Below are 57671 nucleotides of genomic sequence, written 5' to 3'. Positions count from 1 at the left end.
ACACGACGGAAAGAAATGTTGTTGCTTTGTGCTATGATTTTCAGATGGGTTTTTACTCTTCTAGAAGGAGTACCACCTATACCGTCAAATGCTGCTCCTACCACTTTCAATGGAGTATTAAATGTTACATAGTTACTTCCACCAAAAGTTGCCGTTCCTGTTGAACGATCAAGTCCTAACAAAATACGAAGTGTTGAGCTTTTTCCTGCACCATTTGGTCCAAGGAAAGCTGTGATTCTCCCTTGTTTCGCTTCAAATGACACATCTTTTAAAATATCTTTTTCTCCATGTCGCTTACATAATTGTGATATAACAATATTGTTTGTAGTATTCGTCAACATAAATATCTCCTTTGAAATAAATTAGTATTAATTAACAGAATTTCAGTTTCTAAATTAAACAAATAGGAACTTAACATCGTTAATGGTTTCAGATAACTAAAAATATTTGTTTTAATAATAATCTATTTTCAAACTATTTTTCTTTTGTGTAACAAACTGCAAGTTATATGTAATTTTTGACATAATTTCTATTCTAGTCTAATGATTGGATAGAGAGAATAGAATCTTTTCTAATAATAAAATGTCTAATTAAACTGGTTATGGAAGATGGTTGTAGAATGGTAGAAGTGGCTAAGTATTTAAACTAATTTACAACTTCTTCCTGAATGGTGGTAAACTATAAAAATAACAAGCATTTTCAGAATGTCTCAGGTTTCTGTCTAGGACAAATATAGTAAGAATTTAGGAGTGAAACGATGGTAATAAAAGTTGCTATTTGTGATGATGTTCCAGTTATTGCAAAAGCTATTGAAGATTTAATGTTAGAATATGACTCCTCGTTATTTGATATTGATATATTCTACAATCCATTTCGTTTAATTGAATTACTTAAAGAAAATACATATGATTTGTTTATTTTAGATTTTGAGTTTCCAAATCTATCGGGAATAGTGATTGCCGAGACCATTAGAAAGAATAATTATAATTGTCCAATTATCTTTATTACAAATTTCAAAGAATATATGGAAAAGGCTTTTAAGGTTAACACTTTTGATTACATTTTAAAACCAGTAACAAAAGACAAACTATATCCTACTTTGAATCGCGCTATTAAATATTTAGATTTAGATGATTCAAAATTTATGTTTACATTTAACAAAGTTTTTTACAGTCTTTCTTTTGGTGAAATTATTTACTTTGAAAAAAATAAAAGGAAAGTACTTATTCACACACCCTCTGATATATATGAAACGATTCTTCAAACAAAAGACCTTTTATCCAAAGTTAATGATAATTTTGTGCAGGTCCACAACTCGTTTATTGTTAATGTTAGATATGTAAAACAAATTAGCAATAATACAATTACCGCCAATTTAAATGATAAGCAAACTGTTGAAATACCAATAAGTCGTAAATTTATAGATAGTGCTAGAAAACAAATTTTGATGAAGTTAAGAGACATAATATAATGAATGACACTATCGTTACATTATTCAACTTTAACAATCTTCCTTATATACTGATCAATATTGTCTTCACTGCTTTATTGTTTTTAGTTATCGCAAAGAGGACTCAGATAGATTTGAGAAAAGAGTTCTTTTGGGTAATTTATTTACTATTTATGTTTTTAATCTGTGATTCCGTTTCGTTTTTTATTACGAAAATGGTATTACGATTAGAAAGTTATGATTCAAATTTCCTCTTTATTGCTGGAGGAGGAGGTATGGCTATAATTTTAAAACTAATGGCTGTAGCTGTTCTTAAAATTATCTTTCTTCAAAAGCGTAAATTAAAGAGACCTATAAATGTTTTTCTCCTAATGGCACTAATTTCTATACCAATGATATCGATATTTGTGTTAAGTACTGCTGTAGTATCTGAAATTCATATTATTAATCAACCTAATTTTATTTTTATATTGATTGCTACTTGTATAATTTATATGAATTTATGCATACTATATCTTTATATAACCCTCGGAAATTATTATGAAAAGCTTGAAAAAACTAAAACGCAAAAAAAAGTATTTGAATCAGAATTGAAATTTTTCAAACAACTAAAGGATTCACAATCTAAACTATATTCAATGAAGCATGACTTAAAAAATCAATACGTAGTTCTATTGGGTATGTTAAGTCAGGGAGATACTGCTGGAGCTGAAAAATATCTTCAAAATTCGATACAGAAAATCGAACACATTGATTATTATTTTACAAATAACTATGTGCTAAATTATCTTCTGAATGAAAAAACATCTATTGCTGAAAGCAATGGAATAACTTTAAACGTTAAATCTTTCTTTCCTGAAAAAATTAAATTAGATACTGATATTTTTGCAGTTGTGCTAGGAAATTTAATAGATAATTCTTTAAACGCAGTCTTACGTTTATCTAATTCTAAAGAAAAAGAGATTTCACTTCTTATCAAACAATTTGATAATAATCTACTTATAGAAATTTCAAATGTATTTGATACTGCGGAGCTTCAAACTCGAAAGAATAGACGATTCGAGGGAATAGGAATTAAAAATGTGAAAAGAATTGTAGAAGAGCATGGTGGAATTTATAATCAACGGATTCAAGATAATCAGTATATCGTAAGTATACTTTTACTCAATGTATATGAAAAAGAAGATGAATGTAATAGCTAAAATAGAATCAACAGAAACTGCTTGAATCGAATGAACACTTTTCGCCAAAATTCGTCAAATCTTATAAACTAGAAACATTCTGTTTATAGGAGGCTGTATCAATGGAGGAGAAGCTCGTGTTATATATTGAGATTCACCAATTAAAAAAGCGAGGTTTAAGGATCTCACAAATTGCAAAACATTTCAGTTTGAAATACTCCCCGTCAAGTAGACAATGTAAATAAAAAGAACGGAATCAGATAGTGGCCTGTAGGCTCAATCCCTATTTTACTTCAGTTTTCTTAGCTTCCTTCATCGTTTGAAGAATCTTTTCATACAAGTTTTCAAAGCCTTCTTTCGATTGATGTACCGCAAAAGCTTTTTCTATTACTCGTCCGCGTTCATCGACAAAACATGCGTAATGAATATGCTTGGCAATATCCATACCGACAACGAGTGTATTTCAGTAACTTGATTAATTTTATTATTCCATTTAAAATGCATAAAGGAGTCCTCCTTGTTTGATGATGGGTCAATGGTCGCTGACACTCAAGCATCATACTAGAGAGCTCCTTTTCTTTCAAGACCTCGAACATCCTTCAAACAGGAATGCTGCCCCGTTAGTTAAAGTATGATTCTTCACCAATTCTTTGGTATTCGCAGTAAGTAGTTGATAACCCTACTTATTAATTTCCTTATATTGTGCAGTAAAATTCTGATTACATAAACCAACATAACATCTAAAACACAATATTTGCGAAGCCATTAAATAATTCAAATCTATTAAAATAACCAGAATTACTTTTCTTTTTTATTTCGCAACACTACACTAATAATTATGAAGATGAAACTTAATAAAAGAAGAAATAAGCCACCTAGAATGATTAATCCTATCAATTTCAAAACTATGCTCCTCCTTCCTATACGTAAAGCTGAACATTATCTTTCAGATATTCATTCAATATAGTGATGAAATTTAAAATCCCACTTTTGTATATCTATTTAAAATAACCTTCTACTCCTTATTATTCAACTAAACTGCTCCGTTAGTTGAATGGCAATAATCTTTTGGAAAACAACCTTAAATAAAAGTAACCTCCGAAAAAAATGGAGGTTACTTTTGTTTAAATAGTTAATTATAAAGGCAATTTAAAATATCATCTGCTAACATTTTAGAACCTGCAGCTCCCTTAATGTACTTTAAATTTCCTGAAGATAACCAATCAATTTCTTTTAAATTATTCAAAAGTTTGGTTATTTTAACAGAATCAGGTTGTTGGGATTTCATTGAATAATTTTCATTAATTATTTCGTTCCCAACAATTGCTAACGTGTTTAAACAAGTAATATGTGTCATTCTGTACAACTGATTATCATCCCAATGCTCAGGAAATAATTCTTTTATCAAATTGAAGTAATATAAAGCTATGTTTAGTTTTCGTTCTTTAGAGAGGTTTGCTAAAGCAGATTTCTTGGTTAATAATTTTATGATATTGTATAGATTTTGCAATGTTACGTTTTTTTCTTTAGTTCTTCTCCCTATTAATGTCCCTTTACTAAAGAAGGGACTCCCGGGCTTAAGAATTAAATTTGTAGCTACCCAGCTAATTTCATCATTATCCCTATTTAAATAGCGACTTAATGATGTACCAATACCCTTAGCTTTTGAATTAATTACATCAAATAATTTAATTTCTTCCTCCTCATCTAAATAATGAAATGCCAAAAAGGGAACGATACTATCTGCACTTTCTCGCTTCGTTTGTCGATAGGATACAATGGCTGTTTGTTGTTGCAGATCCACAACTAATACAGCCGGCTCTAGATTCTTGTAAGCTTGAATAGCAGGTTCGGCTAATACATTGCTACTAAATTCTAGAACCTCTTGATAATCCTCCAACTGTTGATTATGCGAAGCAAAATAACCTGGAATATGGATTCTATGAAAAATTTTGTAGAAAGATATGTTTCTGCTTTGTTATCTTCGCTTAATTTTTTGCCATCAAAGCGATAAAATTTCCCATCGACACCCTCGAAATAAAGATTATTTTGCAACAAAGCTATGTTATGGGAACCATTATCTAAAACATCTATTAACTGTTTGTGTTTTTCTGTAAATTCCTTTTCAGAGAGCTTTTCTTTTCCAGTTTTTATATCTAATAATGAAAGTTTCCCATAATCATCGTCACGATGATGAACAAGAAGCCCCATAAAATTGCCAATCAGTGTCTCTTTACTTGAAGAATATTTGGTCCACTGTTTTTCACCTGTTTGCAAATTAATTGCTACAATTTGATGATGTGAAATAATTTGAGTAATCCCATTAGTTGTACCGTTATTTTCAGATCCTTCAACCATTTGGACAGCAATTTTCTGTGCATCATCTGTATAAATAGGAGACTCGGAATTGATTGGGAAGCTTCGACCAGCTAAGCCAAAAGCAATCATCAAAAGATTACCCAAAAAAGCATAAAGGATAAAAGTTATGACAAAAGAAGCCTTAAATCGGCGTTTAAACAGAGCATACAATAATAATAATAGTCCAACGCCAATGACAATACCTAAAAAGATATCGTGAACAAGCCATCCATTAAAGCGCCACGAATCAATATATCATTGAAAAAAGTTGTCCAATTCTCCCCCTCCTCAGATATACTGGTTTTCAAGGTTAATTAAAATCGGAATTATATGAATTCTTCCTATAAATTTAGTTTTGACGTTTCCCGATTTAATTAAAAGAATAATCTTTTATGACTTTACAAATTTCTACATTATATTGGCTGTACCATTTTTCTTTTCCTAATTTCTGTGCAACTAGATGTTTTGAATTTTCTTTCCATGCCTGAATCGCGTCTAGTGATTCCCAATAGGATACAGTAATTCCCTTACCTTCGGAATTTCTAGCACTTTCTAGACGGATAAAACCCGGCTGCTTTTGTGCTAGTTCATCCATTACTTCTGCCATCTTAGCATAGCCTTCTCCATCCTCTTCTGTTCTTTGTGAAGTGAAAATTACAGTATAATATGTTTTCATAGTTATTTACTCCCACCTTTTTATGTATTATTGTAAACGATAGATACTTAAATGAATATCGAAATATGGAATGCAGAAAGGATAGTGACAAATGGGTATTAATCCAAACATGGCTGAAATCGCTTCTCTCCTTGGAGAAACTTCAAGAGCTACAATGCTTGCTAGCATGATGGATGGTCGTTTTCATACTGCTAGCGAATTAGCTTACATGGCGGCTATTAAACCTCAGACTGCTAGTTTTCATCTCGCTAAGTTAGTAGAAGGTAACCTTGTTAGTGTAGAGAAACAAGGTCGTCATCGATATTTTCAGTTAGCAGGTGAAGAAATTGCACAATTACTAGAATCCTTCCTAGCTATTTCTCCACCACCTGAAGTACGTTCTTTAAAACAATCTAGCCAAATGAAATTATTACAGGATGCAAGAACTTGCTATGACCATTTAGCTGGTAAACTAGGCGTTCAATTAACAGAATCATTGCTTAACGCTAGTTATCTAAAATTAGAGGAAAAGCAGTTTCTCATAACAGCTGAAGGCGCACAATTTTTTGCGGATTTCGGTCTTGATTTAGATGATTTAAAAAGAAAGCGTCGATCATTTTCCCATGCATGTTTGGATTGGAGCGAGCGACGTTATCATCTAGCGGGCGCACTCGGTCAAGGAATGATGACACATTTTTTAAGCTTGGGATGGGTGACTCGTGTCCCAGCTATTCGTGCCATTAAAGTGACTGAAAAAGGACGAGCAGGCTTTAAAGAAGTTTTTAAATTTGAAGTTTAAATGATTTATCTTCTTTCGTAGGTAGACTTTGCTCAAATACTATCATTCAAAGTCTCTCCACGGATATTTTTATTAGATTTAGCTGTACAGTTACGGTTCACTAAGTAGATACCAACAATAATAAACAGCCCACCGAAAACTAATGATAGTTTTAATGGTTCATCTAAAAGTACCCATCCTGTTAACACGCCGAAAAAAGGAGCTAAAAACAAAAAGGCACTCGTTTTTCCAGGGTCACTATTTTGTAAAAGATAATACCAGCCTGCAAATTGAACAATTGACGAGAAAATACTGAGCCATAATAAAATGAATACAGAATGAACATTAACAATAAAAAATGGTTGTTCTGACACAAAACTAGCCAGTAAAAGTAATAGACCACCAAAAAGCATTTGATAGGCTGATAGTACCCATGTATCAAATAACACGCCCCATTTTTTTGCTAGCAGTGTCGCAATGGCCCAGAAAACGGCCGACAGAATGCCAAAAATAATGCCAATTTCAATTTTAACTTGTGCACCCATTGTAATCATAACACCAATTACCCCCAACAAAACACCACACCATTGATACGATCTGTAACGTACCTTCGTAAATATTGTAGCAAATACGACTACAAGCAAAGGATTCGTAAATGTTAAAATAGAAGATTCACTTGCCGTAATTGTACGTAAGCTTAAAAAAATACAGCCCATTACACCAGCAGTTTGAAACGCCCCTATCGTTAATATTTTAATCCAGCCTTCTTTCGAGGTCGGATGAGGTCTTTTTAAAGCAATCACGATGACAGCCATCATCATCCCTGCTAGTATAAATCGGAGTGCAGCCATTAACAGTGGAGATGAATACGGCAACCCCAATTTGACAACGGCAAATGAAGATCCCATTAAAAATGTTGTCAAAACTAATAATGCTATAAATTTATAAATATTCATTATTTGTCCCCCTATTTCTATGTTTATTGATCATCATCATCACTAAAAGTTTGGGATACATTTATTAAAACGTTTGCCATGTATATAAGTTGATTGGAGTGGAGGCTGGGTGACTCCTTGGGGAACAGCGATAGGGGAACGAAGGCTAAGAGCATCACATCCTGTGATAACGCCTTCGTGACCAACGTCGTGTTGGCCCGAGACCCTGGAGCGAGCAGGCAGAGGAACGAAGGCTAAAAGCATCACATCCTGTGATAACGCCTTCGTGACCAACATCGTGTTGGCCCAAGCGGCTCATCGGACGCCCCCAGGAAAGCGCCCAGTCGGAACGGAAATCAACCTCACATTTTGGTGATGATCTATGTCTAAAGACATTATAGACAGGAAAAACTTCAACTCTTATCGAAGTATGAAATACATAAGTTTTATAGAGTGAAAGCGAAACGAACTTTTTCAGTTTCATTTCATTTTTGATGCGTATACTTAGCTGAATATAATCAATAGGAGGAAGCTGCCTTGAAAATATTACTAGCAGAAGATGATGCACGATTAAGAAGAAATATTGTTCATATGTTTAAGAAAGAATTTCACAATGTGACTGAAGCAGAAAATGGACAGGAAGCGCTAGACCATACGCTTACGGAGAAATATGATCTTGTTATTTTAGATTGGATGATGCCGTACGTTAGTGGCATTCAAGTATGCCAACAGTTACGAAACACTGGATTCAATGGTAGTATTTTAATGCTTACAGCGAAGGACGACACAGAAGACATTATTAAAGGACTTGATAGTGGCGCAGATGATTACATAGTAAAACCATTTAAAATAGAGGAACTGTTAGCAAGAGTTCGTGCATTACTACGAAGAAAAGATAAAGTGATAGAACAGGTCATCCAGATTGATCAGTTACAGCTGAATGTAGATTCCCGAGTGTTTCTGTACAATAATGAAGTAGTGGATCTTACTAAAAATGAATTTTTACTGTTAGAATATTTATTTATCAATAAGGGACGTGTACTAACTAGGGAACAAATTTGTATTTATATATGGGGCTACGATTACGATGTTTCGAATAATTCCTTAGATGCTTTAGTCAAGCTTGTGCGAAAAAAAATTGATGATAGTCAATCCAAATCACGTATTCAAAATGTCAGAGGTATTGGCTATAAACTGAGGGAAGACTAATGTTTCATAAAACGAAAAAAAAATTATCCTATTTGTATGCCATTCTTTACTTTTTATTATTTTCACTATTCGTTATTGTTCTATACTTTTCACTCGTAAAATTAATGGAAAATCAACAAATAAACGAATTGGAAGACTTTTATGTTAGGCAAGAGCACGATTTTTTTGAACATGTTCATGCAAACACTAAAACTTTAAATTATGACCCTAATCGCAATTTTTTTTACTATATTTACACAAAGGATCATAAGTTTGTCCATGGTGATGAATCGTATAAAGGACTGAAGAATCAGATCGAGAAATCATTTGGCAATAGGAACCCAAGTGAGAAACTCGTGCAGCATTATGAATGGCAGGAAGAGCATTTTCTACTTCTAAAGAAGCCCATTTTCAACGACGATACAGTAGCAGGCTATATTATCGTTGGTAAATCTGTGACGTCACAGCATCACTTTTTCCAAATGACAAAGTATTTACTAATAGTTTTAACTTGTATTTCAACGGTCTTAATCGGTCTACTGGCTTATTATTTGGCTGGTAAAGCGATGGTCCCTATTCAATGGTCGTTCGATAAACAAAAAAAGTTCGTATCCGATGCGTCTCATGAATTACGAACACCACTAAGTATTTTTTATAGTTCCCTAGAAATTTTAGATATTGAGGAAGCACAGCAATTAAGCCCTTTTGGCAAAGAATTGATTGCAGATTTAAAAGATGAGGCTGAAATAATGAAAGAGCTCATAGAGAAACTTCTGTTTTTAGCAAGACACGATCAGCAGCAGGATTCCATTCAAAAAGAAATCATACCATTATCTGCTTTACTCAAAAAAGTAAGCTCGAAATTTCAAAGGATTATGCCTCCTGAAATACAGTTTGCTACTGAGGTCCAAGAAAACATCAAGCTGCTCGGCGATGCTTCAAAAGTTCAAGAGTTGCTTTATATTCTATTAGACAACGCGATAAGATATACAAATAGTGGAACCATAACACTTACTCTTTTAAAAAATAAAGACGCTGTAAAAATTACTGTTGCAGATAGTGGAGTTGGTATGACTGAACAGGAATTACCTTTAGTATTCGAGCGGTTCTACCGAAGTGATGCTGCTCGCCAACGAAATGGCACTGGTTTAGGTCTTGCCATAGCCAAAGCAATAGTGGAGCAACATGATGGTAAAATTCACGCGACAAGCACAGTAAATAAAGGCACTACAATTCATATTGAATTCCCTATTTAATAAGGAATCGGGGCTTTTAAAACTGCCCCGATTTTTAATTATTGTGTGACGTTGAAACATTCACTTTTTTCATGAATTCACTTAATGTTCTTACTGCCAGTACTAACATAGTCATCCCTCCGGAAACTACATAAAACATCATAATCAACGTATTTTCTGTATCCGTTCCTAGAAGCACCCCGTGAACAAGTGATAATGCCCATGCTGGTAACACAAGAAAGTGAAGTTTTTTCCATAAGGAGCGATTCATTGTTCGAATCCATAAATCCGATGTCATGATGACCATTAAAAATAGATAAAATGCGATTGTTCCAAGGGCCGATGGTAGAGACTGATAGTTAGCTGTGAAAGGAATTAAAATTCCTTCTATTCTATACGGCTCATACTGATCGATTAGAAGCACTAACATATGCGCGATTACGGTGATTAACCCTAGCCATCCCGCATTTTGATGGATATGATAAATTAAATTTTTATGTGATTTGATAAATGAGGATTTCCTCAACAAACCAAATATAATGGAAATTGTGAAGTAAAAATACGCTAATAACCCTAATAACCGAATCCATTCCCACGTACTTATAATCATTTATTTCACCCCTGTCATCCTCCAATTTGCTGCTTGCCCTTCTTTAACAATGAAGCGGGCACTTTGTTGACAATTATTTTCGAACCATTTCTGCAATTCGCTCTCATCCATAAGAAAGCAAAGTTTTGCCCCAACCTCTGCATCCCATAAAGAAGACGTTACAACTGAAGCTTGTAATACTTCTGTATTGGCGATTTCACCTGTTTGTCCGTTTAATATATGATGTTTCTTCACTGTTCCTTGCATCCAGCTTCGATAAACCCGATTGGATGTAGCAATGGCACCTGTTTTCAGTTTAATCGAGCTTATTTCCTTGTCGATATCCCAGGCATCTGCAACACCGATTGTCCAGGTCTTTTCCCCAGAAGACCACATTTTCATATCCCCTCCCCCGTCTATTAGTCCAAAATCAGGCGATACCTCTTGCTCAAGCCAATTCGCCAATCTTTCAATCGCATATCCTTTGGCAAATCCACCTAAATCAATTTCCTGTTGTGCTACCCTCAGTATTTGCTCACCGCCAAGAAATTCAAATGGTCGCTCTGCCATTAACGGTTTGTTTTGAAATGTCTTGCTTTTAGCTGTATCAAATGGGAAAGATTGATTGTAGCCATGCTGTTCTAATTGACGTTTAAGATATGGAGAAAATAAACCATTAGAAAGTTGATAATACCGATCCGCTTGTATTAAACAATCATATAAGAGCGAACTAATGCGGAGCGTTTTTCCAATTTCTAAACTATTAAGTTGTGATAATTCATTATTTGATTGAAATCTTGACCATTCTTTTGCTACATATTGAAGCCATTTCTCTACTTTTTCTTTCCATACGACATGAATACCTTTTGGCATAGCAATATAAAATTCAGTATTCATTATTTGTAAAGTTAGTGTATCCACATGACCACTCCATTACGTTCTTTTTGTTTTGCGCTCGCTTTTGACAGCAGGTTGACTTGTCATTTCAAAGTTTGTCCAATCTAGCTGTACTAGTTCTTTTTCTTTTTTTGTCATATTTTCCTGGTCTACTTCCTGAATATTATTTGTACGTGTAGAGTCAGCTTCTGCCGGGCTGTTAATTTGGGATAGTATCGCTGCAGATAAAAGTATCCCCGATGCCCCTAATACCCATTTAGCTTTTTTCGGATCTTTCATAGTGCTTCCCCCTAATTCGTAATTGGCTGGCATACAAACGTTTGGTTACTTTCTTGCCATTCAGCTATATACCCCAAGCCATTCGTTATAGTACTAATAGGTACATATAATTCTTCATTTACATAAAACGCTTGTGCAGGTGATGGTGTTTTCAAATTGTTATCATAAACAACGTTAGTTCCAGCACGGTAAATTATTTCATTTGCTTGATGTTGGATCATTAAAATATTACTTGCTTTGTAAAAGGTTGCTTTTGCTCCTAATACTTGAGCTACTGCTTTTCCCGGCACAAAAAATTCCCCGTCTTTTGGTATCACAAAAAAGCTCAGCTCCTTATTTGTACCTTCTACCTTAAACGTAACCTTTTGAGAGCTTGTAAAAGGTAATACTTCTTTATCTGCTGGAACTGTTCGTGTCCAAATATTCCAAGTCCCTTTTGCACTTACAGCATCTTGAAAATAGTAAGTTTCACCTTCTTTTTCATCATCATAGTAATAGTTGTCATCGTCATCATCATCGTCGTCGTCTTTATCGTCCTTATATTCTTTATACTTTTCATGTTTTTTATCTTCATGTTTATAATCGTCTGCATGTACGACTACGTCATTTGTTATAAAACCCGCTAATATAAGAACTACAACAAGACTAATTTTTTTCATCCTCATCAATAACACTCCTTTCATTTGTCTTCATTCTAAGTTTTAAAAATGATACGAGACTGAATTTTTTAAACAAATTTTTACAGACAAAAAGCCATTTCTATGGACAGATTCGACTGCACTTAGAAATGGCTTTGCTCATTAGGCAATTATTTTTAATATTTCAATCAAAGTACTTAAAATCTTTTAGTCAATGAAAATGGCAATACATTCGCCCTTTGACAATCTTGAACTAGGTTTGATGACTTGCTCATTTAATTGAATCGTTCCTTTTTCAATTTTTTTGATGATTTGTGATCGGCTCCAATCCTCAATTTGGTTTGCAAGCACTTTATCAATTCGATGTATTCCTGTCACATCATCTAGTTCAATGTGTATTACCTCTATTCCTTGTTCTGCTAAGCTAGATATCGCAATCGTAGACAAAATTGAAAATCCCTCTTCCTGGTCTTCCATTTCAGCAACATGCTCTGAGAACGTTTTATAATTAGCTAACTTTTTATTCCAAGTATGATTTTTTTCGCATTTATAAATTGCATATTGATAAATATTTTTTCCATTTGCGTTATGCCTTCGTACATTTGTATCCGTAAAAACAGATAATGTTCCACACATTTTACAGTGCTTCTTGACAGTTCGTTCTGGTAGTTGAGAAAGCTTCCAGCGGAATGTAATAGTTAACATTAATCCTTCACCTCTTAAGATAAAGGTACGCAAGCGTCTATTTGGATATTTCGCAGTACAATGTAAAATTTATTGAATAAATAAAAAAGGAGATCCTGCACAAGGACCTCCTGACACATTGAGACTACAGGGTTGCTCGGTTCCTTTGTAATGAGAGAAATGGGCATACTCCCCCCTTGAAAAAAACAATGTTTTTTTGAGGGATATGCTATCCAATTTATTGATCATTACAAAGTAAAGTTTGGCATACGTGTTGTCCTGTATCCTTTCCATCCAAATAAGGGTCACAATCCTCCGGTGACCCTTTTATACTTCCTCTTCCAATGTTCCGTCCTAAAATTATGTTCTTAATTATCTAAAGCTATTTTTTTCAACATTTTCCTAAGACATCCTAAGATAAATATCGCAACTCATTTTGACAACTATACATATTATAAAGTATAGAAAGGGGGGATTACGATGTCTGAATATTATGGTAGTGGCAATGGCTCAGCATTTGCGCTAATTGTTGTTCTATTCATTCTTTTAATTATTGTCGGTACTAGTTTCATGAGAGTTTATTAATACCTAATACCGCCTCCAATGCTCATAACTAATAGGATAATACAAATTTAGACTTAAAATTATCCTTCCCTTCAAATCTCAACAAGGGTCACAATCCTCCGGTGACCCTTTTTATATTTCCTCTATCTATGCATACTCAACTTTCCAAGGCATCATAAAAAGCCACATCATTGATATGCTAGATTAGCTACAGTAAAAAGCCATTTTTCTAATAATGAAATGATTTTCTTTAATAAAATAATTATTAGCAAGGATCACTCCTTTTAAATTCACAATGTGCTAAATAATTATTGATTTAATGGAATACCCTTTTTCATTATCAATTAACCTAAGGCTTTAACAGAATTCTTCCAACCGAGTTTCTATCTTCCACTCTAGAATGCGCCTTGGCTACATCTTTTAAGGGATACACATGATCTATTTTTATTGAAATACTATTATTTGCTACCCACTTTTGGAAATTCTCAATATATTCAGGCCAATATTTCATATACGGAAGTCCATTTGTTCTTGTTAAAAATAGAGATCCTTTTTCTTGGAGTTTCATTAAATCAAATGGCGGAACATATCCACTTGACTGACCATACATCACTAGATACCCCCCTAAACCAAGACTATTCAAATTTGATTCAAAGGTATCCTTTCCAACCCCATCATAAACCACACGGACTCCCTCTCCATTTGTTATTTCTCTAACTTTCTCAGCAATGTTCTCTTTTGTGGAAATCAAAACGGTATCTGCACCAGCTTCAAGCACAAATTTCGCTTTTTCTTCTTTTGATGTTACACCAATTACTTTTCCTCCTCGTAGCTTTGCCATTTGGCATATTAAACTACCAAGTCCGCCAGCTGCTGCTTGAATTAAACACCATTCGCCCTCTTGAATAGGATAAGCTTTATGTGTAAAGGCATAGGCTAAAAATCCTTGTGTCAGTCCGGCTGCCGCTTGTTGATCAGGAATATCTATATTTATTGGAATCATTCTCTTTGCTAAAGCAACTACATAGGTTGCATAGGTTCCCCCGCCTCCACAGATTACCCTATCTCCAGGTTGTAAATGGTCAACATTTTCACCTACCGCTTCAATTACACCCATACATTGACTACCAATCGAAATCGGTAGGTTATTATTGAAACCTGCTTCCTTTCCGTAAAATTTTTGCTTTACCAGGTCACCACGACGCATCTGAATATCAAGGAAATTCACAGAGGCAAACTTTACTTTGACGAGCACCTCATCTTTACCTATCTTAGGGATATCAAGCCATTCCAATTGCATTTTTTCGGGATCTCCATATTCATAAATACGAACCGCTTGCATCTTTTCTTGAACTCTCATTTTATCCTCTCCTCCAATATTGTTTCCTAGAAACCATATTACCATTTTATGAATCGATGTCAACATTGTTTCCAAGAAACTTTATAAGATTAATTATTTCTTGTATACTATAGAAACAGACTTATTATTGAAAAGGTGAATAAACGATGTACGATAACACAGAAAAGGATGCTCTTGTTTTTCAAATCATTAAATTAACAGAGCAAATTTCGAAAAAATTTACAGACGGAGATGATGAGGAAAAACAGTGGATGGCCCAAAAGGTTAAAAATCCAATTTTAAGACAACTTTTGCCGAATATAACTATAATGATGTTACACGTTTTAGATGCAATTGGAAAATTCGGGCCCGTCAATGGTATTACGATCTCTAAAGAAATGGAAATTCCCAAAGGAACTGTTTCAAAAATCACGCGCAAGTTAGAGAGTTTGAATCTCATAAGTAAAGAGCAGTTACCCGATAATAAAAAGGAAATTCTCTTTTCTATTACACCACTGGGATATGAATTGTTTGAGGTTCACAAGGAACTTCATGAGCATATAGAAAAGAATGTAATTCATTTTTTAAATCAATACCACTCTAATGAATTGGATTTTTTAACTAGAGTATTAGAAGACCTCTTAAAACAATCATTATTTCAATTAGAGGAGTAAACTCCCCCGCCTTCCTTATGGCTACCAGAAATAGATTAAACGGCTTGAGTCCTTTAGAATTCAGAGCTCAAGCCGCTTAATACATTTTTATTATTTCCGTTGTCTACTTGGCAGGGAGCAGTTCGAAAATTATTCATACTCAACATAATATTACTTTACATTTAGACTTTTTCTCTTACCAACTTTAAATTTTCTATTACGAAACATAAAAGCGACTAAACTACAGAGCAAAATAATTGGTACACTCACTTTATATAAATCTGTAAAACTTTTTGCCATTTCTTTTTCAGCGTAATGACTAATATCATCCGAGAATGTATCCATTTCTTTCTTTATGCCCTCTATTTTTTCTTCAACCGCTTTCGTTACTTGATTTGTAATTTCTAACCGTTTTATTTCTCTGTATTGTACCGGGACTTCATTTAAAGCATCATTTACTTTCTCTGTAATAATACTTTCCTTTTGTTGTTGACTTATGCCAATAAGATCAGTTCCCTGTTTCTTTTCTATATTCGACTCTAATTCTTTGTTTTGTATTTTTTCTTTTGTTACTGTTAATATTTGTTCTTGCTCAGCTTTATCAATATGAAGTTCATGCACTTTTTCTTCCGCATAGTGATAAACATTCTCTTTATTTATTGATAAATTATGAGTCAAGCCTGATACAAAAATGGCTACAGCCAATACAATTCCTATTTGTCTAAGCATGGACACAACACTTTGAGAAGCAGTTAATAATTCTCCCTCAAATGTGGAGGCTGTTAATATAGTAATTGGCCCAACAACTAAACCATATCCAACACCTAAAATCATACAAGGGATGATTATTTCTTTATTTGTTGAATCTGCTCCTATCATTTGTAAACAATAATAAGCAACACTCATAACTATAAATCCTACTAATATAACCCGAACCTTACCAAGCTTCTTCATAATCAGTGAACCAAATGGAGAAACTAGAAATATCATGGCAGAAATAGGTGTCACTAAGAAAGCTGCTTCAATTTCTGTTCGATGTTGTATTTTTGTGAGAAACGTTGGAAGTAAAACAGTTACACCAATTAAAAACAAATTACTAAGTATAACTACAATAGAAGCTCCAACAAAAGTTCGATCTTTAAATAGCTGTAAATTTATCATCGGTGATGTAACTTTTCTTTCAACTAAGATAAATAGAATAAAAGAAATAACACTGATGATATAGCACATCCATGCAAAGTTACTCAGCCACCCCCAGGTATTCCCTTTAACTAATGCAAGTGTGAAAAAGAAAATAGCCAAACTAGAAAGCACTAATCCAGTCCAATCAATTTTAGCAACTACTCGTTCCTCATTCTTTATAATTAGCATAATGAAACATAAAATAATACCAATGATACAAATCGGTAGATTCACAAGGAATACCCATCTCCATCCTAAATTTTGTGTAATAACTCCTCCTATTACAGGACCTATGGCAGCAGATAATCCTTGTGTCACCCCTAAAATACCAAGCGCAACATGCCTTTTTGCCACTGGAACCGCCGATACTCCAATCACCATACTTGTTGGAAACAAAATAGCAGCACCAATACTTTGAATAAAACGAGAAAAAATAAGAAAATCACCCGTATTGGCAAGTGCACATAATGCTGAACCAATGCCAAAAATTATTAAACCTATAATATATAGTTTTGCCTTTCCAAAGATATCAGCGACCCGCCCTAGTGGTATTGCTAATACAGCAATAGACATCGTATATACATTCAATATCCAGGACATTTTCTCCAACGATGCGCTCACATCCGCCTGTATTACTGGTAAAGCAATATTCATAATTGTCGTATCAATCATACACAGGAAAATTCCTAAACACATTAAGAAAACGATTTTGATTCCTTTAGATTGTTCCATAACTTTCCCCACTCACGTGTAAGTTTACTTACCTTCTCTTTTTTCTTGTATTGTTAATTGCGCTAATTTATTTTTTAATGTTTCAACTTGTGCAGTATAACTTGCAATCCCAACATCTAAGGAAATCTCCTCCGCAAATGTAATACCATCTTTCCATTTTTCATATTTAAAACGGAGATCTGTAACATACGCCTCTTTTCTCTCAATTTCCTCTTCGATCCACTTTTTCATAGTATTCATATCGCTATAATTCCCAAAATACATCCGCATTAAAAAGTCCGAGCGTAGAACATCCTTCTCTACATCTGTCTTCATATATTGATAAAACTCTTCCCGTCCTTCATCTGTTATGAAATACATTTTTTTATTTGGTTTACCTTCTTGCATCACAACCTCTTTTTTAATCTTCCCTTCTTTTTCTAGCTGTCTTAAAGTCGGATAAATCATTCCGAAACTGCCATCAAAAAAATGCGTGAATACATCTTCAAAAACTATTTTTATATCATAACCAGATAATTCTTTTTCCATAAGTAACCCTAAAACAACATCTCTTCCTTTCAAAATAAGCACCTCACACATTTATTATAATCAACAACCATATAATCATTGTTAATATGATTATTGATTATATATTTTATTTATTCGTTTGTAAAGTTTAACCATTAATACGAAATTTTTATAAGCTGAAAGCTGCAGCCAAATAAATTAAGACTACTTAAATCTGAATTAAGCGCTACTTATATCTGATAAACAAAACAAAGACTGAAACCAATATTGGTTTCAGTCTTTGTTTACTTAATTAAACTATCAGACACCGTTTGTTAAACTACCTGCTCCGTTAATGATCTTTCTTATACTTTATCTGTAACAAGCCCTTTCTTCTACACTTGACTTAGCCAATTCTGGCTACTATCATAATATAAAATCCATACAGTAATCTGATAAAATGCAAAAAATTGTATGCGGAGGTGTTATCATTAGGATAAACAAGCCTATTTAGCCATGCTTCATTTGAGTTTATAAAACTGTACAGAAATAAATAATTTGAATTTTCGTGGGTGATCATTTGAAAATTTCAATAGAGGAAATAAGCCAAGAATTCGAAGAAGAGATTCTTATTAAATGTCATGAGATTGATGACGAAATAAATGAAATCATTAACAAGCTGAAAACTGAAAACCCTATTTTACTCGGACATCAAAATGATTATATTCACCGAATTAAGCTTAATGATATCTATTATTTCGAGGCAGTCGAGGGAAAAGTTTTTATTTACTGCAGGGACAACGTTTTTGAGGTAAAACAAAAGCTATACGAGCTAGAGGAATTATGTACGGGAAAAAACTGTTTTCGCGCATCGAAATCAACTATTTTGAACATCGCGAAAATTTCATCTGTTTATCCGACCATTAGTGGTCGATTCGAAGCGGTGCTGGATAACGGAGAACGCACTGTTATATCAAGGCAATATGTGCCTGTCCTAAAAAAAATGCTTGGTTTGTAAAGAGGGATATATATGAACTTATTTGAATTTGTGCAAAAGATAATTAAGAATTTTTTTATCATCTTCGCATCCATAATCATGGTTATTACTTTGTTGCGACAAATGTTTAATCATGACATGGCATTTGATTTGAAGTCAATTTATATCATTATGGCATTTTCATTTTTAAGTACATTAACGGGATTTATTTTATATTCTCCTCACGATTTAAGCGAGAAGGAAATGCGAATAAGGATTATTATTCATTTCTTCACTTTGGAGATTTTATTGATTGTCCTTGGCAGTGCTATTCATCTTGTAAATGGCACATCAGAAATAATCATTCTTGCACTGCAAATTGCCGTAATCTATATCATTGTTCGTCTACTGTCATGGCAAAATGATAAAAAAGATGCAAAAGAAATCAATGAAAAACTAAAGGCATTGAAGAAAGACTTTGGTGAGTAGTCAAGAAAATCAATAAGCAGTAGTTGTCTGCAACAAACTTTCTTACGGTAAGCATTAGAGCTTGCCGTTTTTTTGCATCTTATTGGCTTGTGAATACAGCTTACCGTTTTTCCATATACATCCTGCCATCCATTTAATATGATGATTTCATAAAAAAATTTTACAAATGAGGTGGAGTAACGACTATGGGAATTTTACTTTTATTAATGGTTTTGATTTTCGAGATTGCTTTTGCCAACTACTGCATAGTAACTAAGCAAAACCATAAAAAAATAAAGAATTGGATTAGAATTGCTGTATTTATTGTATTTGCAATACTAACTGTTTCATCAGTGATTGTCTGGAGTTTCCGCTGGGTATCGCTTGCTATACTACTTTTCTTATTAGCCATAAATGGGACAGTATCTCTTATCCTTAACAAAACAACTATCAAACCATACAAAACTTCTAGCGTTGTGTGGAAGTCCATTATGATGATATTGACATTTGTATTTGCACTTTCACCTATCATTATTTTTCCACAGCACCCATCACCAAAAGTGACAGGAGAATATGAAGTCGCAACCGCTACTGACACATATCTGGACAAGAATCGTATTGAGGAATTTACTGACACGGGGGACAACAGATTTGTTAATGTAGAATTTTGGTATCCCAAAAACGCAGACGGAACATACCCACTATTGGTGTTCTCACATGGGGCATACGGTATCAAGACAAGCAACAGATCTACGTATACTGAGCTGGCAAGCCACGGTTATGTAGTCGTTTCAATCGATCACCCCTATCACTCTTTCTATACTCGTTCAGAGGATGGAACAGTAGCTATGATCAATTCAGATTTTACCCATGAATTCGAAAACAATATGAATAAAGGCGTTTACTCGAATGAAGAACGGTACAATATCATTCAAAAATGGATGAAACTGCGAACAGACGATATGAATTTTGTCATTGATACGATCCTTAAAAAGTCGAAAAATGATAATAACTCCCTTTATCAACATATCGATACAGAGAAAATTGGTGTGTTTGGGCACTCAATGGGCGGTGCTGCAAGTGTGTGGCTAGGCAGAGAGCGTAATGATATAAGTGCAGTTGTAAATATGGATGCGCCATTCTTTAGTGAGCTTATTTATAAGAAAGAAATGGATGATTTTGTAGCTAGCAGCAAAGACTTTACGACCCCACTTCTTAACATTTATTCTGACGATGTTTGGGGACAGCTCGAAAACAACTCCATTTATATAGCGAACAAACCTAATAATGAACACTTCAAAGATGCATATACTACTCATTTTAAAGGGGCAAAACATTTAAGCTTAACCGATTTACCGCTTTTCTCTCCAATACTGGCAAATATTCTACAAGGAGGAAAAGCCGATATTGATCAATCTTACTGTATTGAAACTGAAAATGAACTAATTCTTAAATTTTTTGATTTTGAATTAAAAGGAATCGGCCATTTCGCTCCCGAAGAGAAGTATTGAGCAAAGTTTCTGCCGTATCTTGCACTTGTCATCGTTATTTAGTATACGGCGATCACACCCTATCAACCCCAGTTAATTGCTGGGGTTTTTTAATTAAAACAATGTAGAGATATTTTCATGGGTATCAAATGAAACAAGTTTGTTTTATTTTTTCCTTTTATGATTTTATTATTAGTTGTTATTGTAGTATGTGTGAGAATCTTTTAATAATCGTAAAGACACCTAAATTTGGTACCTGTTGTCCTTTTAGGATTCATTATCTAGGCTATTCCTATGAACATAAGGTTTAATGAGGTTTCAAATTGTTTATTAGTTTGTTGTAGCGTGTGACGATGCTGCGGCTTTTTCTTTTACTCAATAAATGACTTTCTTAATACAGTTAATGTCAGCTGGTATTAACTCTGCCTTAGGATTATTTTTTTCGAATAATAAAGCATCTTCTGTACAGACTACTTTCAGGAGGTGAAATCCATGAATAACAACAACCAAAACTTTAACCAAAAAACCCCTAATGCAAACGAAGAATTCGGGACTGAGACTGATGTTCAACAAATTAGACAACAAATCCAACAAGCAGAAGCTAACAAAATACAAGCTTCTGGTGCAATGCACTCGATGAACGAAGAATTCGGAAATGAGCTTGATATTCATCAAATTAAACAACAAATCCAGCAAGCAGAAGCTAACAAAAACCAAGCTTCTGGTCGATTTGCAAACAAAAACAGTACAAAATAAGTTAATGATCATCATCCCAAACCGGCAATCTTTTTTCTGCCGGTTTTTTCTATTTTACTCATCAGTCCCTATATCTACCCGAAGTATAATAATTTTTCTGCTAACTTTAATATGGTTAAAATAATTCATATCATGAGTAGTATCATCACTACCTAATCGTAATGATCTCGCCGAAATTAGGCTTGAAGAAAGCTGGTCAAAACCTAAAAAAGCGCGAGAAATCAATTTTAGAAACATTGACCTCTCGCGCTCTTTTGATGTGAATTTTTCCTATTTTGATTTAAAAATATACTTGCCCCATCATTAAAATAACATATAAAAAGGCAATTCAAGATAACGCGTAAGATACCATAAAGCAATATAAACTCTTTGATATCAAATACATCTTCTTGAACTGCCCAGCAAATGACAACAATTAATTAGATTCTACATCCGCATCTTTGGAGTAATTATACTTAGAACGATCAACTGGCGTATAACCTGTTGGCGTATAGAATCTCAATAAGTCACCATTCACGACTTTATCAGATAGTTGTAATTTAAGATCTACTTTATCTTTGATAGTTTTCGCAAACTCCAATTGACTATCATCTAGTAGTAAACCTGTTTTACTATCGTAAAATTTCCCGTTAATTGAATAAATCGTAGGACTGACAAAATCACTATTTCTAAATGGTACAATTTCATCATGCTCTTTTGATAATAAGTCTGAACCAAATTGAACAAATTTTTGCGTATCAATTCCTAGTAAATGTAATAGCGTTGGAAGAAGGTCTGTTTGGCCACCATAAGTATGGTTAGTTCCACCTTGCATTCCTGGAACATGTATAAATAATGGTACGCGTTGCAAATTAGCACTTTCATATGGTGTAATTTCTTTTCCAATGACTTGTTCCATCGCATCATTATGATTATCTGAAATACCGTAATGGTCACCATAAAGAACAATCATTGAATTATCATATAAGCCTGATTCTTTTAATTGGTCGAATACTTGTTTGATGCCTTCATCTGCATAACGTGCTGTTTGGAAATAATTATCTACACTTGAATCTCCAGTATTAGCTTTATCAATTGTTACTAAGCTTTGATCCATTTTATATGGAAAGTGGTTCCCTACCGTAATCAATTTTGTATAAAAAGGTTGTGGTAACGAACTTAACATACTTTCAGATTGTTTAAAGAATGGTTTATCTAACAAACCATATTCAGCCATGTTTTCTGAAGAACCTATGTCATAATAACTAGCATCAAAGAAGTGATCGAATCCAAATGATTTATAAATCTCATTACGATTCCAGAAGCTTCCGTTGTTACCATGGAATACAGCAGATGTGTAACCATAATCTTTTAAAATACTAGGAGCTGCTTGGTACGTATTTTGTGCTTTTGTAATATAAGCAGATCCTTGTGGTAACCCAAATAATGAATTTTCAAGCATAAATTCTGCATCGGAAGTTTTACCTTGACCTGTTTGATGGAAGAAATTATCAAAATACATTGTATTCTTATCTTTTGCTAACGAATTTAAAAATGGTGTAACTTCTTCACCGTTTAATTTATAGTTGATCAGGAAGTTTTGGAATGATTCTAAATGTAAATAGATAACATTCATTCCTTTTGCTTTACCAAAATATTCTGCATTAGGTTTGGCGTAGTTAGCTTTTGTATAGTTCATTACTTCTGTAATATCACTACTATCCGCCAAAGCTCTCTGTGAAGATGCTTTCATCGTTTCTACTGAATCATAAATCGTATAGTTATACATTCCTAGATATTTCACAATATAGTTTCTATCAAAACCTCGAGATAATAGTTGCGGACGATCAGCTTCAGCTAGTCCTAAATTTAGGATTGATATTGCTAATGCAAAAGTAATGATTGCCGTTGCTTTTTTATATCCAAAACGATTGGTATCTTTTTGTATTTTTTTAGAGAATCGTAGATAAAACATTACAAATACATCCACAAAGAACAAGAGATCATAAGGCTTTAGTAAAGAAAGAACACTGCCACCTAAATCTCCGAAGTTCTGCGTTTGGGTAACTGTAGGTAATGTAATGAAATCACTAAAAAATCGGTAATAAACAATATTCGCATATAAAACAATAGACATCAGAGTATAAACTACAACTAGTGATGTATATTTTCTCTTCCCTCTAAATAAAAATGCAACTCCTAGGAACAGCATTGCGGAACCTAGTGGATTTATTAGTAAAAGGAAGTGTTGAAGGATTCCTTCTACGCCTAGTTTAAATTGTGCTGTTTGAGCGATGTATGTTTTAATCCATAACATTAAAACAGCTAATAAATATATCCCTAAAAAGTTGTTTAATAGGTTACCTTTTTTACTTATTAAATTTTTCATTTTTGCACCTCTTTTACTTACTTAAATTAAAATCTAGATGTATATTAACTTATAACTTAGATTATAAATATTTTATTATAAACATTTCATTTTAAAAAATGTTACTTCACAATAGCTTTTTTCACAGCTAATGTAGCTTACTCCCCATTTAGACTTCTGTCAAGTTATAAAATAGTTAGTACATTTCTTCCCATAATCGGAAACCTCTTCTATAGAAATCCACCGCATATGTTCGTTTTTCAACTAACATTTACGGAGTATTTTAAATCATAGTAATACCTCATTATTTATTGAATTGTTTTCCTACTTACCTATATATAGCATTCATTTAATTTTCGTTTTACTTTTCTTTTACCTGTGTTTAGTTACTGACCACTTTAGGCCGAGTGACCTAGAGTTTTTCAACAATAGCAATTTTAAAACATAATCTTAATTTTAACAATTAATTTTGATGACATGTACCTTATAATTTTGTAAGTTTTAAATTCAATAATTTAAACAAGTGTTACTGAACATTTAAGGTTAAACAAATTCCGACGTAAAAATAATAAATCTATTAGTAGTAAAAACCCAGTTTTCATTTTAAATTATTCAGCTTTTTGTAATCCTTGATTTTGTAGTCAAATGGTTGTCTACTTTTTGTCTACATAGCAGTTCAAATATTAAGGAGTGTATTTTCTACTTTTAATTTTTTTCTCATTTATTCAAAGACTTCTCCCTAATTTACACAGCGCAGTGATGCTTAGGACTCTCTTTTATCCAAAATAGCTCAATTATGATTATTTCAATATTTTGGAAATAGAAATAAAAATTCAATATCATATTATTAATGCACTGGGACGACATGCCATGAATAAAAAAGAAAAGGTTATTATGGCATTCAGGGACTTATATTGTAAGATGGCTTGGCTTAAGATGGAAATCAGCCTCAAGGGGCATCAGCCTTCAGAAGTACACTGTATCGAATACATTGAGAAAAATATAGATTCCAACGTGACAAAACTTGCAGAGTCCTTATATTTGACTAAAAGTGCCATCAGTAAAATAACTAAGAAACTCATGGAAAAAGATTTAATCGAAAGTTACCAGAAACCGGACAATAAGAAAGAAATCTATTTTAAGCTTACTGAATAAGGGAAAGTAATTTACAATGTCCATGAAGAACTGCACCAAGAGTTTCGAGAGCGAGATAAGGACGTATTTAATCAGATAACCGAGGAACAATTTGACAGTATGCTTACCTTCGTAGAGAAGTATTGTAGGCATTTGGAGGGTATAGATATTTAACCAGAATAAATTCAGATAATAAAAATGCAGCCCTACTCTATCGAGAAAAGGCTGCATTTTTATTATCATTATTTTATTGACGGAGAAATAAAAACATGTTTTTTTTTATTTTCAAGGAAACGAAAGCACGAGTGTTAAGCTCATAATCGGTTCATCATGGCCCCATTTTCATTTCATGGAAAAAGGGGAAGTTTGAACATGGATATTGTTTCGATTATCTTAAAAAAATTTGTCCTTATTTAAAATCGGTTGATTTTTCATTAAAATTACCAAGTTAAATCATTTAAGAATGTAAGAATATCTTTGTTCACGTCGTTAATGTCCGTACCTATTGTCATTAAATGTTTAGAGTTCGGATACCCCTTTATTGTTTTTTGATTCGTTGCAACGCTTTGAAAAATTACCTCTGCACTCTCTTTATACAATAGTTCATCTAATTCACCATATAATATACGAATTGGTGACGTTAAAAGTGCTAATTTATCCATCGTTATATCAATTAACTGTTGGAACTCAACTAATGAATCGATAGACATAGTTTGAAGACGTTTCATTTCTAAATTTATTTGTTCTTCATTTTTCCCTTCAAGTTGTTTGTATCCTTTTGCATAATGAAAGACACGCTTTTGTAGAAAAGTAGCTTCCCTGTGTATTGGCACTGACATTGTCACAACACCATTTATCTCCAACTCTTGGCCTACTTTTAATGCAAACACACCACCAAGAGAAAGACCAATCACAGCTATTTTTTCAAAACCTTCATCCTTCAAAAACCGGTAACCGTTTAGAACATCTTGCCACCAATCTGATGGTCTAAATGTGAGAAGTTCTTCTGCTGTTAAACCATGTCCACTGTATAATGGTGCATAGCAAGAATAATTGTTCTTCTGCAAATACTTCCCTAACTTTTTCATATCAATAGTATTGCTTGTAAAAGAATGTAATAGTAAAACTGCCTTCTCTCCACCTTTATAGAAAAAAGGCTTAGGGGGTACTATTTTCATCATTATTTTAAATACCTCACTAACATATTCTTAGGCTTTAATTAAATAGCTGAACATTGAATTTTTACAATTCCTTTAAAGTATAACATCCATTTGTTATTGAACTAAACTGCTGCTCCGTTCGTATTATAAGGTCAGCCAGATATTTCTGGTTGACCATTTTTGGAAATATATAAAATATTTTTTAAAAATACTAATAAATTTATCTTTTCAAACAATTATTTTGCACACACTTTTCCAAAAAAATATAGTCTTATATAATTAAGGCTTTTTATTTAAACTTATTTATTAATAGTAAATAACTGCATTTGAAAGGCTGTGCTATTGTGGCAAAAGGTTTCAAAATTGAATTACCAAAATTACCATCACATTTAGAAAAAGCGAATTTTCAAGATATTTTTTATGAAGAAGAACCTTATTTATCAAACTGCATGATCTCTAACACCGTAATTGATGAAGAGTTTGTCGAAAGACTAGTTTTATCAAAAGTTATTTTTAAAAATGTGAGATTCATAAATGTTACTTTTAGAAAAATTGATTTGACTGATGTGATTTTTGAAAACTGTGATTTATCTAATTCCAGCTTCAGTGAAGGCTTAATACATCGAGTCAAATTTGAAAACTGTAAATTATTAGGATTAGATTTTTTAGGAGCTAATTTCGGAAATGTTTCTTTTGAAAATTGTATTGCAAATTTATGCGACTTTTCCGAGGCTCGTTTAAAACAAGTAATATTCGATCGTTCAACTTTACAGGGTGCGAACTATTTTGAATGCTCATTTAATAAGGTGATATTTTCTCAAAGTGATATTAATGATGTTGATTTTTCTCAAACGTCACTAAAAGGAATTGATATAAGCACATGTAAATTTGAAAGACTTAATGTTACCTTGGAAAGTTTGAAAGGCTGTGAAGTATCCTCAGAACAAGCTGTTGGATTTGCTTCATTGTTAGGATTAATCGTTAAAGCTTAAATCTGTTGTAAATAGAAATTTTATCAGTTTTAATTAAAAACTATTTTTTGTCTTAACGAACAAACCATTCGAAGGGCATAAACCAATTCTTAGCTGTAGCGTAAAACGACGCTGCGGCTTTTTTATTTTTAAATCTATTTTCTCAGGCTATGAACTATACAAACAACGTTATCACGACATATTAATAGTAATGTAAAGCTAATTTAGCCTTACACCTCCGAATTTTGTTACTGAGGGTCACTCCTATCCCAAGTGACCCTTTTTATAGTTTCTTTCCTCAAAGTGTTTAGGAACGCTTTTTTTATTTATTGAAACTAAAACTTACAAAATATAAGTTTCATTTCACCTAAATTTAATTGTTAAAACTAAAATTGTGTTTTAGAATTGCTATTGTTGGAAAACAATAAGAAAAACATGTTTTGAGGGAAATTTTTATTGAAAGACAAACTAATAAAATTTTTATCTATTTTGGTGGTAGTACAATAATTGCTTTAGCTCCAGCGACTTTTTTCCTTATCGATCAAGGTATGCCTAAGGAATTTAGTGAAGAAGCCTGGTCAAATACGAAAGAAAAAGCCATACAAGCTACCGTTGAGCATTTAAAAAACGAAAACAATATCGATGTTACAATAAATGAAGTTAGTTTTTCAGGTGAATATGCAACACATGAAGTATATTTAGAAGGTCATGTTGTTGGTAATGAGAATAAGAAAATCTCTGCTGTTGTAGATACTTCTGAAGAAGATTATCAAGTAAAACTGTTGATATGAACGCCTCATACGCTGGGGGTATATTTCTGTACTCACGTTTTATATTAATTTGCTTAAAATAGTGACCAATTAAGCCTTTCTTCAATAGCGTATATTGGAAAGTAATGAAAATCCCATTTTTCCTTAGGAGCTTTTTGGTTTTAATTAAAATAGCACTTGAGGAGCTTTTTGGCAAACTTGCAAAAGGAAGGCCAGAAACTACATAATCAATATATGGAATATTAAAGTCCTTTGTATACTTGTCGATTTCCTCAGCTGAATCATTAATAATGATCAAATTCTTTTCGTTCTTATACTCTTCTTTTAATAACGTACAAAATTCTTTATTATTCTCAATCAACATGACAACCGTATGTTGATTTCTGTTTTCAATAATCTTATCTGTAAAGACTCCTGTACCCGGGCCCAATTCTACTATGTATTTTGCATTATGGAAATCAATACAATCTACCATTTTTTCTGCAAGATAATTTGAACTTGGCAGAACCGCACCTATTGTCCTTGGATTTAATAAATATTGAAAAATAAAACTGAAAGATTTCATGTACACAATCACTCCATAGGTTTGAATTTTTCTACGGCTTTAGAATACATTTCAAACCTAAAGAAACAGTAGGAAAAATACTTAAGATTCCTTAATATTTATAAAATACATAGTGAAAAGTTTTTTATTTTTCACTTATGATTTTCACTTTCTCAATTACTGTGGAATCACTTATACTTCTAATTATGGTTGGAAATATAATAGTGGGCTTTACATTATTCTTTCTGTTACCAAAAGAAAACCTTTTTGAAAACGAAAAAAGTCAATTAACACCTTTTCCTGCTTTCTCAGCTGAAAGTTTTCTAAATAAAAGTTATGCCAAACAAATAGACATATATGTGAATGATGCATTTCCGTTTCGGGAGCAGCTCATTGAGTTGAGTGCCTTCTATAGGGATGTTAAAGGAATACGATCAGTGAGAGATGAGATACAAATATACAATATACAGAAATAATACAGAGAAAATTGTGAAGACACTTGAAGGGTTACAGTAAAAAACGAAGCCTAATCGAAATGATTAGGCTTCGTTTTTATTCTCCTAGATTAAATGGAAAGGAGATCTTGCGAGTATCTTCAATTTTTTAATAAAAAAACAGAAAGTTCTGGCTTACTCCAGAAGCGTATAGGCATTCTTGTTGTACCAATACCTCGATTTACATACAACTGTAATGGTTTTGATTTCCCCTTTAATGAATACATGCCTTCTACATATTGTTTTGCTAATGAAGTAGTGATAATAGGGCCAATGAATGGAAGTTGTACTTGTCCTCCATGACTGTGACCAGATACTTGAAAATCAACTGGATACTCAAGGACTTCATCTACTGCATCGGGTTCATGCACTAACAATATGTTAAAGTCCTTCTCTTGTAAGTGTTGAAGGGTATGCTGCACTTTTGGCTTGCCAAGTAAAAAATCATCAAGACCAGAAATCGTAATATAGTCATCATTGCTTGCCTTAATTTTTATAGTTTCATTAACTAAAACTGTAAAACCCGCCTCCTCCATATACTGTTCGTACAAATACCCCCCGCCGCCTCCACGGTCATGATTACCGAACACTGCATATTTTCCAAGAGGTGCGTGAATTTGGGACAAAATAGTTTGTGAGTATTTTCTTTCGGAAGTATACTCACGAAACTTGTCAATTAAATCACCTGTAAAGACTACAATATCGGGATTAATTTCATTTATTTGATCGATCAGCATTTTCTGCTGCTTATGAGAAAAATTCGGTCCGAAGTGTGTGTCAGAGAATTGCACAATCTTTACATTTTGAAAACTTTCAGGAATATTAGGATTTTTGATATCAGTCCATGTAATAGACAATGATTTTGTTTCAAAGTGGGACGCGTATAAATAAGTAGCGATTGGAAAAATGAAGATTATAAGGGAAATAACACATTTCCACTTAATTTTCTGTTGAAACATCCTTCTTATTAACTGTTTCAAGGGAGTGATTAATTTTACCATTGATAACCTATTTTTTTGTGTGTTTTTCGTATTACCTTTCATATGTCACCTCTATATTTATCATAAAAAACTACAATTTATTAAATGTTGTAGCATCTTATTGTTACAGGAAGTTGTCATTTTGGAGATTTATAAGATTCAAAGAATCATTTCTCGATTAGCAATTTAATAACAAACTAAAATTGCTATCTCTCGCCTATCGAATACCCCTCATTAAACTTTCAAATGATCCTCAGATTGATTTCAGATGAACATACACACATCTGCTTATTTGTCACTTTCACTTAACATTGGTTCAGTAGTATATATAACGAGGTGATAATATGAGAGAAATAAATCAAAGGAAATGGCTGAGAGGAAAATTCAAAATGATAGCCTCCCTTGGTTGTTTTTTAACAGTAGCACTTGCTGCTGGTTGTAGTTCCTTAGAGCAAGAAAAGAAACATGAAATACAGGAAGTTAAGGAGGTAAAGAATGATTTTTGGAATGAACAACGAAAAGGAACAAACTTTATGAATTCTTCTTCTTTACCGAAAAATTATGAAGAGGCGAATGGATTCAATATTGAATTTATCCGTTTAGCACCTGATAAATGGGCAAAAGATAGAGGCTTCTTATTTAATGACGAACCTGACCCAAGTCCTAATAAGGATTTCTTAATCGGTAATGCAGATCAATATGAGGGAATTGTTGAAGAAGATTTTATAAAGTTAAAAGAGGATTTGGATGCAGCATATGCAAGAGGGTCAAAAGTTGTACTGACTGTTCTAAGTCTTCCAGGAAATCGTTGGAGGCAGTTTAATAACTATGAAAATGACGACCGTATTTGGCAAGACTTTAAATATCATGAGCAAGCAGCACTTTTTTGGAAAGATCTTGCCTTCCGTTTGAAAGATCATCCTGCAGTGGTTGGATATAACGTAGTGAATGAGCCACACCCTGAAACAGCTACGGGATTTAATGATTTTTGGACTGAAGATTATGACAAATGGTACAACAAATTGGAAAATACTCCTGCAGATTTAAACCTGCTTTATGGAACAATTGTAGATTCTATACGAATTGTAGATTCTGACACACCAATTATTTTAGATTCAGGTTTATTTGCCACTCCATGGGCGATTAAATATTTAAAACCAATAGATGACGATAATGTGTTATATGCTTTCCATATGTATGAACCTTATGAAATGACAAGCCAAAATCGAAAAAAAGGATTCACATACACTTATCCTGGCAAGGTGAAGGTCGGTGAAGATCAAGCAGAAAAAATGTTCGATAAAGCTGCATTGAAAGATTTTTTAGAACCAGTTGTACAATGGACAGAGCAACACAATATACCAAACAACCGAATTATTGCTGAAGAGTTTGGAATTAACCGAATGGTTGGCGGTGCCGATCAATATATAAAGGATTTAATTGATATTTTCGATGATTATGGCTGGCACTGGGCATTTTATGCATTTCGTGAAGATACGTGGGAAGGTATGGATTTTGAATTAGGAAGTCAGCCAGTCAAGGAGGCCTATTGGAAAGCTAAGGATAATGGCAAACTACCGGATAGAAAAGATATAGAAGTTGATAATTCGATTTGGGATGCATTGAAAAAAGGACTGAACAAATAACCTTGTTCTTTTACACATAGGTTTAGAAAAAATTATTTATCAGTAGTACAAACCATAGTTTGTACTACTTTTTTTTAGAAAGAAGCGAACAAAGTATTCATTAATCGTATTAAAGGTTTTTCATCTACTCTTATTCTTTTGTAAAATGACTGTAACATTCCTCTTTTAAAATACATGTAATAAATTCATTTAAAAAGAGGTTATATAATGAAAAGAATCTGCAAATATAAAAAATACAAAGTGTTTATAATTATACTAGTAGTTAGTTTAGCTTTACTTTCTGTTTTTTTTATAAGACTATTTCAGAAAGAAAATAGAGAATTTCATTTTATAGATGAAATCGCTCCTATAGCTGTAGAATTAAACCAACAAACAGGAGGAGTATTACCGAGCATAATAATAGCTCAGGCTATATTAGAATCGAATTATGGTGAAAGTGAATTGGCTGTAAAAGCAAATAATTTATTTGGGATAAAAGGTAGCTACAATGGCATGTCAGTAAAAATGGCAACTATTGAATATAAAAATAATAAAAGTTATACAATAGAAGCTGAATTTAGAGCTTATCCAGATTTAAAAAGTGCCTTAATTGACCATACTAAATTATTTTTAGAAGGAACGAGTTGGAATAAGCATCAATATTATGATGTTCTTGCTGCAGCGAATTATCAGGAAGCAGCACATGCTTTGAAGAAAAATCATTATGCCACAGACCCTATTTATCCTGAAAAATTAATTGCTATTATAGAACAGTATAATTTAGAGAAATATGACAAATAGGAGATAAATATATGAATGTACTTATCGCTGATGATGAACTAGATATGTTAAGGATTTTACAAAGTTATTTCAAAAAGGAAGGATTTACGGTATTTACGGCTACAAATGGTTCAGAGGCACTTGATATTTTCTATAATGAAAAAATTGATTTGGCCATTTTGGATTGGATGATGCCAGAAAAAGATGGGATTACAGTTTGCCGCGAAATGAAGAAGAATCAAAAAATTAAAGTATTAATACTAACAGCTAGAGATACAGGAGAAGATGAATTTATTGCCCTATCTGATGGCGCTGATGATTATGTAAATAAACCATTTTATCCAAAAGTTTTATTAATGAGGGTAAAAAAATTGTTGCAAATGGAATCCATTCAACGAATAAACGATGTTTCATTTGATATTTCAAGCAAACGTGTATGGAAATCTGGAGAAGAATTGATTTTAACAAAGACTGAATTCGAGCTTTTACGTATATTTAGCCAAAATAGAAGACAAATATTAACGAGAGATCAACTACTTGATTTAATATGGGGTATGGACTATGAGGGTGATCCACGGACAGTAGATACACATATTCGACGTCTACGTGAAAAAATTGGAGAGGATATTATCCAAACGCATCGAGGCGTTGGATATAGCACAAGGGAATGAAAGGAAAAATTGGAACAAAATTAACTATTTATATAACTCTTGTTGTTATCATCACATTTAGCATCTCACTTGCGGTAAGTCATTTTTTTCTACCGAGATATTATCTTCATCAATTGAACAAAAACGTAACTAATGCTTTTTCAGTGTACCAGGAATTTGAGGATAAAAGTTTGGTGGAGCATCGATTTGATGTAACTATTCTTTCAGTATCGCTAGAAGATAATATTAATGTCCTGAATGAAAATTTAAAACAGCAACTTGCAAGAGAACATATTGCACTTAATAAATTTTGGGTTTCTGAAGAAGTATTACAAAAAGTTAATGAGGATAAAATTGTGGGCAAGGTTTACAATCAGGGAAAACAAAAGTCCAGTTTTATCGCACATTATTCAAAAGAAGGTAATCAGCTAATTATGATTGGAGCCTCTATGGCTAATTTTATTGATATAGCCTATTTTATTAATCGTTTTAACATATTCTTTTTGATAGTCAGTATCTTAGTGATTATTATAATTACTGCCTTTCTATCCCGAAAACTAACAAGACCTTTAAATGAACTTAAAAAGGTTGCAAAAGAAATTGGCGAGTTGGATTTTAAACAGGCTGAAATTCGGACAGGAGATGAAATTGAGGACCTTGCAAAAAGTATTAATAAAATGAGTAAGGCACTCGAAAAAGCGCAGCAGGATTTATCTAAACGGAACATTGACTTAAAGCAATTTATGATTGGTTTAACCCATGAGCTTAAAACTCCTTTAGCATTAGTTAGAGTATATTCCAGTGGAATTGAAGATGGTATGGATGATGGAACTTATCTTACAACCATTAACAAGCAAGTTGATAGAATGGAAAAAATAATAACAGATATGCTTTATTTCGCCAAAACAGAAGACAATGATTCTAATAAAACTAACTTTGATTTAATTATGTTGATTAATGAGATATTGGATAATTATCGACATATACAAGGAAAAAAACAAATTTATTTTAAAACTGAAGTTACTGAATTTATGCTGACGACTGAGCAAGATAAAGTACGTTTCATTTTTGAAAATATGATTAGTAATGCTGTCAAATACGCTTCTGAGGATCAAATTCAAATTATCTTTCACCAAGACGGTGTGTTTGAAATTAGTAATGATACTACGCTTACAGATATTTCTAGAATATGGCAACCCTTTTATGTTGGAGAAAGTTCTCGTGACAAGAACTTTTCAGGCACTGGGCTCGGACTTGCAACTGTTAAAAGCCTTGCTGAACAATTAGGATATAAAACGCAAGCAACGCTTTCTAATGGTAATATCAAATTTAAAATCGATTTTGGTAAATCATGATACCTTAGTACCATCAGGAGTATATTTTTTAGCATTAGTTATTATATTGTCTAAAATGCACTTTAATAAAAGCTCGTCTGCTTCGAGCATGACATCCCCTGCATATTGAGTAATCGCCAATACTTAAGCAATACATTCATCTGTCAATCGTATCGGAGATGACAAGTTATTAATATTCGTAATTTGATTACAAGCTTACTTTTTAAGTATAATCTTACCTAAAATAAAATTAAGTATATCCTTGCCAACACGGCAAAGATATATTTAAAATCACAAAATAAAGCATAAAGTTTCCGAATGGAAATTTTATGCTTTACGTCACATAATGCTGCTTCCATTGCAGAAATCTCCCCCATTTTTACTAGTTCAATTCAACATACAAAAAATACAATTCTTTCTGATTAAATAGAAAGAATTGTATTTTCAATTTAATTATTTTGTTAACTAGTAAAATACTCAATGATGCCATCAACAATACCCTGTTTCGTTTGTGCTTGGAATTCTGCTGAATTCATTCTTTTTTCATCACCTTCGTTAGATGTAAAGCCTAACTCAATTAAAATTGCTGGTGAAAAATTTTCCCTAAGAACAAGGTAATCACTACCTTGAACACCTCTATCGCGAGTATCTATTTTTTTATTAAAAATAGCTTTTTGTACAATTTTAGCTAATTGCTTATCTTTTCTGTTATTAGATCCATAATGAATTGTTATTCCTTTTACATTTGTATCCTCAAAAGCATCATGGTGAATGCTAATATATAGATCCTCTGAATGGTCTTTATTAATAATACTTTGTTTGAGATATGTAGAACTTATATCTTCTAAATGACTGTAGGAAATGTTTCATTTCAGTTCGAAGTAACTCCTTAACACGTTGATTACTTTGAAACTATTCCAAATGTTATTGTTTAGTAACCATTAAATACTTTAGGGTCATATAACTTATCTCAAGCTCTTATTGACCAAATGACAACGGGGATAAGTACTAAGGATAAAAGCCCTCCTGCTACCTGCTAAAGATAATACCGCATAACTTGCATTAGCCACTACCATGCCTGAGAATGCACCACCAGAAGCACCTGCTAGTGCAACTAAAACATCAATTTCCCTTGTGTTTATGCTACGGCTCTCGTGTCGATTTTCTGTTTCCGTTTGTTCTTGTTCTTTCTCTTATACCACCACATATAGACACCAGTGAACATCAGTATAGATGGAGTAAGACCACCGATAGCATACAAAATTTTAGTAAATAAACCTCCAAAACTACCAGTATGTAATGGAAGGTGCCATGTTTGATACATAATCCCACTATTAACGCGTGGATCTAGCTTGCCCACTACTTTTCCGCTATACTGATCTACCCATACTTTTACATTTCCATTCCCTGGATCGAATGAACCGCTGAGACGAAATTCCACTGCGCCTTCTGGAGTTCCACTTTCCACCTTTTCGGGTATTCTAGCTTGCATTAGTGTTCCCTGTGGTACTGCTTTTTCAGCCTTATTTATCAATTCATCAAGTGGAAGCTTACCACTGGAAAGTGGTTTTGAGATAAGCTGCTCTTCTGGAGGCATCACCTTCGCTTTTGCACCAAACCAACCAAAAATCATGTCATCATATGCAAAAAGTGCTCCTGTTAACGAGACAACCAATAAAAACGGAATGGAAACTCCACCAATGACTTTATGAAGATCATATTGCCGTACATAAGGATTGGCATTACGTCTTAAAATAAACCCTCGTGTCCATTTTTTAATCCCCGGCCACCATAAATATAATCCTGATAATGTAATAAAAAAGAACATAAATCCAATCGTACCGATGATTTTCTCACCATTGAAATCTTTTAACAGTAGCTTTTCGTGAAACTCTGTTATTAGATTAAAAAATGCTTTATTCCCTAATGTTCCATTTATGTATCCTGTTCCCGGATCGACAAATATGTTTTGTTGCTCTTCTCCTTCTTTAAGGCGGAATAGATAAACTCCTCGAGCGTTAGGTTCACTTGGAGTGTATACACGGTCAATTTGACCTTTTGGATATGATTCTGATACAACCTGCAAGGCTTCTTGGTACGTAACTTTTTTTCCTTCGGTTACTTTATACAAATTAGGATGCAGCATGCTGTTTAGTTCAGGTTCAAAGACAAGCAAACTTCCTGTTAAGCCAATCAGTACTATAAAAACCCCTGCTAGCATACTAAGCCATAAATGAATTTTTGAGATGATTCTACGTGTTTTAATATAAATGCCTTCTTTCCAAAAGTAGTATGAATTTGTGAACGTAATCATTAATATAAAGAGAATGATTATCATTGTCAATTAAAATTATTATAACTATTAAAAACATGCTATTATATTTATCTTTATTTACATTTAATAGTTATAAATACTCAAATAATCAATTATTGAATTATTAAGTTAGTAAAATTTTATCATTGCATACCTTTCATTAGGTTGGATATGGTTAGTCACAAAAATCATTCTCCATCTTCATTTATTTTTCTTCAAGTTATAGTTTATACAGTAAAAAAACCCCGTAAAAGTTAGATTGATGTCTAACTTTTACGGGGTAGTTCATATTTGCCTAAGCAGTTTTTTAGATTTTTTTAATTTATTGAACTTCTCAAAAAGGAAAGATTAGAACATGATTATCTCCAATTTACAAAGGTAATAAATGCTTCTGCACTTTTAGGTAGTCTCTTACCTGTTGAGTTTCGTACAGGTTTGGAAACCTAAGTGATGTGTGTCGATACTAGATCCTACTCTTTTTAAAATCGTTTGACACCACTAAAATTACCAGCAAGTGTCATCGGTGCCTCTAGGTCGACTAGGAATAGCACAACTGTTGAATCCTTTGTCATTCGTATTGTTGTTAACTCTTCCGCAGTACCTGAAATTGCATCGCCTTTATATAGGCTTTCCCCATGTACCATAATTTCGCCATCCATTACATATAGCCAAGGCGTATAGTCTGCCACAATCGGTAATGTAAAGGCTTCGTCTGTTTTTCCATGTACATCATAAACAAAGATTTGCTGACGAATTTCAAGTGGGGCTTTCGCTTCTGTTGGTCCTGCAATTAAACGCCAGTCATTGACTTCTGGTAGTTCCATTTCCGCAAATTGAACGCGAGGCTCTAAATCTTTTTCAGAAGGACGTATAAATACTTGTAGCATTTCAACAGGACCTGCTGGTGTCGATTCCTCATGGAAGAAGCTTCTCCCAGCACCCATTAGCATCAGCTTTGTTGGTGAGCAAGATTCTTTCAAGCCTGATGAATCTTCATGTAGCATTTCGCCTTGCCACATATAACTTAAAATTTCATCATTAATATGTTCGTGCATACGAATCATTGTACCTTTCCCAATTTTTGCGTGGTCAATTCGACTAAGTGGACCAAATGCATGATCCTCTTTTTCAAAGATTCCATCTATTAAACCTGGTCGATGAATTTGTAGGGAAAATACGCCTCCACCGTTTGAATAGGCTTGTTCATTTCGTAAAATATTCACACTTCATCCACTCCTTGATTCGCTTTTTTTAGTAATTGGATCAACTGTTCTAGTTCATTTTCTGTTAAATTCTCAAATTGCCCTGCTCGGAATTGTTCTTGTGCAGGGACAATTTCATTTCTTAGTGCAACGCCTTTTTGTGTGAGTGAAATATACTTTGTCTTCCACTCTTGTTCACGTTGAATATAACCTGCGACTTCAAGTTTGCTTAAAATTTGCGTAATATTTGAATTGGTCACTACAAGGCGGTTCGCTAATTCTGATTGCGTAACCCGTTCACCTTCTTTTAAATGACTAATAATATCAAACTGACCTGTTCGTAATCCCCACTTGGCCAAATGACGATTGCTACAGGTCATACTATGGTTAAAAAAACGGGTGTAACGAAACCAGGCTATATAGCTTAATCGAATTCTTCTTAATGAGTACTTCATAATAATCCCCCGTCACTTAATATATTAATTGATGTTATTTGTAATTGCAAAATATTGATTTTATCTTTTAGTAGAAATATTTCAATTTCCTAACATAAAGGTGATTTCTTCACCATTTTACAGTATGGATAAGCCGTTTGGAAATGCATACGTAAATATGTCATGAATTCTCGCCTGTTTGTATAAATTATAAATATTATTTCTATACCCTTATAACCAAACTAACTATTCCTGCTTTTTTACTAAGAATAAATTTCAAGTCAATTCGGAAGGTGTTTCATTTGAATATCTATCATTTAATATATAAAATGATAAGCGTGACAGATCTTTTTATTAAACTACTACACATCGTTATTGACAAAAGGGGAAAATGATATGACTGAATTATTGACGAATGAGGATTATATTTTTTTAGGCGCTCGCGTAAAACCTTTATTATTAAGTACAGAATCTGAGGGGAATTTCTCAGTATTTGAATTTATTGAAGTAAAAGGATTAGAAGCTCCGTTTCATATTCATGAAAATGAAGATGAGATCTGGCGTATAGTTGAAGGAGAAATTACATTCTATTTAGAGGAGCAAAAAATTAATGCAGTTGCAGGTGATGCAGTCTTTGTACCAAGAGGGAAATCTCATACGTTCAAATTAAAAACAGATACTGTAAAAGCGATTTTATCACTGACATCAACTGATTTTGAAAATGTCATTCGTGATATAGCTAGACCTGCCACTTCTGCAACTGAATTGCCAAATCAACCTATTTCAAAGAAACAAGCGGAACAATTAATTGCTTCTGGCAAGAAAAATGGATTAACAATTTTAAAACACGAATAGTGAATCTGTAAGCTATTTGGTTATTTAACATGAAAAAATAGATCAGCTAGTTCGTATTGCTTTTAGCCAACAAACAACTACTGACAAGATGCTCATAATGAACTGCACCCTGTCAAGGGAGACAGTGGAAATAATAGAAATGCATTAAACAGCTTGAGCTCTAAATATTCAAAGGGCTCAAGCCGTTTAATCTTTTATGATAACGATGATGGTTGTAAAAATGAATGTATTCCATCTATCGCTGTTTTAAACGCCTCACAAAATGACTATTGGAAATGGGGTTCATTTTATTAAAGACATAGACATTGGTTACTTTGAAACTTTTTTAGTAACCATTAAATACTTTAGGGTCATATAATTTATCTCAAGCTTTTCTAGACCAAATAACAACCGGGATAAGAATTAAAGATAAAAGCCCCCCTGCTAATGATAGTGTCGCATAACTTGCATTAGCCACTACCATGCCTGAAAGAGCACCACCAGAAGCGCCTGAAAGTGCAACTAAAACATCTATTTTCCCTTGCGTTTTTGCACGTGTAGAAGGCTCTGTCGAATCTACTATTTGTGCAGTACCACTAATTAAGCCAAAGTTCCAGCCCAATCCAAGTAAAGAAAGTGCAATGATTAATAGAACCATAGAATCGCCCGGTGCGAATGCCGCTAATAAACCAGCAAATAACAAAGTCACTCCGGAAGCAATACTCATGGCAGTCCGTCCTATTTTATCAACAAGAATACCTGTTACGAGCGATGGAAGATACATAGAGCCTACATGAAATCCTATAACAAGTCCAACCTCTGATAAACCATGGCCATGATGTTTCATATGTATTGGTGTCATAGTCATGATAGCAACCATTACAATTTGAGTAAGTACCATCACCGTTGCACCGACGGTAAGACCTCTCTTATTGATAGCTTTTTTATTAAGAGATTCCGTCTTATTTTCAAATTCATTCTCTCGTCTGTGCGCTTCTAGCATTGTTGCAATTTCTAATGGATCAGGACGCAACATAATAAAAAGGACTAGACCCGCTAAGATATATGCTGTTGCTGATAAAATAAATGGACCCGTAAGCGCCGGCACACCAAGAGAAACAGCAAATTTACCCATAAAATCTACTAAATTTGGCCCTGCCACAGCCCCGAATGTTGTCATCATCATTGTTGTACTGATTGCCGTTGCTCGTTGTTTATTATTGGCTAAATCTGTCCCTGCATAGCGGGCTTGTAAATTTGTTGCAGTTCCTGCGCCATAGATTACTAGAGACGCAAATAATAAAATGACACTATTTATCATGGCAGCAATCACTACACCAATTGCACCGAGTCCCCCGACAATAAAACCTGTCGATAAACCTGTACGACGCCCATAACGTTGCGATAGTTTTCCTACAATTAAAGCTGCACCCGCCGACCCTAAAGTTAATAAAGCGGAAGGTACCCCTGCATAAGCATCCGTTCCTAGCATTTGTTGAGCTAAAAGAGCCCCTACCGTAATACCTGCTGCAAGCCCTGCCCCACCAAAAACTTGAGAAAGACTAACAACGATTAGCACTCGCTTATATAGCCTCTTTAGCTTTTCAGGCGAATCTATATAAGTCTCTACAGATTCATGTGTATTTCCAACCATCTTTTAACACCTTCTTTCTACTTATCTTAATGTTTAACCAGTTTATCATCCCATTATTAGATAATCACTTTTTATTTATCATATAAAAAGTAGATTTACACCAATATTTATGGCGTAAATCTACTTTTTCATGCCCTAGTACTGAAGTGAGATGGATTTTTAGCTTAATTTGCTTTTCTTCCTACAGCTATAATATATGCGGGATCACGAATACCTATCTCTTTAGTAACCCAAAAGGATTGTCCTATTTTAATTTCAGGTATCTCTTTATTTCCAGGTCGTGTATATGAGTCTACTGAAAAACCGCCTGTATTGAATTGAACTAATGGCTGAATATCTGTTTTACCGTGTGGCACAGTTTTGCCTGTCATATTTTGTGCCTTAATGCTAATACTAGAATTCTGGACTTTAAACGCACTCAGGTGGAAAGCATCATCAAGATAACCAGTCGTAAAGTCATTACCAGCAAAACTTTCAAATGGTTCTCCTACTACAACGCGCTTATCTGTTATATGGAGCAAATTCACATCATTTCTCCATTTGTACTCGATATCTGTATTATCTAAAAATAAACGAAGTGGTAAAAACATCGCTCCATTTTTTAACACAGGAACCGTATCCATCGTTATTTCCTTTTGATTAACATAGGCTGCTTTGGCGTTCATTGTTAACTTAAAGGTCTGGTTTAAAAGTTTAACAGTAGCGGTTTTTGTTTGATGGTTATAAGAAACCTCACCACCCATTAAATCCTGTATTGAACGCAGAGGTACTAACAGGCGTCCTTGCTGATCAAGAAATGGCTCACTTGGTCGTGTATATAGAATGTAATATTTATCCATTTTTAAATAAATCGGTGTTTCTTTAGCTGGCAAAGATGAAGCATCAGCCTTAAAACCTAATGGAGCAACTATTAACAAAATCAATGCTATTAAAGATGATAGTATTAATTTAAATTTAGTATGCACTTCACACCTCTTCTATTTATAAAATGACGTATAACCTGAAGCTCTCTTTATTTAAGTAATTATTGTACCATGACATGGTTCATTTTTCCATTCACTATACTCTGGATAATTGGACTAAGGAAATAGTGATCCGAATCATATTTTGATACCCGGACCCATTATCCCATTTTTGATTTAATGATCGAGTATAAATAAATCCTTTTTATTTAATGCGCATGCATGACAACATTCTTCTTCTTCGAATATAGTAAAAAAGTGATGGTTAAGCTCAAGCTAATTATACCAAAAACCAGTCCCAATCCACTTAAACCAACTAAATCTAGCATCATGCCTGTTGACAATAAGACGATTTGGAAGATGACAGAGTCAATCATATTTCGGAATGAGAAAAATCGGCCATGAAAATCTTTTGGCACTTGTTTTTGAAAAATCACCATTGTCGTTGGGAAAAAACAGCCTACTGAAAAACCGAAAACGCCAAAAGCCACTAACGCAAAAAATTTAATATCCGATAATAGTAGCATGAGCTCCATCGAACCGATGATAAATGCTAAAGTAAAGAGGAGTGTCCCAATTTTCACCCGTTCCGTAATCAATTTCAAACCAGCTGCACCAAGCATGAAACCAATGCCCTCAACTGTATACAATAATCCTGATATTGTCGTTGAATGATGAATCTCAGAAATTTTCATAATAACTAAATTAAAAGAACCTAAAAATAATGTTGGAATTAACATTAAGACAAGTGTCATTAAAACAACTGGGTGCTCTTTCACCATCGGTAACACTTCTTTAAAGTCGCCCTTTGCCTTAGATGTTAACGAGTGATTAGCCTTTTCATCTAATTGTAGGAAGCTCGTAATAACAAACATCATGATATAGACAATAAATGAAATGATGTACAACCATTTCAGCTCAAAGAAACTAAGCATGAATCCTGCTGCTGCCGTACCAATAATCCTTGAAATCGTTCGGGCATTCATTTGCCAAGCATTTAGAGTGATTAAATCATGATCCTTAACAATCATTGGAATAATAGATTGTAGAGCAGGCATATAAAAGGCGGCCGCTATTTGCAACGTTATTAAAAAAAGAATCATCCAAACAACCGAATTTGTATAAAGTGCCATAAACATAAATAAAACACTTATAATTCGCCCTACACTAGCCCACTGTATAACTGTTTTTTTCTGCGAGTTGTCAATAATACGTCCTGCTAACGGACCAACTATTAAACCCGCCAATATACCGCAAGAAATAATTAATGATTTGTGAAAGTCAGAGGGAACGACCTCTTGCATAAAAGCTAAATTCCCTATAATCCCAGCCCATAAGCCAAGACCTACGACAAATTCACCCAATAAAATAATCCATACGTTCCGATTATGCCACATGCTGTATCTCCTTGTTGTTTCAATTACTAATCATTACATAGTAACAAAATTACAAATTTTCGTACATAGTCGTTTTTCAAAAGTAAGAACCATGCAAAAAACATCGTTTGATTCCAGTATCAAACGATGTTCAGCTTTGTTTGAATAAAGCTGGTGGTAATATTAATCGAAAGACCTGCCTAACAATATTCTATAATCATTTTATATTAATTTTCTAATTAGGCGCCGCCAGCCTATCCAGAAAATAATAATCAACATACCCGCTCCAACAGACTCGGTCAGTTTCCACAAAAGTATAAGAATCAGCAAAATAATTAACGGAAGAATCGTTAGCTTCAAATCATCTAATTCTTTCATTCGCGCACTCTTCTTTCTTATGTGACATAATTAGCATTCATACTACTTTCGCAAGCACAACTGATATTTACTTTCAAATTTATATTTTTGTAAAATTGTAAAATAAAATATCTCCCCCATCCTACATACTAAATAACGATGGATACTGCTTATCTTCATCATATTCTGAAGGCAGCATAATGGAAACCTCATATGTTGCTATTTTCATTTGATGATATTAGATCACAATTATTAGTGCCTCTCATTCTTTTGGTAACAACTTCATCACAATGGATGTGACGTTTCAATAAAAATCGATTGCGTAAGTCTTATAAAAAATATTCACTTCCAGCAAAGAATTACGAGCTATTTAACCTTTCGCAACTTTCAGCTGATACTGCTCCACTATTCGACTAAAGAACGAGGCTAGAACTTGCTGAAATAGCATGCCAAACACTACTGGCATGACCGTTTTTGTAGGAAAGTATGTAGTCGCTATTACTACACCTACAGCAATATTGCGCATCCCTCCTGTAAAAACGAACATTGTAATAATACTTATATCCTTCCAAAGAATATGACCGAGTACTAAACATAGCGCATACCCTGATACAGCTAGAACAAATACGACAAAAATAACACCTACAAGTTCCCAACTAATATGTTTAATATACGGGGCGATCGCGCTACTATTAATCATCACAATACTAAACAAGCTTAGTTTTGAAAAAGGGGCTAATTTCTTTCCTAGTGTCATCACAATATTACCTTTAGTCAACTCGTTTAACGATACACCTACAAGTGAAGGTACAACAATCATCCAAAGTAAATCTAGCATTAGACTTGCAGTATCAATTTCAATTGTTTGCCCCACAACAATATGTAGTAAAGCAGGAATAACCACGGGTGATATAAGTGTGTCGATTAAAATAATCGCAAGACACAATGGAAGATGTCTCCTACAAATACTTACCCAAATAAAACTCGTTACTCCAGTTGGCACAGCGACTGCTAAAACAAAGCCAATCGTTAGTAAATGATCGTGAAAGATAACGGTTGAAACAAAATAAGCCCACATTGGCATCATCAGATGTAAAAATACAAGGGCTATTACTATAACCTTTGAATATTTCCGAAGATTTTTTATCCCTTCAAAACTCATATTTAAACTACCTGCAAACGTCATAAAAGCAAAAAGCCACGGTATTAAAAATAGAAGCTGATGCCCTATATTCCCTAACAATACTCCAATCACTAAACTTAGGGGTGTTAAAATAGGCATCCATTTTTGGAGATATTTATTGAAACTATTCAACATCTCTGTTTATTCCTTCTTTCCTAAAAGAATCCCCTATAGGATTTCTCTATCTTCCTTTCTACTAAAATCAATTATGCCGACGCATAATTGCGTTTGGACAACCTTTGAAAGACGTTAAACTAGAAAAATTTGCAGTTTTTATCCATATCCTTCAAACTATTAACAGTACTAGAAAGAAAGGATGACAGAGACAAATGAAAAAATTAGTGTACGCTTTATTGCTTCCCATACTAGTTTTGGCAAGTGGATACACTGTGCAAGCTGCTGGTTTTAAAGATGTGCCAGAAGATCACTATGCGTATGAAGCCATCATGTGGGCAGAGGAATATGATATCGTTAATGGCTATGTAGATGGTACATTTAAGCCCAATGCAACAATTACGGAGCAACAATTCGCAAAACTGCTTGCTAATTTTTACGAGCTCGAATCACCTTATGATGAGCTAAAAAAACAAACCCCTCCAGCAAACTGGTCTGATGAATTTTACAATCGTCTTGCAAGCTATGGTGTTCCATTAAACGGCTATTTCGATAACACTATTCGAGCAGCTAATGTGAAGCGCGGGGTTGTTGCACAGGCTATTACACATTTAGCTAATGGTAAAAGTGGATTAGATCAATCCATACAGTTTCTACTCGATTATTACATTTCCACTGGTCAAAACTTACAGTATGAAAACCGTAATTTACAGAAATTTTTTGGCGTGTCAAACAATATGACGCGAGCTCAAGTCGTTACAATGCTCTACCGTATGGATGAAAGAAATTTTTATGAAATTTCAGAGTACGCACAAAAAATTCACGAAAACACGAGTAATGCTTCATTAAATACACGAGCGAAGAATGGCCAAAATCAGCTAGATAAAACAATGCAGCTGACAACACCTTCTACTAGTGCTTGGAATGGCACCTATTCGTATTACTATAAATGGGGTACAGGCTCAACTGATTTTAATCGCCGTGATGCCTATATTTCAAACGCAACAAGCAAAAGCTTTACTATTTTCATTACTGCCAATGATGGGACAGCTGCAGGGAGTGTAGACGGGACAGCGACGATTTCGTCTAACACAAAGGCCGTGATGAATAAATCCTCAAACGGCAATCGTTGTGTATTAGAATTTGAACGCCTTAATAATGCACTTAAAATTACCGAGGTAGATTGTCGTAAAGAGCATGATGAAGGAACGAATTTTTCTGGGACTTTAAAGAAACAATAAATTGCCCATAGGTCCAACCGGAAACTTCAAACTTAAATAGGTACACCCTTAGGAATCTTTATAAATCACAATAATACTCTTCAATAGTGAAAAGAACTAAAAAGTGCGAAATGGATTAAAAAATTCATTCGCACTTTTTCGAACTTACGTCTTTGATTCTTTTCTTCCTTCCGGATTAACGAATGTTAGCTTTATGGAAGCCATCAAATACACTGTATGCCGCAGCTATCATAAAGATGGAAATTCCACCACCAACTATCCACGTTTTAAATTGAGTAGCAGTAGTTGCAAATAAATCCGACATATACATAATAAAATCTTGGCTTAGTAAATTAGGATTAAATAGGATTACAATAAATACAATAGTGCCAATTAACTGTAGGGCAGTATTGCATATTGCCATTCCTTTCGTCCATTGCTGCTTTATTAATTTATAAAGGGATAATGCTATTTCTAAGGCTATTACAATAACAACTATAGGCCAATATCGAAGCAACACTTCTTGATTGAAAGTTGGAGTCACAAATACAAGTCCATCTCCCCCTCCTTCATATACACCTACAAGATGATTCGCATAAAAGTAAAACGTTGCCCAAATCGCAGTCCACATTAAACTTAAAAATACTTCGTACTTTGAAATTGCCTTTTTCTTAGGAATATCAGGTTTATTTTTAAATCATCAGGCGTCCATTCTTTAAAGCGTGCTGTTAACGGCTGCCCACCTCTTCCTTTATCTGTTCTTTCTAATACAGCAAACATAAGTGTTAGCCAAAAGAATACTTGTATCCCTACTTCAATGATTCTCTGAATTCCTTCAGTCATAAGGTTCAAACCAATATTTAAAACCGCTTGTTCCCCACTATATCCAATAAAATATTCGGTAGTCATCGCGATGAACGAAATGACAGCAGCAATCGGTAAAATCATTTTAAGTAAAGTCACATATACATCAAAATAGCGTGGACCAATTAAGTACATTGGCCAATCTCGATAATTGCTTGCCAATGCCACTGGACTCCCTAATTTTTCAAGAACCACTTTTACATCTTCTGCACTATAATTATCAGGCAGCATATCCTCTATGTTTGACCGTAACTCTAGTATAATATCCTCACGGTTTTTTTCAGGAAGCCTTTGAGCAACTTCCCGAATATAAATCTCAATTAAATTCATCGTCTTCCTCCCCTTTCAATAAGTTATATAGCTCTTTCGAATTCTCTATCCAATCTTTTTTTAACTGCAGAAATATTTCTAGTCCATATTCACTTAAAACATAATACTTGCGGGGTCTACTCTCAGATGTATCCCAACTACTCGACACCAACTCCTGTTTCTCTAATCTACGAAGTAATGGATATAAGGTACTTTGATCTATAGAAACACCTAACCCTTCCAATAATGATACAAGTGAATATCCATACTGGGGCGTTCGTAATTGACTTAAAACCGCCAATGTCAACGTTCCTCTCCTAAGCTCTGTAGTTAACGAATTCAATAAATTACTCATTCACCCACCTCATTTTTTTTACTATATGTCATACAGTATTTACTCTATACTATGCGTCGCACACTATTGTTGTGACGAAATCAAATGAAATTCTGAATTATTTTTAAAAAAGAAAATTAATTATCTACACAAAAAGTTGAAATAAAAAGAAACCACAAATTTAATATGTCAAACATGCGGTTTCTTCTTTATAAAGTAATATTTAGGTTTTGCTTTTTCAAATGGTGCTGCTTATTTCAGGGGCAAGTACCTTTTTATCATTAGCCCGTGTATAACAATGCTCTTAAAACTTCTTATACATCTTCATGGCAATCTCAATAAAATCAGCGAGATACGGAGATATATGTTTATTCTTATGCCAAGCGATATCCGTAAAAATATCTGCTAAATTCGTTGATGTAGTCAGTTCTTGTAAACGTTGGTTTTTCAGCTCCTTCTCCACCACCATTTTGGGTAAAAATGTAATACCTAAGCCTGCCATCACACATTGCTTAATGGCTTCAATACTCGCAAATTCAATCATTTGTATTGGTAGTGCACCTTCTTTCTGAAGCTGTACTTCCAATTGATTACGGTAGGAGCAACCGCTTTCCGTCAAAAGCATCGTTTCATTTGAAAGTTGCTGTAAAGAAAATACAGCTCTCTCCTCGTTGCTATCAGTAGGTGCACTGACAAAAACTAATTGCTCTTGAATAAGTCGCTCACGATGTAACATAGGTGTTTCCTTATAGGCATCTGTAATAAATGCTATATCAAGATTGCCTGACTGTAATAAATCTTTAGCTATTTCTGTTGTATGTACAGGTTTAAAAATGATTTTGACTTGTGGATGGGATTTTTGAAATTGTTGTAAAACACTTGGCAGACGGTACACACATTGACTTTCCTGTGCACCTATTTTTAACACCGCTTGTGTTTGTTCATCTAATACGGCTTTTTTCATCTCCACATTTAGATCTAGCATTTTTTGGGCATACTGTTGTAATTGCTGCCCCCCTTCCGTTAGGCTAATGCGTTTTCCAAGCCGCTCAAAAAGGACTACGCCAAGCTCTTCTTCAAGCGATTTAATTTGTGCTGTAATACTCGACTGAGCATAATCTAGTAGCTGTGCTGTCTGCGTAAAACTTAACGTTTCTGAAGCTGTTAAAAACGTTTGCAACTGTTTAATATCCATCTTTTTCACTCCTAAATCGTTTTTTTCGATACATTCCATCGAAACATTCAGCTTTATCGATAATAATGATAAGTTTACACTAGTTATAACCTGAGGGACAGAGGAGGATTTACATGAACATTACCGCATTTATTGGTAGCTCTAGAGCCGATAGTAATAGTGAACAATTGGCTGATTATGTATTAGAAGGCTTAAATCATAAAAAAATAGATCTAAAAAATTTAACAATTGAACCCATTCATGATTTGCGTCATGATGACAATGGCTTTCAGTTTGTAGATGATGATTATGATCAAATTATCGATGCATTTTTAACAAGTGATATCGTTGTTTTTGCTACACCGATCTATTGGTACAGCATGTCAGGAATAATGAAGAACATGGTAGATCGACTAAGTCAAGCTATTCGAGACGAGCGTTTTCCACAGCTAAAAGAAAAACTACAAACTACCGAGGCCATTGTTCTTGCTGTCGGTGGTGACGCCCCATTTATTAAGGGTCTACCAATGATTCAGCAATTCCAGTATATCTTTGATTTCTTAAAGATGCCGTTCTCGTCGTACATTATTGGAGAAGCAAACAAACCTGGTGAGATACGTCACGATGAACAAGCACTGACGCAGGCATCTATTTTAAATAAGAAGTTAAAAGCACGTATCTATCCCATATAAAAAAACGACCTGAAAGCGGCAATGCTTTTAGGTCGTTTCATTATGTTGAAACAAAATGGTCGAAGAAATTTTGCTGAGACTTGTGACGCTTTAAATAGGGGAGTTTCCGTTCCAGGCTACCCGTCATAATCAATCAGATCCACTAATATTGTGTCGGTGATTGTACTTCTGTTGTCGCTGAAGCTACGTTACCACTTTGCTTTCACACAAAAAACATTTGCTGGCACTACGCCCCAGGAAAGCGCCAAGCCGGAACGGAAATCACCCCCTCGTTTTGCAGAAGGTTCATACCTTTATTTAATTGGACACATTAATTTCATCACATAATAGTTTTTCATTGTTAGACTTCAGCTTCCACCGGTATATGTTGAAATGTTGTAACATCAAATAACCCTGTATCTGTTAGCTTTAATGCAGGAATAACAGGTAATGCGACAAATGAAAACGTCAATAAAAAATGGAAATTTAATGTTGGATTGAGCTCGTGTAAGGCGTGATGCAGACTTGCTAATTGCTTCTTAGCCTCATCAGCTGGCGCGTCAGTCATTAATCCTCCAATTGTTAATGGCATTTCCGCTAAAATTTCACCATCAGCTACGATGACAAAACCACCTTGAATTTCTTGAATGCGTGACAACGCAAGTAACATATCTTCATCATTCGCACCTACTACTAATGCATTATGCGAATCATGAGCTACAGTAGTGGCCACTGCACCTTTTCGTAAACCAAAGCCCTTCACAATACCAAGACCGGTCGTATGCAAATTGTGATGACGCTCAATAACAGCTAGCTTTAGTAAATCCTGTTCAACTGATGGTACAAATACACCATCCTTCACAGGCACATCTATTACTAAATGGTTCGTAATAAGTTGATTTGGTATAATGTCCATTACATTCGCCTTCGTACCTTTTTGGAACGGAATGTTGAGCATGTCCTTCGTTACTTGCGGTAAATGTACAGAGTGATGGATATGTGCAGGCACATTAGATTCAGTACGATTCGTTAACATCGCACCGTTTTCCGCAACCTTTTCACCATTTTTCCAAACTGCTTTTGCACGCATATTGTCTATGTTTTCGATTAGTACAAAATCAGCCTTATAGCCGGGTGCTAAAACGCCTCGATCATATAAACGATAACACTCAGCTGTATTTACAGTTGCAAGCTGAATGGCCTGTAGTGGCTCCATCCCTTCCTCAATGGCCATAGCCACATCAAAGTTAATGCTCCCCTCATCCATAAGCTCGTCAACGTATTTATCATCGGTACAAAAGCCAAAACGGCGAGCGTTTGTCGCATTGACAGCAGGCAATAAATCACGTAAATTTTTTGCGGCTGAGCCTTCCCGAATTAGTACATACATCCCTTGCTCTACTCGATCAGTAGCCTCCTGTGCCGTTACACATTCATGATCTGTATGGATACCAGCAGCACGATAGCCCGTAATTTGATGACTATTTAAGCCCGCACAATGCCCGTCTACAACTAAATTAGCCTGTTGTGAAAGGATAATCTTTTCAAGCATGCCCGCTTCTCCATTTAAAACAGCAGGAAAATCCATGACCTCCGCTAAGCCTCGTACATCTTCGTGCTTTAAAAACGGCTCTAAATCAGCAGCTGTCAACGTTGCTCCTGCATTTTCAAAATGAGTGCCCGGAACACTAGATGGTAGCATAACAAAGATATCCATATCTGCTTTTTTCGCATCGTCTAGCATAAACTGGATGCCCTCTGCGCCTGCAACATTTGCAATTTCATGAGGATCTGTAATAACTGTTGTGATGCCATGTGGAATCAGTATACGGCTAAATTCTGCAGGTGTTAGCATCGATGACTCAATATGTATATGTCCATCAATGAGACCTGGTATAACATATTTCCCTGCCGCATCCTCCTCTTTTTTAGCTTTAAATCTATTCATTGTATCAAGCGCCACAATTTGCCCATTGTTAACGACTATATCTGCTTTTTTCCACGTCAGTGTAAATACATCGGCAATTTGTGCATTACGTAAAATAAAATCCGCCTCAATTTTTCCTTGCGATGTTAAAATATTTTGTGCAAGCTGCTGTAGTTTGTTTATCATTCTTTGCACCCCTTTTTTCTTTAAGAATTATCATGCATGAACACTCGACTATTTTCAAGTAACGATATTTTTTAGAAAAAAATATTTTCGCTTTATACCCCATAACAATTCAAAAAAACGACCACATCTTAATGGTCGTTTGTAAATTCAAGCTCTTTAGGTGGATCGCCTTTTTTATTCATCAAGCGCATACGGATCGGCTCGATTTTTAGTGTAATCATTTCATCTTGATTACCAACGAAAATGCTTGTGAAAAACTCGGCTAACTTATTTTTTATTCCTTCCTCTAGAATTTCTGTTAGCTTTCCTTCAATTTCAACATACGTGTCACCAAAGCCTCCATTTTCGTATCCATATAAAATATGTGTATACGGGTTTTTGCGAAGCTCCTCCATTTTTTCAGAATGTTTATTCGTTACTGTGTATAATACAAAATCTTCATGTTGGAATGTCATATAGCGTGAGTACGGTTTGTCATTCTCGACGGTTGCCATCGTTCCTATTTTTTCACGATTTAAAACTTCAAGTATTTCATCTCGCACAGAGGTCATATCATCTCATCCTTTCTTATCCTTACTATTTTGTCCTTATTTAGCTTACCTAATCATATTTTTCGAAAAATCCGAATTGACAATCTTCTGTTCATTTTAAAATCTATTGCTATAATAATTTGTTAGACAACATGAATTTTTAGAATGAGGGTTATAATGATGAAGCAAGCATTTTTCACACGGTGTCTGTTCTTCTTAACGGGTATTTTGCTTTTATCCTTAGGTATAACATTGACAATAAAAGGTCAGATTTTTGGTGTTGGTTCGTGGGATGTGTTACATATTGGACTAGTAAAAACATTGGGATTAACTATTGGTACTTGGTCCATTCTCATCGGACTAGCCATAATAGCAGTTGATATAGTAGTAACAAAGAAGTTTCCACTGCCGGGTACGTTTATAGATATGTTTTTAGCAGGAATTTTTATTGATATGTTTAATTATTTGCTTCCTGATATAGATGGTGTTTGGATGCAGCTACTTTCATATGTATGTGGCTTACTATTACTTGGCTGGGGTTGCGGTATGTATATGGTGGCCAATTTAGGGATTGGTCCTCGTGATTCATTAATGCTTCTAATGGTCCATAAGCTTGGCTGGAGTGTTACACGCGCTCGAACAACTATGGAAGTAACTGTCGCTTTAATCGGCTTTTTACTAGGTGGTCCTATCGGCGTTGGTACTGTGCTAATGGCTTTCGGACTCGGACCGATTGTACAATTCGCTTTAACGTTTAATGAAAAATTATTTCTGAGATGGACTGGCGTGAAAAGCGCTGTGGTATAGGTTTACAAGACAATGCAAAAGTGCATTGTCTTTTTTTATTCGATTGCAATATACAGTCCGACTATATATAATCAAACTATATAGTTGAACTGTATATGGGGTGAACTTGTGAAAAAACATAAATTACTACCTTTATCTGAAACCATGCATTATATTCTACTCGCCTTGCGTGAGCCATTACATGGCTATGCAATGATGCAAAAAATAGAGGAAATGAGCGCTGGTAGTGTAAGGATTGCAGCCGGCACTATGTATGGCGCAATTGAAAATTTGTTGAAATACCATTGGATTTCGCCTGTAGAGACAGGGGATTCGAGGCGTAAGGTTTATCAAACAACAGCTGAGGGACTAACTATATTAGCGGCCGAGCAAGAAAGATTGCAGCGAATTTTATCTTTATATGAGGGAGTAGATGAGCATGATAAAGTTTAAAATCTTTTTTGATATCGAAAAAGAAGAGCAATGGTTAAATCATATGTTGTCCAAAGGATGGGTTTGTACAAATGTGATTTCTGGCGGTTTTTATACATTTAAAAAGACAGTTGATCTTGAACAAGTTATCCGTATTGATTATCAGCAAGATCTTAAGAAAGAAGAACGAACTAATTATAAACAATTGTATGAGGATTTTGGATGGCAAACATTAAAAGAAAAGTCGTATGATGGTTGTTATTATTGGTTAAAAAGAAAAGATGGCAATGATGAATTATTTTCTGATAATGATTCGCAAATTGCTAAATATAAACGATTAATGAAGCATTCCAATAATTGGGCAATAATCTTTTTTATATGGCTAATGATGTTTTATTCCAATGATAACTTTTACCCTTTCAATATAAAAGATGCTTATTTTACGCCAGGTTTATGGGATAAAGAAGGTTTTTCTTTTCTTTTTTCCTTTTTATTTGAAACACCCCTTGCCATCATGCGGTTTATCCTACCATGGCTATTTTTAGCAACTTTCGGTATGTGTGTAGTGACATATTTCCGTTATCGCAAATCTATACAGCAGTTTATACAATAAACAGCAAGGAGCCACTTACCGTGCGTGTAAGATGGCTCCTTTTTTGTTTCTATTTTTCTGAATCAGATGGATTTTTTCCAGTACCCCCGATTACTTCAGGGGTCCCATCTACTATGTCCTCCTGTACATTTTCAGCGGCAGGAGGTGTAATCGTCACTAATGTATAGTCATCTTCCTGTAATATTTCAAAGGAAAACTTTTCGCGAATATCTCCTACATAAAGTGATGTTCCGATCGCTACATCAGTCACATCCACCTCTATTGTTTCAGGAATTTCTGACGGATTTACTTTTATGCGGACTTCACGATTAGGCTGTAATAGGAATCCACCATCGGCAACTCCAATAGCATAACCCGTAACCGTTACTGGAATATCAACCTCTAGTTCCTCGGACATATTGATGGACTTAAAATCCACATGCTTAACATTGCCCTTTAACGCACAGCGTTGTACTTCTGTTAATACTGCGTTGACCTGTTGACCGTCTACATCCAATTGAAAGACATTTTTATTGCCGAATTGAGCTAACATTTTTGCAAATTGTCTGGCATCCAGTGATACAGCTGTAGATTCCATTTGATAGCCATAAACAACGCCTGGAATAGCACCGTTCTGTCTAAGCTGATTTAATGATGACTGACGCCCTTTACCGCGTTTTTGGACAGTTAAAACAGTATTCATCGTCTTTTCCCCTTTCATGGAAACTAGTCTCATAAAAGGTTTTGCCCGTTCTAATGATTTTTATACCTTTAGAATCTACTGTTCAATAAATATTCTGTGGATTGGTAAACACCTACTCCATTCAAAAACAGGATTGCCCTCTTATCAATTATGCCTCTGCATAATTGTGTCTGGAATCAGCTTTGTGCTTATGCCTGCAGATGTTTTTTGTGCGAAAGCGGAGCGACAGCAACAAATGTTTTGTCTGTGCGAAAGCGGAGCGACAGCAACAACTGTTTTGTCTGTGCGAAAGCGGAGCGACAGCAACAACATGATGCAGGTCAGTTAGCCGTTATCGCATGGATGCGATGATTTTATACTACCACCCTAGCTTATGTTATATGGTTTTGCATTTTTATCTATTTATACCAATTCCTCACAAATCATATTAATATCCTCTGAAAAATTCTTTATTTGAAATGCTTCGGAGAAGGACATTTTCTCAGATGATGCTACTACTTGCTGTAGCTTTTGTTCATACGTAAAAATAAATTGATTAATTGTTGGACATTCAAGTTCTAAGGCACTAGCTACCCCTTGAATAATTTTAAGACGATAGTAATCCTCTTTTGGCATTCTTGGGATATCCCATATACCTTCATGATTCATAAATATCTTTTTTATAGGCACAGCTGAAAAATCAAAGTATCTTCCCTCTTGATCTGGTTTAGAAAATGGATCAATCAATAACGATGCATAACGAATATACAGCAGATACTCCTGATGAATAGACTCCAGTTTTTCAAAGTTTTCTATATCTTGTCGTGCTATACTTGACGGTTGTAATGAGTAATTATCATCTACCATAAATTTCAAAAGGTTTAGATGCGGAATATTGACTAGTGTTAATATTTTCATCATTTCTTTCCAATGATTCAGTAAATGGCGAATCATTGTGTACGTAATAGGTCCCTCAGGATAAAGCTTATAAACATACTTTATAGTCTCTTGCTCTTCAAATATTGTCTTTAATGAAAAATCATTCATAAACAGTGCTGGATGTACGTATAAAGAAATGTTTCTTGTTTCGGCTTCTAATGGTGATGCTAAAACTTTCACATGTATTCCTAGCTGATAAAATAACTCGCTTAGTTTAGCCATATGCTCCGTTTTTGATTGATTCGATCCAATATAAATCGTTTTCTTTATCCCAGTTGTTAACACTTCATTCGATGGTAAACCTTTTAACCACCTAGTATCACCATAATATGTAGAAAAACTAATCACCTCTGCACAGGAGGATATTTGTTTTAAATAATTAGAAATTAATTGATTCGAGCCAAATGTAGGAGAAATCAATATAACACACTTGGCTTGATTCAAAACTTGGATATCAATTTGTGATAATACCGCTATATAGGCATCTGTAGTCACACTGAGAACAACTGTATCCCAATCTCCTGATATTGTATAATAACCTTTAAAAAGACAATCGATAACACATTCTCCAGCTACAGACTGATGCTGTCTATTTTGTATATGTGCTTTAAGTGTAAGTTGTTGTTTAATTGTTTTTTCAAAGAAAATATTTGAACGTGAAGATTCTCGACCAGCAATCCCCACTTTGCTATTGAAATGATTTCTAAAATTCACAGCTAATTGAACAGATGTTGGCCCTGTTCCTAATAATAAAACCCTTTTGAAAAATGTCATATCATTCTCCTTATAACTTAGTATTTATGCTTTTTGATATAAAGCGATATCAAATACACCATGAGGGACTGCAATATTCTCGACTATACGCCATTTTGTTGCATCTACTGTTTGCATTGGGTAATTAAAAAGAGACTTTAAAGCATTCCCATAACGCATCGCAATCATCACGTCCTTATTTGTTAAATCATGTAATTGTTCTAATATGTCATATTTACAGTTGACTGTTGAGCTAAAAATAATATGACTAATCAGTTGAATAGATTGGAGTTCATTCACTGATTTATTTTCAATCTGAATTGTATGATTTCCAAGTTTAGCAGCTACTTGCCTCCCCAACAGAATAGCTTCATCGTCAATATCAATACCTAAAACCTCTGCTCCTGTACGTTTAGCAATCGATAATAATGTTATTGGAAAAGGGCCTGATCCTACTAATAACACCTTCGATTTATTGGTAATATGAAAACCACTCAGTTCCTTTTCAATGCAGCTCTCTATATTGCGAAAATAATCCGTCATCTCTTCATTTTCATGAAGGTATTTCAAAGCCCAATACTTTTCCATCATTTTCACACAATCAGAAGACATTTTTCTTAACTTCTCGATTAATAGTGAGATTTCAAATGTTTGTTCTAAATTATCCCACTGATTTTCATTCTCACTGTTAGTTATAAAGGAAGAATAATCATCAATCGCTTCTTCTAGCTCTAAATAATAACCTACCATTTGATCTTGATTATGTTTGTCAATTAAAAATTCAAGCTTACCAACAAAGTAATGTAATTTCCTTAAAAAAGTTACTGACCCTTTCACTTTTGTCACTCCCAATGCTTGTAGATTAAAGTTCAATAATTCAACTATTTCTCCTTGGCAACCACGCATTTTCCTTTTTTATATAAGATAAATAAACCGATAGATTTTGTTCTTAGGTTTCTAACTAGCCTGTTCACTGTTGTATGACTTATCTAGGTATCTATATAGATTATATGGGGGTACCTCTCTTGTATAATACGTAATACTAAAAAATTTCATGCTAATAGTGACAAATTCATTCACTGAAAAAAACAACAAAAAAAGTCGAGAGACACCATGCCTTCAACTTATCTGACTACTATTATATTCTACCTGCAACATCCAATGGCACCACTAGCATTTTAGCAAACTCTCCAATGGTAATAAATTTGTATTGTCGTTTAGGGTCAATATGACGCAATGCTTCCCCCTGAAGATAGTAGCTATCCTGATAAAGTAAAATCACATATTCCTCTGGACAAAATTAATAGCCTCTAATGTTCGACCAAGCATTTAAATTTTCTGCTGCGTGTGATTTTTCCATTTGGATTAAATGTAGATGACGAAGTACCAACATAACCACCGTCATACCAAGATTTTTTGGCATCAATGTCTTTGATTTGTTAGCTGAATGTATGAACTACTACTCGATGTAACTCTCAAAAGTATAGTGTTTTTCAAGAATTGTTCTATCGAAAAAAAACTACACCCCAACTGTTCATGC

General features: G+C 34.2%; 56 protein-coding genes and 6 pseudogenes (1 of these 62 cut by a window edge). 25 read left to right on the top strand and 37 right to left on the bottom strand.

Going from position 1 to position 57671, the window contains the following annotated elements; genetic code table 11:
* Positions 1–341: the beginning of an ABC transporter ATP-binding protein gene (locus ACQKN2_RS08670; protein ID WP_427414606.1), read on the bottom strand. The gene continues 400 nt to the left of window position 1, outside the view; only the first 341 of its 741 coding nucleotides appear in the window; its start codon is at positions 339–341; its stop codon lies off the left edge, out of view.
* 416 nt (positions 342–757) lie between these two features.
* Between ACQKN2_RS08670 and ACQKN2_RS08665 the strand changes: the two genes are divergently transcribed.
* A complete protein-coding gene (locus tag ACQKN2_RS08665; RefSeq protein ID WP_427414605.1) occupies positions 758–1471 on the top strand; it encodes a LytR/AlgR family response regulator transcription factor in 714 nt (237 codons plus the stop codon).
* Positions 1471–2652: a sensor histidine kinase gene (locus ACQKN2_RS08660; RefSeq protein WP_427414604.1), complete on the top strand. Its 1182-nt coding sequence runs from the start codon at positions 1471–1473 to the stop codon at positions 2650–2652. Before ACQKN2_RS08665 ends, ACQKN2_RS08660 begins: the two co-directional genes overlap by 1 nt.
* Before the next feature lie 218 nt (positions 2653–2870).
* On the opposite strand, the pseudogene ACQKN2_RS08655 reads toward ACQKN2_RS08660, so the two are convergent.
* The 4 genes and pseudogenes from ACQKN2_RS08655 to ACQKN2_RS08640 all read right to left on the bottom strand — a co-directional run.
* Positions 2871–3135: pseudogene (locus tag ACQKN2_RS08655) on the bottom strand (IS110 family transposase); the annotation flags it as partial.
* A gap of 628 nt (positions 3136–3763) precedes the next feature.
* Entirely contained in the window at positions 3764–4531 is a 768-nt protein-coding gene (locus ACQKN2_RS08650) for a DGQHR domain-containing protein (RefSeq protein ID WP_427414603.1), read from the bottom strand.
* Entirely contained in the window at positions 4507–5160 is a 654-nt protein-coding gene (locus ACQKN2_RS08645) for a PA2928 family protein (RefSeq protein WP_427414602.1), read from the bottom strand. Before ACQKN2_RS08645 ends, ACQKN2_RS08650 begins: the two co-directional genes overlap by 25 nt.
* A 199-nt stretch (positions 5161–5359) precedes the next feature.
* Positions 5360–5665 (bottom strand): antibiotic biosynthesis monooxygenase family protein, encoded by a 306-nt coding sequence (locus ACQKN2_RS08640; RefSeq protein ID WP_427414601.1) that lies wholly within the window; start codon positions 5663–5665, stop codon positions 5360–5362.
* A gap of 91 nt (positions 5666–5756) precedes the next feature.
* Here ACQKN2_RS08640 and ACQKN2_RS08635 point away from each other — a divergent pair, with 91 nt between their 5' ends.
* Positions 5757–6443 (top strand): ArsR/SmtB family transcription factor, encoded by a 687-nt coding sequence (locus tag ACQKN2_RS08635; RefSeq protein WP_427414600.1) that lies wholly within the window; start codon positions 5757–5759, stop codon positions 6441–6443.
* A 32-nt stretch (positions 6444–6475) separates the two neighbouring features.
* Here ACQKN2_RS08635 and ACQKN2_RS08630 read toward each other — a convergent pair whose 3' ends face one another.
* Positions 6476–7378, bottom strand: a complete 903-nt coding sequence (locus ACQKN2_RS08630) for a DMT family transporter (RefSeq protein ID WP_427414599.1) — start codon at positions 7376–7378, stop codon at positions 6476–6478.
* Positions 7379–7894: 516 nt separating this feature from the next.
* Between ACQKN2_RS08630 and ACQKN2_RS08625 the strand changes: the two genes are divergently transcribed.
* The gene (locus ACQKN2_RS08625) at positions 7895–8566 is read left to right on the top strand and encodes a response regulator transcription factor (protein WP_427414598.1); all 672 of its coding nucleotides are present in this window, start codon (positions 7895–7897) and stop codon (positions 8564–8566) included.
* Entirely contained in the window at positions 8566–9801 is a 1236-nt protein-coding gene (locus tag ACQKN2_RS08620; protein ID WP_427414597.1) for a sensor histidine kinase, read from the top strand. Before ACQKN2_RS08625 ends, ACQKN2_RS08620 begins: the two co-directional genes overlap by 1 nt.
* A 34-nt stretch (positions 9802–9835) precedes the next feature.
* Here ACQKN2_RS08620 and ACQKN2_RS08615 read toward each other — a convergent pair whose 3' ends face one another.
* The 5 genes from ACQKN2_RS08615 to ACQKN2_RS08595 all read right to left on the bottom strand — a co-directional run bounded on the left by ACQKN2_RS08615 (position 9836) and on the right by ACQKN2_RS08595 (position 12888).
* Positions 9836–10390 carry a ferric reductase-like transmembrane domain-containing protein gene (locus ACQKN2_RS08615; RefSeq protein ID WP_427414596.1) on the bottom strand — a complete coding sequence of 185 codons (555 nt, stop codon included), beginning with the start codon at positions 10388–10390 and terminating at the stop codon, positions 9836–9838.
* Entirely contained in the window at positions 10391–11290 is a 900-nt protein-coding gene (locus tag ACQKN2_RS08610; RefSeq protein WP_427414595.1) for an FAD:protein FMN transferase, read from the bottom strand.
* 12 nt (positions 11291–11302) lie between these two features.
* The gene (locus ACQKN2_RS08605) at positions 11303–11545 is read right to left on the bottom strand and encodes a hypothetical protein (protein WP_427414594.1); all 243 of its coding nucleotides are present in this window, start codon (positions 11543–11545) and stop codon (positions 11303–11305) included.
* A gap of 11 nt (positions 11546–11556) precedes the next feature.
* Positions 11557–12210 carry a stalk domain-containing protein gene (locus ACQKN2_RS08600; RefSeq protein WP_427414593.1) on the bottom strand — a complete coding sequence of 218 codons (654 nt, stop codon included), beginning with the start codon at positions 12208–12210 and terminating at the stop codon, positions 11557–11559.
* A 180-nt stretch (positions 12211–12390) separates the two neighbouring features.
* Positions 12391–12888, bottom strand: a complete 498-nt coding sequence (locus ACQKN2_RS08595) for a S4 domain-containing protein (RefSeq protein ID WP_427414592.1) — start codon at positions 12886–12888, stop codon at positions 12391–12393.
* 459 nt (positions 12889–13347) lie between these two features.
* Here ACQKN2_RS08595 and ACQKN2_RS08590 point away from each other — a divergent pair, with 459 nt between their 5' ends.
* Positions 13348–13452: a YjcZ family sporulation protein gene (locus tag ACQKN2_RS08590; protein WP_427414591.1), complete on the top strand. Its 105-nt coding sequence runs from the start codon at positions 13348–13350 to the stop codon at positions 13450–13452.
* A 328-nt stretch (positions 13453–13780) separates the two neighbouring features.
* Here ACQKN2_RS08590 and ACQKN2_RS08585 read toward each other — a convergent pair whose 3' ends face one another.
* Complete coding sequence (locus ACQKN2_RS08585; RefSeq protein ID WP_427414590.1) at positions 13781–14791, bottom strand: quinone oxidoreductase family protein; 1011 nt, start codon at positions 14789–14791, stop codon at positions 13781–13783.
* 146 nt (positions 14792–14937) lie between these two features.
* Between ACQKN2_RS08585 and ACQKN2_RS08580 the strand changes: the two genes are divergently transcribed.
* Positions 14938–15444 carry a MarR family transcriptional regulator gene (locus tag ACQKN2_RS08580; protein WP_427414589.1) on the top strand — a complete coding sequence of 169 codons (507 nt, stop codon included), beginning with the start codon at positions 14938–14940 and terminating at the stop codon, positions 15442–15444.
* Between the two features lie 150 nt (positions 15445–15594).
* On the opposite strand, the gene ACQKN2_RS08575 is transcribed toward ACQKN2_RS08580, so the two are convergent.
* On the bottom strand, positions 15595–17337 hold the full coding sequence (locus ACQKN2_RS08575) for an MFS transporter (protein WP_427414588.1): 1743 nt from the start codon (positions 17335–17337) through the stop codon (positions 15595–15597).
* A 24-nt stretch (positions 17338–17361) separates the two neighbouring features.
* Entirely contained in the window at positions 17362–17898 is a 537-nt protein-coding gene (locus ACQKN2_RS08570; RefSeq protein WP_427414587.1) for a PadR family transcriptional regulator, read from the bottom strand.
* A 505-nt stretch (positions 17899–18403) separates the two neighbouring features.
* Between ACQKN2_RS08570 and ACQKN2_RS08565 the strand changes: the two genes are divergently transcribed.
* From ACQKN2_RS08565 to ACQKN2_RS08550, 4 genes are all read left to right on the top strand, one after another.
* Positions 18404–18841: a LytTR family DNA-binding domain-containing protein gene (locus tag ACQKN2_RS08565; RefSeq protein WP_427414586.1), complete on the top strand. Its 438-nt coding sequence runs from the start codon at positions 18404–18406 to the stop codon at positions 18839–18841.
* Between the two features lie 12 nt (positions 18842–18853).
* Positions 18854–19288: a DUF3021 family protein gene (locus ACQKN2_RS08560; RefSeq protein WP_427414585.1), complete on the top strand. Its 435-nt coding sequence runs from the start codon at positions 18854–18856 to the stop codon at positions 19286–19288.
* Between the two features lie 185 nt (positions 19289–19473).
* Positions 19474–20778, top strand: coding sequence for an alpha/beta hydrolase family protein (locus ACQKN2_RS08555; protein ID WP_427414584.1), 1305 nt, complete (start codon positions 19474–19476; stop codon positions 20776–20778).
* A 471-nt stretch (positions 20779–21249) separates the two neighbouring features.
* Positions 21250–21513 carry a gamma-type small acid-soluble spore protein gene (locus tag ACQKN2_RS08550; protein WP_427414583.1) on the top strand — a complete coding sequence of 88 codons (264 nt, stop codon included), beginning with the start codon at positions 21250–21252 and terminating at the stop codon, positions 21511–21513.
* A gap of 415 nt (positions 21514–21928) precedes the next feature.
* Here ACQKN2_RS08550 and ACQKN2_RS08545 read toward each other — a convergent pair whose 3' ends face one another.
* Positions 21929–23881: an LTA synthase family protein gene (locus ACQKN2_RS08545; RefSeq protein ID WP_427414582.1), complete on the bottom strand. Its 1953-nt coding sequence runs from the start codon at positions 23879–23881 to the stop codon at positions 21929–21931.
* A gap of 849 nt (positions 23882–24730) precedes the next feature.
* On the opposite strand from ACQKN2_RS08545, the pseudogene ACQKN2_RS08540 reads away from it, so the two are divergent.
* A pseudogene (locus ACQKN2_RS08540) lies at positions 24731–25168 on the top strand (MarR family transcriptional regulator).
* A gap of 266 nt (positions 25169–25434) precedes the next feature.
* On the opposite strand, the gene ACQKN2_RS08535 reads toward ACQKN2_RS08540, so the two are convergent.
* Positions 25435–26175 (bottom strand): alpha/beta hydrolase, encoded by a 741-nt coding sequence (locus ACQKN2_RS08535; RefSeq protein WP_427414581.1) that lies wholly within the window; start codon positions 26173–26175, stop codon positions 25435–25437.
* Between the two features lie 323 nt (positions 26176–26498).
* Here ACQKN2_RS08535 and ACQKN2_RS08530 point away from each other — a divergent pair, with 323 nt between their 5' ends.
* On the top strand, positions 26499–27146 hold the full coding sequence (locus ACQKN2_RS08530) for a pentapeptide repeat-containing protein (protein ID WP_427414580.1): 648 nt from the start codon (positions 26499–26501) through the stop codon (positions 27144–27146).
* 419 nt (positions 27147–27565) lie between these two features.
* Positions 27566–27916 (top strand): hypothetical protein, encoded by a 351-nt coding sequence (locus ACQKN2_RS08525; protein WP_427414623.1) that lies wholly within the window; start codon positions 27566–27568, stop codon positions 27914–27916.
* Positions 27917–28013: 97 nt separating this feature from the next.
* Here the strand turns inward: ACQKN2_RS08525 and ACQKN2_RS08520 are convergent.
* Positions 28014–28460 (bottom strand): annotated as a pseudogene (locus tag ACQKN2_RS08520) (class I SAM-dependent methyltransferase); the annotation flags it as partial.
* Between the two features lie 137 nt (positions 28461–28597).
* On the opposite strand from ACQKN2_RS08520, the gene ACQKN2_RS08515 reads away from it, so the two are divergent.
* Positions 28598–28915 (top strand): DHHW family protein, encoded by a 318-nt coding sequence (locus tag ACQKN2_RS08515; protein WP_427414579.1) that lies wholly within the window; start codon positions 28598–28600, stop codon positions 28913–28915.
* A gap of 119 nt (positions 28916–29034) precedes the next feature.
* Here the strand turns inward: ACQKN2_RS08515 and ACQKN2_RS08510 are convergent, their stop codons facing one another.
* On the bottom strand, positions 29035–29892 hold the full coding sequence (locus ACQKN2_RS08510; protein WP_427414578.1) for a metallophosphoesterase: 858 nt from the start codon (positions 29890–29892) through the stop codon (positions 29035–29037).
* A 410-nt stretch (positions 29893–30302) separates the two neighbouring features.
* On the opposite strand from ACQKN2_RS08510, the gene ACQKN2_RS08505 reads away from it, so the two are divergent.
* From ACQKN2_RS08505 to ACQKN2_RS08490, 4 genes are all read left to right on the top strand, one after another.
* A complete protein-coding gene (locus tag ACQKN2_RS08505; protein WP_427414622.1) occupies positions 30303–31559 on the top strand; it encodes a glycoside hydrolase family 5 protein in 1257 nt (418 codons plus the stop codon).
* A 207-nt stretch (positions 31560–31766) separates the two neighbouring features.
* A complete protein-coding gene (locus tag ACQKN2_RS08500; RefSeq protein WP_427414577.1) occupies positions 31767–32339 on the top strand; it encodes a glycoside hydrolase family 73 protein in 573 nt (190 codons plus the stop codon).
* An 11-nt stretch (positions 32340–32350) separates the two neighbouring features.
* Positions 32351–32989 (top strand): response regulator transcription factor, encoded by a 639-nt coding sequence (locus ACQKN2_RS08495; RefSeq protein ID WP_427414576.1) that lies wholly within the window; start codon positions 32351–32353, stop codon positions 32987–32989.
* Positions 32986–34323, top strand: a complete 1338-nt coding sequence (locus ACQKN2_RS08490) for a histidine kinase dimerization/phospho-acceptor domain-containing protein (RefSeq protein ID WP_427414575.1) — start codon at positions 32986–32988, stop codon at positions 34321–34323. The genes ACQKN2_RS08495 and ACQKN2_RS08490 overlap by 4 nt, the downstream gene beginning before the upstream one ends.
* Positions 34324–34763: 440 nt before the next feature.
* Here ACQKN2_RS08490 and ACQKN2_RS08485 read toward each other — a convergent pair.
* From ACQKN2_RS08485 to ACQKN2_RS08465, 5 genes and pseudogenes are all read right to left on the bottom strand, one after another.
* A pseudogene (locus tag ACQKN2_RS08485) lies at positions 34764–35111 on the bottom strand (N-acetylmuramoyl-L-alanine amidase family protein); the annotation flags it as partial.
* Positions 35112–35272: 161 nt separating this feature from the next.
* Positions 35273–35432 (bottom strand): annotated as a pseudogene (locus ACQKN2_RS08480) (MFS transporter); the annotation flags it as partial.
* An 8-nt stretch (positions 35433–35440) separates the two neighbouring features.
* Complete coding sequence (locus tag ACQKN2_RS08475; protein ID WP_427414621.1) at positions 35441–36640, bottom strand: PepSY-associated TM helix domain-containing protein; 1200 nt, start codon at positions 36638–36640, stop codon at positions 35441–35443.
* A 455-nt stretch (positions 36641–37095) separates the two neighbouring features.
* The gene (locus ACQKN2_RS08470) at positions 37096–37839 is read right to left on the bottom strand and encodes a pirin family protein (protein WP_427414574.1); all 744 of its coding nucleotides are present in this window, start codon (positions 37837–37839) and stop codon (positions 37096–37098) included.
* Entirely contained in the window at positions 37836–38273 is a 438-nt protein-coding gene (locus ACQKN2_RS08465) for a MarR family winged helix-turn-helix transcriptional regulator (RefSeq protein WP_427414573.1), read from the bottom strand. The genes ACQKN2_RS08470 and ACQKN2_RS08465 overlap by 4 nt, the downstream gene beginning before the upstream one ends.
* Before the next feature lie 375 nt (positions 38274–38648).
* On the opposite strand from ACQKN2_RS08465, the gene ACQKN2_RS08460 reads away from it, so the two are divergent.
* Positions 38649–39107, top strand: coding sequence for a cupin domain-containing protein (locus ACQKN2_RS08460; RefSeq protein WP_427414572.1), 459 nt, complete (start codon positions 38649–38651; stop codon positions 39105–39107).
* A 160-nt stretch (positions 39108–39267) separates the two neighbouring features.
* Here the strand turns inward: ACQKN2_RS08460 and ACQKN2_RS08455 are convergent, their stop codons facing one another.
* The 6 genes from ACQKN2_RS08455 to ACQKN2_RS08430 all read right to left on the bottom strand — a co-directional run bounded on the left by ACQKN2_RS08455 (position 39268) and on the right by ACQKN2_RS08430 (position 44753).
* Positions 39268–39342: an IS3 family transposase gene (locus ACQKN2_RS08455; protein WP_427414620.1), complete on the bottom strand. Its 75-nt coding sequence runs from the start codon at positions 39340–39342 to the stop codon at positions 39268–39270.
* A gap of 129 nt (positions 39343–39471) precedes the next feature.
* The gene (locus ACQKN2_RS08450; protein WP_427414571.1) at positions 39472–40740 is read right to left on the bottom strand and encodes an MFS transporter; all 1269 of its coding nucleotides are present in this window, start codon (positions 40738–40740) and stop codon (positions 39472–39474) included.
* 164 nt (positions 40741–40904) lie between these two features.
* Complete coding sequence (locus tag ACQKN2_RS08445; protein ID WP_427414570.1) at positions 40905–41705, bottom strand: copper amine oxidase N-terminal domain-containing protein; 801 nt, start codon at positions 41703–41705, stop codon at positions 40905–40907.
* Between the two features lie 206 nt (positions 41706–41911).
* Positions 41912–43099, bottom strand: coding sequence for an MFS transporter (locus tag ACQKN2_RS08440; RefSeq protein ID WP_427414569.1), 1188 nt, complete (start codon positions 43097–43099; stop codon positions 41912–41914).
* Positions 43100–43300: 201 nt separating this feature from the next.
* On the bottom strand, positions 43301–43456 hold the full coding sequence (locus tag ACQKN2_RS08435; RefSeq protein ID WP_323646694.1) for a hypothetical protein: 156 nt from the start codon (positions 43454–43456) through the stop codon (positions 43301–43303).
* 349 nt (positions 43457–43805) lie between these two features.
* Positions 43806–44753 carry a bile acid:sodium symporter family protein gene (locus ACQKN2_RS08430; protein ID WP_427414568.1) on the bottom strand — a complete coding sequence of 316 codons (948 nt, stop codon included), beginning with the start codon at positions 44751–44753 and terminating at the stop codon, positions 43806–43808.
* Between the two features lie 194 nt (positions 44754–44947).
* On the opposite strand from ACQKN2_RS08430, the gene ACQKN2_RS08425 reads away from it, so the two are divergent.
* Positions 44948–45973, top strand: coding sequence for an S-layer homology domain-containing protein (locus ACQKN2_RS08425; protein ID WP_427414567.1), 1026 nt, complete (start codon positions 44948–44950; stop codon positions 45971–45973).
* A gap of 175 nt (positions 45974–46148) precedes the next feature.
* On the opposite strand, the pseudogene ACQKN2_RS08420 reads toward ACQKN2_RS08425, so the two are convergent.
* The 3 genes and pseudogenes from ACQKN2_RS08420 to ACQKN2_RS08410 form a co-directional block, all read right to left on the bottom strand.
* Positions 46149–47146, bottom strand: a pseudogene (locus tag ACQKN2_RS08420) (HAAS signaling domain-containing protein).
* Positions 47133–47480 (bottom strand): PadR family transcriptional regulator, encoded by a 348-nt coding sequence (locus ACQKN2_RS08415; protein WP_323646698.1) that lies wholly within the window; start codon positions 47478–47480, stop codon positions 47133–47135. Before ACQKN2_RS08415 ends, ACQKN2_RS08420 begins: the two are co-directional and overlap by 14 nt.
* 283 nt (positions 47481–47763) lie before the next feature.
* Positions 47764–48654 (bottom strand): LysR family transcriptional regulator, encoded by an 891-nt coding sequence (locus ACQKN2_RS08410; protein WP_427414566.1) that lies wholly within the window; start codon positions 48652–48654, stop codon positions 47764–47766.
* A 113-nt stretch (positions 48655–48767) separates the two neighbouring features.
* On the opposite strand from ACQKN2_RS08410, the gene ACQKN2_RS08405 reads away from it, so the two are divergent.
* Positions 48768–49325 (top strand): flavodoxin family protein, encoded by a 558-nt coding sequence (locus ACQKN2_RS08405; protein WP_427414565.1) that lies wholly within the window; start codon positions 48768–48770, stop codon positions 49323–49325.
* 340 nt (positions 49326–49665) lie between these two features.
* On the opposite strand, the gene ade is transcribed toward ACQKN2_RS08405, so the two are convergent.
* A complete protein-coding gene (ade, locus tag ACQKN2_RS08400; protein WP_427414564.1) occupies positions 49666–51417 on the bottom strand; it encodes an adenine deaminase in 1752 nt (583 codons plus the stop codon).
* A 128-nt stretch (positions 51418–51545) separates the two neighbouring features.
* On the bottom strand, positions 51546–51968 hold the full coding sequence (locus ACQKN2_RS08395; protein ID WP_427414563.1) for a pyridoxamine 5'-phosphate oxidase family protein: 423 nt from the start codon (positions 51966–51968) through the stop codon (positions 51546–51548).
* A 159-nt stretch (positions 51969–52127) separates the two neighbouring features.
* Between ACQKN2_RS08395 and ACQKN2_RS08390 the strand changes: the two genes are divergently transcribed.
* The 3 genes from ACQKN2_RS08390 to ACQKN2_RS08380 all read left to right on the top strand — a co-directional run bounded on the left by ACQKN2_RS08390 (position 52128) and on the right by ACQKN2_RS08380 (position 53778).
* Positions 52128–52754, top strand: coding sequence for a YczE/YyaS/YitT family protein (locus tag ACQKN2_RS08390; protein ID WP_427414619.1), 627 nt, complete (start codon positions 52128–52130; stop codon positions 52752–52754).
* A gap of 144 nt (positions 52755–52898) precedes the next feature.
* Positions 52899–53186, top strand: coding sequence for a PadR family transcriptional regulator (locus ACQKN2_RS08385; protein WP_427414618.1), 288 nt, complete (start codon positions 52899–52901; stop codon positions 53184–53186).
* Positions 53173–53778 (top strand): DUF2812 domain-containing protein, encoded by a 606-nt coding sequence (locus tag ACQKN2_RS08380; RefSeq protein ID WP_427414562.1) that lies wholly within the window; start codon positions 53173–53175, stop codon positions 53776–53778. The genes ACQKN2_RS08385 and ACQKN2_RS08380 overlap by 14 nt, the downstream gene beginning before the upstream one ends.
* A gap of 49 nt (positions 53779–53827) precedes the next feature.
* Here the strand turns inward: ACQKN2_RS08380 and ACQKN2_RS08375 are convergent, their stop codons facing one another.
* The 3 genes from ACQKN2_RS08375 to ACQKN2_RS08365 form a co-directional block, all read right to left on the bottom strand.
* A complete protein-coding gene (locus tag ACQKN2_RS08375) occupies positions 53828–54460 on the bottom strand; it encodes a 50S ribosomal protein L25/general stress protein Ctc (RefSeq protein WP_427414561.1) in 633 nt (210 codons plus the stop codon).
* Positions 54461–54862: 402 nt separating this feature from the next.
* Positions 54863–56152 (bottom strand): opine metallophore biosynthesis dehydrogenase, encoded by a 1290-nt coding sequence (locus ACQKN2_RS08370; RefSeq protein WP_427414560.1) that lies wholly within the window; start codon positions 56150–56152, stop codon positions 54863–54865.
* Positions 56153–56176: 24 nt separating this feature from the next.
* Positions 56177–56968: an SAM-dependent methyltransferase gene (locus ACQKN2_RS08365; protein WP_427414559.1), complete on the bottom strand. Its 792-nt coding sequence runs from the start codon at positions 56966–56968 to the stop codon at positions 56177–56179.
* Between the last annotated feature and the right edge of the window lie 703 nt (positions 56969–57671).

This window comes from Lysinibacillus sp. NPDC093688, assembly GCF_050280145.1.
GTDB classification, from domain to species: domain Bacteria; phylum Bacillota; class Bacilli; order Bacillales_A; family Planococcaceae; genus Lysinibacillus; species Lysinibacillus xylanilyticus_B.
The sequence above is the reverse complement of the archived record's forward strand: the minus strand, read 5'-3'. Positions and strand labels throughout refer to the sequence as shown.

Excerpts from the sequence above, each read along its gene's own strand:
- ACQKN2_RS08665 (WP_427414605.1), top strand. The coding sequence starts at position 758 with ATGGTAATAAAAGTTGCTATTTGTGATGATGTTCCAGTTATTGCAAAA.
- ACQKN2_RS08660 (WP_427414604.1), top strand. The coding sequence starts at position 1,471 with ATGAATGACACTATCGTTACATTATTCAACTTTAACAATCTTCCTTAT.
- ACQKN2_RS08640 (WP_427414601.1), bottom strand. The coding sequence starts at position 5,665 with ATGAAAACATATTATACTGTAATTTTCACTTCACAAAGAACAGAAGAG.
- ACQKN2_RS08635 (WP_427414600.1), top strand. The coding sequence starts at position 5,757 with ATGGGTATTAATCCAAACATGGCTGAAATCGCTTCTCTCCTTGGAGAA.
- ACQKN2_RS08630 (WP_427414599.1), bottom strand. The coding sequence starts at position 7,378 with ATGAATATTTATAAATTTATAGCATTATTAGTTTTGACAACATTTTTA.
- ACQKN2_RS08620 (WP_427414597.1), top strand. The coding sequence starts at position 8,566 with ATGTTTCATAAAACGAAAAAAAAATTATCCTATTTGTATGCCATTCTT.
- ACQKN2_RS08615 (WP_427414596.1), bottom strand. The coding sequence starts at position 10,390 with ATGATTATAAGTACGTGGGAATGGATTCGGTTATTAGGGTTATTAGCG.
- ACQKN2_RS08605 (WP_427414594.1), bottom strand. The coding sequence starts at position 11,545 with ATGAAAGATCCGAAAAAAGCTAAATGGGTATTAGGGGCATCGGGGATA.
- ACQKN2_RS08600 (WP_427414593.1), bottom strand. The coding sequence starts at position 12,210 with ATGAGGATGAAAAAAATTAGTCTTGTTGTAGTTCTTATATTAGCGGGT.
- ACQKN2_RS08595 (WP_427414592.1), bottom strand. The coding sequence starts at position 12,888 with ATGTTAACTATTACATTCCGCTGGAAGCTTTCTCAACTACCAGAACGA.
- ACQKN2_RS08590 (WP_427414591.1), top strand. The coding sequence starts at position 13,348 with ATGTCTGAATATTATGGTAGTGGCAATGGCTCAGCATTTGCGCTAATT.
- ACQKN2_RS08585 (WP_427414590.1), bottom strand. The coding sequence starts at position 14,791 with ATGAGAGTTCAAGAAAAGATGCAAGCGGTTCGTATTTATGAATATGGA.
- ACQKN2_RS08580 (WP_427414589.1), top strand. The coding sequence starts at position 14,938 with ATGTACGATAACACAGAAAAGGATGCTCTTGTTTTTCAAATCATTAAA.
- ACQKN2_RS08575 (WP_427414588.1), bottom strand. The coding sequence starts at position 17,337 with ATGGAACAATCTAAAGGAATCAAAATCGTTTTCTTAATGTGTTTAGGA.
- ACQKN2_RS08560 (WP_427414585.1), top strand. The coding sequence starts at position 18,854 with ATGAACTTATTTGAATTTGTGCAAAAGATAATTAAGAATTTTTTTATC.
- ACQKN2_RS08555 (WP_427414584.1), top strand. The coding sequence starts at position 19,474 with ATGGGAATTTTACTTTTATTAATGGTTTTGATTTTCGAGATTGCTTTT.
- ACQKN2_RS08550 (WP_427414583.1), top strand. The coding sequence starts at position 21,250 with ATGAATAACAACAACCAAAACTTTAACCAAAAAACCCCTAATGCAAAC.
- ACQKN2_RS08545 (WP_427414582.1), bottom strand. The coding sequence starts at position 23,881 with ATGAAAAATTTAATAAGTAAAAAAGGTAACCTATTAAACAACTTTTTA.
- ACQKN2_RS08535 (WP_427414581.1), bottom strand. The coding sequence starts at position 26,175 with ATGATGAAAATAGTACCCCCTAAGCCTTTTTTCTATAAAGGTGGAGAG.
- ACQKN2_RS08515 (WP_427414579.1), top strand. The coding sequence starts at position 28,598 with ATGATTTTCACTTTCTCAATTACTGTGGAATCACTTATACTTCTAATT.
- ACQKN2_RS08510 (WP_427414578.1), bottom strand. The coding sequence starts at position 29,892 with ATGTTTCAACAGAAAATTAAGTGGAAATGTGTTATTTCCCTTATAATC.
- ACQKN2_RS08505 (WP_427414622.1), top strand. The coding sequence starts at position 30,303 with ATGATAGCCTCCCTTGGTTGTTTTTTAACAGTAGCACTTGCTGCTGGT.
- ACQKN2_RS08500 (WP_427414577.1), top strand. The coding sequence starts at position 31,767 with ATGAAAAGAATCTGCAAATATAAAAAATACAAAGTGTTTATAATTATA.
- ACQKN2_RS08495 (WP_427414576.1), top strand. The coding sequence starts at position 32,351 with ATGAATGTACTTATCGCTGATGATGAACTAGATATGTTAAGGATTTTA.
- ACQKN2_RS08490 (WP_427414575.1), top strand. The coding sequence starts at position 32,986 with ATGAAAGGAAAAATTGGAACAAAATTAACTATTTATATAACTCTTGTT.
- ACQKN2_RS08475 (WP_427414621.1), bottom strand. The coding sequence starts at position 36,640 with ATGATAATCATTCTCTTTATATTAATGATTACGTTCACAAATTCATAC.
- ACQKN2_RS08465 (WP_427414573.1), bottom strand. The coding sequence starts at position 38,273 with ATGAAGTACTCATTAAGAAGAATTCGATTAAGCTATATAGCCTGGTTT.
- ACQKN2_RS08460 (WP_427414572.1), top strand. The coding sequence starts at position 38,649 with ATGACTGAATTATTGACGAATGAGGATTATATTTTTTTAGGCGCTCGC.
- ACQKN2_RS08450 (WP_427414571.1), bottom strand. The coding sequence starts at position 40,740 with ATGGTTGGAAATACACATGAATCTGTAGAGACTTATATAGATTCGCCT.
- ACQKN2_RS08440 (WP_427414569.1), bottom strand. The coding sequence starts at position 43,099 with ATGTGGCATAATCGGAACGTATGGATTATTTTATTGGGTGAATTTGTC.
- ACQKN2_RS08435 (WP_323646694.1), bottom strand. The coding sequence starts at position 43,456 with ATGAAAGAATTAGATGATTTGAAGCTAACGATTCTTCCGTTAATTATT.
- ACQKN2_RS08430 (WP_427414568.1), bottom strand. The coding sequence starts at position 44,753 with ATGTTGAATAGTTTCAATAAATATCTCCAAAAATGGATGCCTATTTTA.
- ACQKN2_RS08425 (WP_427414567.1), top strand. The coding sequence starts at position 44,948 with ATGAAAAAATTAGTGTACGCTTTATTGCTTCCCATACTAGTTTTGGCA.
- ACQKN2_RS08415 (WP_323646698.1), bottom strand. The coding sequence starts at position 47,480 with ATGAGTAATTTATTGAATTCGTTAACTACAGAGCTTAGGAGAGGAACG.
- ACQKN2_RS08410 (WP_427414566.1), bottom strand. The coding sequence starts at position 48,654 with ATGGATATTAAACAGTTGCAAACGTTTTTAACAGCTTCAGAAACGTTA.
- ACQKN2_RS08405 (WP_427414565.1), top strand. The coding sequence starts at position 48,768 with ATGAACATTACCGCATTTATTGGTAGCTCTAGAGCCGATAGTAATAGT.
- ade (WP_427414564.1), bottom strand. The coding sequence starts at position 51,417 with ATGATAAACAAACTACAGCAGCTTGCACAAAATATTTTAACATCGCAA.
- ACQKN2_RS08395 (WP_427414563.1), bottom strand. The coding sequence starts at position 51,968 with ATGACCTCTGTGCGAGATGAAATACTTGAAGTTTTAAATCGTGAAAAA.
- ACQKN2_RS08390 (WP_427414619.1), top strand. The coding sequence starts at position 52,128 with ATGAAGCAAGCATTTTTCACACGGTGTCTGTTCTTCTTAACGGGTATT.
- ACQKN2_RS08385 (WP_427414618.1), top strand. The coding sequence starts at position 52,899 with ATGCATTATATTCTACTCGCCTTGCGTGAGCCATTACATGGCTATGCA.
- ACQKN2_RS08380 (WP_427414562.1), top strand. The coding sequence starts at position 53,173 with ATGATAAAGTTTAAAATCTTTTTTGATATCGAAAAAGAAGAGCAATGG.
- ACQKN2_RS08375 (WP_427414561.1), bottom strand. The coding sequence starts at position 54,460 with ATGAATACTGTTTTAACTGTCCAAAAACGCGGTAAAGGGCGTCAGTCA.
- ACQKN2_RS08370 (WP_427414560.1), bottom strand. The coding sequence starts at position 56,152 with ATGACATTTTTCAAAAGGGTTTTATTATTAGGAACAGGGCCAACATCT.